The 57,671-nt window shown below is 57.6% G+C and carries 48 protein-coding genes, 1 tRNA gene and 2 pseudogenes (1 of these 51 running past the window's edge); 29 read left to right on the top strand and 22 right to left on the bottom strand.

Annotation, left to right across the window (positions count from 1 at the left end):
• The 3 genes from BVK86_RS02920 to BVK86_RS02910 all read left to right on the top strand — a co-directional run.
• Positions 1-135: the 3' end of an NAD(P)/FAD-dependent oxidoreductase gene (locus tag BVK86_RS02920; RefSeq protein WP_075944998.1), read on the top strand. 1,272 nt of this gene lie to the left of the window's left edge; the window shows 135 of its 1,407 coding nt (coding positions 1,273-1,407); its start codon lies off the left edge, out of view; the stop codon is at positions 133-135.
• A 30-nt stretch (positions 136-165) separates the two neighbouring features.
• Positions 166-507, top strand: a complete 342-nt coding sequence (locus BVK86_RS02915) for a cupin domain-containing protein (RefSeq protein ID WP_075944997.1) — start codon at positions 166-168, stop codon at positions 505-507.
• A gap of 70 nt (positions 508-577) precedes the next feature.
• The gene (locus tag BVK86_RS02910) at positions 578-1,663 is read left to right on the top strand and encodes a polyamine ABC transporter substrate-binding protein (RefSeq protein WP_075944996.1); all 1,086 of its coding nucleotides are present in this window, start codon (positions 578-580) and stop codon (positions 1,661-1,663) included.
• Positions 1,664-1,751: 88 nt separating this feature from the next.
• On the opposite strand, the gene BVK86_RS02905 is transcribed toward BVK86_RS02910, so the two are convergent.
• The gene (locus tag BVK86_RS02905; protein WP_075944995.1) at positions 1,752-1,976 is read right to left on the bottom strand and encodes a YgdI/YgdR family lipoprotein; all 225 of its coding nucleotides are present in this window, start codon (positions 1,974-1,976) and stop codon (positions 1,752-1,754) included.
• A 205-nt stretch (positions 1,977-2,181) separates the two neighbouring features.
• Here BVK86_RS02905 and BVK86_RS02900 point away from each other — a divergent pair, with 205 nt between their 5' ends.
• The 3 genes from BVK86_RS02900 (at position 2,182) to BVK86_RS02890 (ending at position 8,298) form a co-directional block, all read left to right on the top strand.
• A complete protein-coding gene (locus tag BVK86_RS02900; RefSeq protein ID WP_331717005.1) occupies positions 2,182-3,834 on the top strand; it encodes a VRR-NUC domain-containing protein in 1,653 nt (550 codons plus the stop codon).
• Positions 3,831-6,110, top strand: a complete 2,280-nt coding sequence (locus BVK86_RS02895) for an ATP-dependent DNA helicase (protein WP_075944994.1) — start codon at positions 3,831-3,833, stop codon at positions 6,108-6,110. The genes BVK86_RS02900 and BVK86_RS02895 overlap by 4 nt, the downstream gene beginning before the upstream one ends.
• Positions 6,111-6,375: 265 nt before the next feature.
• Positions 6,376-8,298: a hybrid sensor histidine kinase/response regulator gene (locus tag BVK86_RS02890; RefSeq protein WP_075944993.1), complete on the top strand. Its 1,923-nt coding sequence runs from the start codon at positions 6,376-6,378 to the stop codon at positions 8,296-8,298.
• A gap of 57 nt (positions 8,299-8,355) precedes the next feature.
• On the opposite strand, the gene BVK86_RS02885 is transcribed toward BVK86_RS02890, so the two are convergent.
• The 4 genes from BVK86_RS02885 to BVK86_RS02875 all read right to left on the bottom strand — a co-directional run bounded on the left by BVK86_RS02885 (position 8,356) and on the right by BVK86_RS02875 (position 11,862).
• Entirely contained in the window at positions 8,356-8,832 is a 477-nt protein-coding gene (locus BVK86_RS02885) for a hemerythrin domain-containing protein (RefSeq protein WP_075944992.1), read from the bottom strand.
• 186 nt (positions 8,833-9,018) lie between these two features.
• Positions 9,019-10,383, bottom strand: coding sequence for a cation:proton antiporter (locus tag BVK86_RS02880; RefSeq protein WP_075944991.1), 1,365 nt, complete (start codon positions 10,381-10,383; stop codon positions 9,019-9,021).
• Positions 10,384-10,393: 10 nt separating this feature from the next.
• Positions 10,394-10,558, bottom strand: a complete 165-nt coding sequence (locus BVK86_RS29745) for a hypothetical protein (RefSeq protein WP_157720465.1) — start codon at positions 10,556-10,558, stop codon at positions 10,394-10,396.
• Between the two features lie 149 nt (positions 10,559-10,707).
• Positions 10,708-11,862: a MalY/PatB family protein gene (locus BVK86_RS02875; protein WP_075944990.1), complete on the bottom strand. Its 1,155-nt coding sequence runs from the start codon at positions 11,860-11,862 to the stop codon at positions 10,708-10,710.
• Positions 11,863-12,108: 246 nt separating this feature from the next.
• Between BVK86_RS02875 and fdnG the strand changes: the two genes are divergently transcribed.
• The 8 genes from fdnG (at position 12,109) to BVK86_RS02830 (ending at position 22,377) form a co-directional block, all read left to right on the top strand.
• Positions 12,109-15,174 (top strand): formate dehydrogenase-N subunit alpha, encoded by a 3,066-nt coding sequence (gene fdnG / locus BVK86_RS02865; RefSeq protein WP_139315742.1) that lies wholly within the window; start codon positions 12,109-12,111, stop codon positions 15,172-15,174.
• Entirely contained in the window at positions 15,175-16,110 is a 936-nt protein-coding gene (gene fdxH / locus BVK86_RS02860) for a formate dehydrogenase subunit beta (RefSeq protein WP_075944987.1), read from the top strand.
• Positions 16,107-16,769 (top strand): formate dehydrogenase subunit gamma, encoded by a 663-nt coding sequence (locus BVK86_RS02855; protein WP_075944986.1) that lies wholly within the window; start codon positions 16,107-16,109, stop codon positions 16,767-16,769. Before fdxH ends, BVK86_RS02855 begins: the two co-directional genes overlap by 4 nt.
• Positions 16,770-16,772: 3 nt before the next feature.
• Positions 16,773-17,699, top strand: coding sequence for a formate dehydrogenase accessory protein FdhE (gene fdhE, locus BVK86_RS02850; RefSeq protein ID WP_075944985.1), 927 nt, complete (start codon positions 16,773-16,775; stop codon positions 17,697-17,699).
• A gap of 51 nt (positions 17,700-17,750) precedes the next feature.
• Positions 17,751-19,181, top strand: coding sequence for an L-seryl-tRNA(Sec) selenium transferase (gene selA / locus BVK86_RS02845; RefSeq protein ID WP_075944984.1), 1,431 nt, complete (start codon positions 17,751-17,753; stop codon positions 19,179-19,181).
• Entirely contained in the window at positions 19,178-21,085 is a 1,908-nt protein-coding gene (gene selB, locus BVK86_RS02840; RefSeq protein ID WP_075944983.1) for a selenocysteine-specific translation elongation factor, read from the top strand. The genes selA and selB overlap by 4 nt, the downstream gene beginning before the upstream one ends.
• Before the next feature lie 6 nt (positions 21,086-21,091).
• A tRNA-Sec gene (locus BVK86_RS02835) sits at positions 21,092-21,187 on the top strand.
• Between the two features lie 107 nt (positions 21,188-21,294).
• The gene (locus BVK86_RS02830) at positions 21,295-22,377 is read left to right on the top strand and encodes an AI-2E family transporter (RefSeq protein WP_075944982.1); all 1,083 of its coding nucleotides are present in this window, start codon (positions 21,295-21,297) and stop codon (positions 22,375-22,377) included.
• Between the two features lie 36 nt (positions 22,378-22,413).
• Here BVK86_RS02830 and BVK86_RS02825 read toward each other — a convergent pair whose 3' ends face one another.
• Entirely contained in the window at positions 22,414-23,061 is a 648-nt protein-coding gene (locus BVK86_RS02825; protein WP_075944981.1) for a lysozyme inhibitor LprI family protein, read from the bottom strand.
• A gap of 169 nt (positions 23,062-23,230) precedes the next feature.
• Between BVK86_RS02825 and BVK86_RS02820 the strand changes: the two genes are divergently transcribed.
• A complete protein-coding gene (locus BVK86_RS02820) occupies positions 23,231-24,676 on the top strand; it encodes a mechanosensitive ion channel family protein (RefSeq protein WP_075945306.1) in 1,446 nt (481 codons plus the stop codon).
• Between the two features lie 61 nt (positions 24,677-24,737).
• Here BVK86_RS02820 and BVK86_RS02815 read toward each other — a convergent pair whose 3' ends face one another.
• Both BVK86_RS02815 and BVK86_RS02810 read right to left on the bottom strand, forming a co-directional pair.
• Positions 24,738-25,568 (bottom strand): alpha/beta fold hydrolase, encoded by an 831-nt coding sequence (locus tag BVK86_RS02815; RefSeq protein ID WP_075944980.1) that lies wholly within the window; start codon positions 25,566-25,568, stop codon positions 24,738-24,740.
• Between the two features lie 81 nt (positions 25,569-25,649).
• Positions 25,650-26,945 (bottom strand): OprD family outer membrane porin, encoded by a 1,296-nt coding sequence (locus BVK86_RS02810; RefSeq protein WP_408002999.1) that lies wholly within the window; start codon positions 26,943-26,945, stop codon positions 25,650-25,652.
• 286 nt (positions 26,946-27,231) lie between these two features.
• Here BVK86_RS02810 and BVK86_RS02805 point away from each other — a divergent pair, with 286 nt between their 5' ends.
• Positions 27,232-29,358, top strand: a complete 2,127-nt coding sequence (locus BVK86_RS02805) for a TonB-dependent siderophore receptor (RefSeq protein WP_075944978.1) — start codon at positions 27,232-27,234, stop codon at positions 29,356-29,358.
• Positions 29,359-29,475: 117 nt separating this feature from the next.
• Here BVK86_RS02805 and BVK86_RS29190 read toward each other — a convergent pair.
• Both BVK86_RS29190 and BVK86_RS02795 read right to left on the bottom strand, forming a co-directional pair.
• Positions 29,476-29,595 (bottom strand): annotated as a pseudogene (locus tag BVK86_RS29190) (carbohydrate porin); the annotation flags it as partial.
• Positions 29,596-29,633: 38 nt separating this feature from the next.
• Positions 29,634-32,039 (bottom strand): glucose/quinate/shikimate family membrane-bound PQQ-dependent dehydrogenase, encoded by a 2,406-nt coding sequence (locus tag BVK86_RS02795; protein ID WP_075944977.1) that lies wholly within the window; start codon positions 32,037-32,039, stop codon positions 29,634-29,636.
• A 405-nt stretch (positions 32,040-32,444) separates the two neighbouring features.
• Between BVK86_RS02795 and BVK86_RS02790 the strand changes: the two genes are divergently transcribed.
• The gene (locus BVK86_RS02790; RefSeq protein WP_075944976.1) at positions 32,445-33,104 is read left to right on the top strand and encodes a dTMP kinase; all 660 of its coding nucleotides are present in this window, start codon (positions 32,445-32,447) and stop codon (positions 33,102-33,104) included.
• Between the two features lie 112 nt (positions 33,105-33,216).
• Here the strand turns inward: BVK86_RS02790 and BVK86_RS02785 are convergent, their stop codons facing one another.
• Positions 33,217-34,086 (bottom strand): SDR family oxidoreductase, encoded by an 870-nt coding sequence (locus BVK86_RS02785; RefSeq protein ID WP_075944975.1) that lies wholly within the window; start codon positions 34,084-34,086, stop codon positions 33,217-33,219.
• A gap of 114 nt (positions 34,087-34,200) precedes the next feature.
• On the opposite strand from BVK86_RS02785, the gene BVK86_RS02780 reads away from it, so the two are divergent.
• On the top strand, positions 34,201-35,133 hold the full coding sequence (locus BVK86_RS02780) for a LysR family transcriptional regulator (protein ID WP_075944974.1): 933 nt from the start codon (positions 34,201-34,203) through the stop codon (positions 35,131-35,133).
• A 69-nt stretch (positions 35,134-35,202) separates the two neighbouring features.
• Here the strand turns inward: BVK86_RS02780 and BVK86_RS02775 are convergent, their stop codons facing one another.
• Positions 35,203-36,099 (bottom strand): AraC family transcriptional regulator, encoded by an 897-nt coding sequence (locus BVK86_RS02775; protein WP_075944973.1) that lies wholly within the window; start codon positions 36,097-36,099, stop codon positions 35,203-35,205.
• Between the two features lie 258 nt (positions 36,100-36,357).
• Here BVK86_RS02775 and rclC point away from each other — a divergent pair, with 258 nt between their 5' ends.
• The 8 genes from rclC to BVK86_RS02740 all read left to right on the top strand — a co-directional run bounded on the left by rclC (position 36,358) and on the right by BVK86_RS02740 (position 43,315).
• Positions 36,358-36,933 (top strand): reactive chlorine resistance membrane protein RclC, encoded by a 576-nt coding sequence (rclC, locus tag BVK86_RS02770; protein WP_075944972.1) that lies wholly within the window; start codon positions 36,358-36,360, stop codon positions 36,931-36,933.
• Positions 36,934-37,083: 150 nt separating this feature from the next.
• Positions 37,084-37,317 carry a hypothetical protein gene (locus BVK86_RS29185; protein ID WP_139315741.1) on the top strand — a complete coding sequence of 78 codons (234 nt, stop codon included), beginning with the start codon at positions 37,084-37,086 and terminating at the stop codon, positions 37,315-37,317.
• A 46-nt stretch (positions 37,318-37,363) separates the two neighbouring features.
• Positions 37,364-38,725, top strand: a complete 1,362-nt coding sequence (gene gorA, locus BVK86_RS02765; RefSeq protein ID WP_075944971.1) for a glutathione-disulfide reductase — start codon at positions 37,364-37,366, stop codon at positions 38,723-38,725.
• Positions 38,726-38,819: 94 nt separating this feature from the next.
• Entirely contained in the window at positions 38,820-39,704 is an 885-nt protein-coding gene (gene cynR / locus BVK86_RS02760) for a transcriptional regulator CynR (RefSeq protein ID WP_075944970.1), read from the top strand.
• A 139-nt stretch (positions 39,705-39,843) separates the two neighbouring features.
• On the top strand, positions 39,844-40,473 hold the full coding sequence (locus BVK86_RS02755; protein WP_075944969.1) for a glutathione S-transferase family protein: 630 nt from the start codon (positions 39,844-39,846) through the stop codon (positions 40,471-40,473).
• Positions 40,474-40,678: 205 nt separating this feature from the next.
• On the top strand, positions 40,679-41,599 hold the full coding sequence (locus BVK86_RS02750) for a LysR substrate-binding domain-containing protein (RefSeq protein WP_075944968.1): 921 nt from the start codon (positions 40,679-40,681) through the stop codon (positions 41,597-41,599).
• Entirely contained in the window at positions 41,599-42,510 is a 912-nt protein-coding gene (locus BVK86_RS02745; RefSeq protein WP_075944967.1) for a LysR family transcriptional regulator, read from the top strand. Before BVK86_RS02750 ends, BVK86_RS02745 begins: the two co-directional genes overlap by 1 nt.
• A 181-nt stretch (positions 42,511-42,691) precedes the next feature.
• On the top strand, positions 42,692-43,315 hold the full coding sequence (locus tag BVK86_RS02740; protein ID WP_075944966.1) for a DJ-1/PfpI family protein: 624 nt from the start codon (positions 42,692-42,694) through the stop codon (positions 43,313-43,315).
• 384 nt (positions 43,316-43,699) lie between these two features.
• Here the strand turns inward: BVK86_RS02740 and BVK86_RS02730 are convergent, their stop codons facing one another.
• The 7 genes from BVK86_RS02730 to BVK86_RS02700 all read right to left on the bottom strand — a co-directional run bounded on the left by BVK86_RS02730 (position 43,700) and on the right by BVK86_RS02700 (position 50,068).
• Complete coding sequence (locus tag BVK86_RS02730; protein ID WP_075944965.1) at positions 43,700-44,362, bottom strand: carbonic anhydrase; 663 nt, start codon at positions 44,360-44,362, stop codon at positions 43,700-43,702.
• A gap of 36 nt (positions 44,363-44,398) precedes the next feature.
• On the bottom strand, positions 44,399-44,647 hold the full coding sequence (locus BVK86_RS02725) for a DUF2790 domain-containing protein (protein WP_075944964.1): 249 nt from the start codon (positions 44,645-44,647) through the stop codon (positions 44,399-44,401).
• Between the two features lie 103 nt (positions 44,648-44,750).
• A complete protein-coding gene (gene cynS / locus BVK86_RS02720) occupies positions 44,751-45,218 on the bottom strand; it encodes a cyanase (protein WP_075944963.1) in 468 nt (155 codons plus the stop codon).
• Between the two features lie 542 nt (positions 45,219-45,760).
• Complete coding sequence (locus tag BVK86_RS02715; RefSeq protein ID WP_408002953.1) at positions 45,761-46,777, bottom strand: LysR substrate-binding domain-containing protein; 1,017 nt, start codon at positions 46,775-46,777, stop codon at positions 45,761-45,763.
• A 292-nt stretch (positions 46,778-47,069) separates the two neighbouring features.
• Positions 47,070-47,462 (bottom strand): response regulator transcription factor, encoded by a 393-nt coding sequence (locus BVK86_RS02710; protein ID WP_075944961.1) that lies wholly within the window; start codon positions 47,460-47,462, stop codon positions 47,070-47,072.
• A gap of 114 nt (positions 47,463-47,576) precedes the next feature.
• Positions 47,577-48,212 (bottom strand): response regulator transcription factor, encoded by a 636-nt coding sequence (locus BVK86_RS02705; RefSeq protein WP_092267342.1) that lies wholly within the window; start codon positions 48,210-48,212, stop codon positions 47,577-47,579.
• 17 nt (positions 48,213-48,229) lie between these two features.
• Positions 48,230-50,068 carry a PAS domain-containing sensor histidine kinase gene (locus BVK86_RS02700; RefSeq protein WP_231977878.1) on the bottom strand — a complete coding sequence of 613 codons (1,839 nt, stop codon included), beginning with the start codon at positions 50,066-50,068 and terminating at the stop codon, positions 48,230-48,232.
• A 484-nt stretch (positions 50,069-50,552) separates the two neighbouring features.
• Here BVK86_RS02700 and BVK86_RS02695 point away from each other — a divergent pair, with 484 nt between their 5' ends.
• The 3 genes from BVK86_RS02695 to BVK86_RS02685 all read left to right on the top strand — a co-directional run bounded on the left by BVK86_RS02695 (position 50,553) and on the right by BVK86_RS02685 (position 53,882).
• A complete protein-coding gene (locus BVK86_RS02695) occupies positions 50,553-50,873 on the top strand; it encodes a DUF485 domain-containing protein (protein WP_075944959.1) in 321 nt (106 codons plus the stop codon).
• Positions 50,873-52,735 (top strand): solute symporter family protein, encoded by a 1,863-nt coding sequence (locus tag BVK86_RS02690; protein WP_075944958.1) that lies wholly within the window; start codon positions 50,873-50,875, stop codon positions 52,733-52,735. The genes BVK86_RS02695 and BVK86_RS02690 overlap by 1 nt, the downstream gene beginning before the upstream one ends.
• A 61-nt stretch (positions 52,736-52,796) precedes the next feature.
• Positions 52,797-53,882 carry a carbon-nitrogen hydrolase family protein gene (locus BVK86_RS02685; RefSeq protein WP_083659294.1) on the top strand — a complete coding sequence of 362 codons (1,086 nt, stop codon included), beginning with the start codon at positions 52,797-52,799 and terminating at the stop codon, positions 53,880-53,882.
• Here the strand turns inward: BVK86_RS02685 and BVK86_RS02680 are convergent.
• From BVK86_RS02680 to BVK86_RS30410, 3 genes and pseudogenes are all read right to left on the bottom strand, one after another.
• Entirely contained in the window at positions 53,796-54,701 is a 906-nt protein-coding gene (locus BVK86_RS02680; RefSeq protein WP_075944957.1) for a LysR family transcriptional regulator, read from the bottom strand. The genes BVK86_RS02685 and BVK86_RS02680 overlap by 87 nt on opposite strands.
• A 415-nt stretch (positions 54,702-55,116) precedes the next feature.
• Positions 55,117-55,872, bottom strand: coding sequence for a methyl-accepting chemotaxis protein (locus BVK86_RS30415; protein WP_425272394.1), 756 nt, complete (start codon positions 55,870-55,872; stop codon positions 55,117-55,119).
• A 99-nt stretch (positions 55,873-55,971) separates the two neighbouring features.
• A pseudogene (locus BVK86_RS30410) lies at positions 55,972-56,808 on the bottom strand (cache domain-containing protein); the annotation flags it as partial.
• Positions 56,809-57,671 lie beyond the last annotated feature (863 nt).

The following is a 57,671-nucleotide window of genomic DNA, read 5'->3' as shown; positions in this document are numbered from 1 at the left end:
CGCTGGCTCGGTTACAACGCGATCATCCGCAGCTTTGTCCACGAAGACCAAACCCTCGCCAACCCGGCCACCGCACCTTGGCGGCGCAAGCTCGCCAGTGGGGTGGCCGGGTTCATGGAGGGTTTCATGCAGTAAACGGCGCGTTTCACAACCACAGGTATTCCCATGAGCATCACGCACTTCAAAAACACCGCAAACCTGAAGCTGGAAGAGTCGAACCCGGTCGCCGTACCCCTCGGTACGCCGGTGGCCGTGGCCTCGACCACCGGTGTCGAGCGCGACGACGGCGTCGAAACAGGCGTCTGGGAATGCACCCCCGGTCGCTGGCGGCGGCAGATCGTTGCCCAGGAGTTCTGTCACTTCATTCAGGGGCGCTGCACCTTCACCCCGGACGATGGCGAAACCCTGCACATAGAAGCGGGTGACGCACTGATGTTGCCCGCCAACAGCCTCGGCATCTGGGATATCCAGGAAACCGTGCGCAAGACCTACGTTTTGATTTTTTGAGTTCTTTTACGTTTGAACGCTGATCCCTTGATTGCCTGCCAACAAAAACAACCTCAACAGGAATCGACTCATGATCCGAAAGACACTGACACTGGCCCCGCTGATGCTGGTCGCCTCCATCAGCCAGGCGGCTGACACCGTCAAAATCTACAACTGGTCGGACTATATCGCGCCGGACACCACGAAGAACTTCCAGAAAGAAACCGGTATTGCCTTCACTTACGACGTCTACGACAGCAACGAAACCCTCGATGGCAAGCTGATGACCGGCAAGTCCGGCTACGACGTTGTGTTTCCGTCCAACCACTTCATGGCGCGGCAGATCGAAGGCCGGGCGCTGAAGACACTCGACAAGTCTCAGCTGCCGAACTGGAAGAACCTCAATCCGGTGCTGCTCAAGGCCCTGCAAACCAACGATCCGGGCAACGAACACGGCTTCCCGTACCTGTGGGGCAGCACAGGCATCGGCTACAACATTGCCAAAGTCAAAGCGGTGCTGGGCGATAACGCACCGGTGGATTCCTGGGACTTGATCTTCAAGCCGGAAAACATGCAAAAGCTGCAAAAGTGCGGCGTCGCCATCCTTGACAACGGCCCCGAATTGTTACCCGCAGCGCTGAATTACCTGGGCCTGCCGCATCACAGTAAAAACCCGGACGACTATAAAAAGGCCGAGGCCTTGCTGATGAAGGTCCGGCCTTATATCAGCTACTTCCATTCGTCCAAGTACACCAGCGACCTGGCCAACGGTGATATCTGCGTGGCAGTTGGCTTCTCCGGTGACATCCTGCAGGCGGAAAATCGCGCCAAGGAAGCCGGCAATGGCATCGACATCGGTTACTCGATTCCCAAGGAAGGCGCTGCTATCTGGTTCGACATGGTCGCCATGCCTGTCGATGCGCCGGACGAGAAGGCCGGTTACGCCTTCATGAACTACTTGCTGCGCCCGGACGTTATGGCCAGCATCAGTAACTACGTGCATTACGCCAACGGCAACGAACAGGCAGACAGCCTGATCGACCCGGCCATCAAGAACGACACCAAGGTCTACCCGAGCCCGGACATGATGGGCAAATTGTTTGCCCTGGAAGCCATGCCGCTGAACATCGACCGGATTCGGACGCGGGTGTGGAACAAGATTCGTACCGGTAGCTGAGCCGTCAAACGCGAACAGGCTCGCACCCACGACGGCTTGGACTACCTTGTGGGAGCGAGCCTGCTCGCGATGAACGAAAATTCGGCCCTCAGTCTTCCTGGCGAATCGTCGTTACTTCTTCTGCCTTGACCTTGACCTTCGCGCCGGAAATATCCTCGAACTCGAAGAAGCCATCCTGGGTCTTGGTTTTCGGCATGTCCCTGGTCAAATACTGGGTGCCGTTCTGCAGGGTTACCACGGTTGGCGTCGAGCAACCGGCGAGGGCCAGAAAGGCTGCTGCCGCCAAGGGCAATCCCAGAATCCTGATATTCATAACCACCTCTTAAACAAAAAAGCTGCATCTATTGCGCACGGCAGCACCTGTAACGCGGTTGGTTCCATGGATCGGCGGAAAGTTCTGCGCCCCCAAAAAAATAGCTGTCAGCGCCGCCGCTTATCCTTTTCCGTTTGCGCCGGGGAGGTGGTTGCTGGTATCTGTACGCATAACCAGTACTCGCTTGCCATGGCCTCTATCTCCTGTGACTGAAAATCCCCTCGACGATCCGTTCTATTACTTGAATAACTTCATGCAAGTCATTGATTGGCTTGAATATCGTTATGCTGACGTGCTGAGCAACGAGGAGCATTGCTTTATTCATGAATTCAAGGGCTTGCCACGCGAGTCCCGGGCATTACTGGTCCGCATGATCATGCGCAAGGGTATTCACTTCAGGGCCGGCAAACTGCATTACGCCGAAATCGGCGACATCGCCGCCGCTGCCAGTCCGCTGCTGGGCCTTGGGTGGGTGGATGAGCAGATGCCCCTGACGGTCGAGGAGCTGTTCGAGGTGCTGCTCAAGGCCGAAATTCTCCAGTGCCTGGGTTCGTCCATCGATCAGCCCAGGGGAAAAAAGACAGAATGGCTGGCGGTACTGAGTGAGCAATTCCCAGAGGCCCGCAGTTTCAACCAGTGGAGCCCGACGCTCGGTGATCGCTTGTTCAGCCTGACCATCATGGGCCTGTGCGACCGCCTGCGCTTGATGTTCTTCGGCAATCTTTACCAGGACTGGTCCGAGTTCGTGCTGGCGGACCTCGGCATCTTTACCTACGAAAAAGTCGATTTCTGCGCCGACTCCCGAGGCCTGCGTAGTCGTGAGGACGTGGACGCCTGCATGTTCCTGCACCAATGCCAGCAACTGTTCGAGGCGGGTGAGGCGCTGGTCGATGTGGTCGGGCGGGTCAACGGACTGACGTTGAGCAACCCATGGCTGCAAAGGCGTCGGGACAAACTGCTGTTCCAGATCGCTCAGCATTGCGAACGAATTGCTGATTTTGCTACTGCGCTGGCGCTTTATCGCCAGTGCAAATATCCCGGCGCGAGGCTGCGATCAATCCGCGTGCTTGAGCGCTGCAGCGAATTTGAATTGGCGCTGGAACTGGCCATCCAGGCCGAACACATGCCAGAAAGCGCTGCCGAACAACAAGTGTTGCTGCGGATGTTGCCAAGGCTGCGGCGCAAGCTCGGCGGGCCGCCGATGAAACGCCCGTCGCCCCGGGAAATGCTGCGTCTGGACCTGCACTTGCCGCGCACCGACCTGGCGTTATCGGTGGAGCAATACGTCCAGGCCCATCTCTCGGAAGACGAGGCACCGGTCCATTACGTCGAAAACACGTTGATCAACTCGTTGTTCGGCCTTTTGTGCTGGCCTGCGATTTTCGCGCCGTTGCCCGGCGCCTTTTTCCACCCGTTCCAGCGTGGGCCAGTGGATCTGCTCAACGAGGATTTCCGTGAACGCCGGGCAGATTTGTTCCGGGCGTGCCTGGCAGAGCTTGACGACGGTCGTTATCGACAGACCATCCGTGAACGCTTTATCGACAAATGGGGCGTGCAGTCGCCGTTCGTATTCTGGGGCGTGCTCAACGAGGCGTTGCTGGAGCAGGCGCTCGACTGTTTACCGGCGGAGCATCTCAAGCACTGGTTCGACCGGTTGTTGCTCGACATCAAGGCCAACCGCGCCGGCATGCCCGACTTGATCCAGTTCTGGCCGCAGCAAAAGACCTACCGCATGATCGAAGTCAAAGGGCCGGGGGACCGCTTGCAGGATAACCAGCTGCGCTGGCTGGAATTCTGCCACGAACACCGCATGCCGATTGCCGTTTGCTACGTGCAATGGGCGGAGCAAGGCGCTTGAGCTACAGCATTGCCGTACGGGCGCTGTGTGAGTTCACCGCCAAGGTCGGCGACCTTGACCTGCGCTTCACGCCGTCGCCAACGGCGCTGGAAGGCATTGTCGGCCATCGCACGGTGGCATCCCGGCGCAGCGAGGACTACCAAAGTGAAGTCGCCCTTGAAGGGCTGTTCAAAAGCCTGAAGGTCAAGGGCAGGGCGGACGGCTACGATCCGGCGCAAAACTGCCTGGAGGAAGTCAAAACCTACCGTGGTGACTTGAGCAGGCAACCGGCCAATCACCGTCAACTGCATTGGGCGCAAGCGAAGGTCTACGGCTGGCTGATGTGCCAGAAGCTGCAGCTTGAGCGGATCAATCTGGCGCTGGTCTACTTCGACATCGTCAGCGAAAAGGAAACCTGCCTGGTCGAGTCCTTCAGTGCCGGGCAACTGCAGGCGTTTTTCGAGGAGCATTGCCTGCTGTTTTTGCACTGGGCCGAACAGGAAATGGTCCATCGCGAAAGGCGTAATCGCGCGGCGCAGCAATTGAAATTTCCCCATGCCGGTTTCCGGCCGGGCCAGCGCCATCTCGCCGAATCAGTGTTCAAGGCCCTCAGCACCGGCTGTTGCCTGATGGCCCAGGCGCCGACCGGAATTGGTAAAACCGTCGGTACCTTGTTTCCGATGCTCAAGGCCCTGGCGCCGCAGCAACTGGACAAGGTGTTTTTCCTCACCGCCAAAACCCCGGGGCGCAAGCTGGCACTGGACGCTGCGCAGGTGATTCTCGACAGCAGCGATGCGCTGCCCTTGCGGATTCTGGAGATGATCGCTCGGGACAAAGCCTGCGAGCATCCGGACAAGGCCTGCCACGGCGAATCCTGTCCGCTGGCCCAAGGTTTCTACGATCGCTTGCCTGCGGCGCGTCAGGCGGCCAGTGAACGGAGCCTGTTGAACCAGAGTGCTCTGCGCCAGGTTGCTCTGGAACATGGGGTTTGCCCGTATTACCTGAGCCAGGAGATGGCCCGCTGGGCAGACGTGGTGGTCGCCGATTACAACTATTACTTCGATTTCAGCGCCTTGTTGTTCGGTCTTGCCCAGGCCAATCAATGGAAAGTCGCGACGCTGGTGGACGAAGCCCACAATCTGGTGGAGCGTGGCCGTCAGATGTACAGCGCCAGCCTCGACCAATCGGCCCTCAATGGCGTAAGAAAAACCGCCCCCGAAGCATTGAAAAAGCCACTGCAACGGGTCAACCGCGAATGGAATGCCCTGCACAATCAGCAAGCAGGCGTTTATCAGGCTTATGACTCGCCTCCGCAAAAGTTGCTGCAGGCTTTGTCGTCGTGCAGTGCGAGCATCGGCGACTATCTGAACGATCACCCACAAGGACTGGACAGCGCGCTACAGAACTTTTATTTCGAAATGCTGCAGTTTTGCCGGGTGGGCGAGCTCTTCGATGAGCAGTTCCTGTTCGATATCAGCAAGCGCGACCTGGAGCGCAAAAAAAACCTGTCGCAGGTGTGCCTGCGCAACGTGGTGCCTGCCGGCTTCATCGGTCCGCGTTTGACGGCTGCACGCAGCACCGTGCTGTTTTCTGCGACGCTCAGCCCTCGGCACTATTACGCTGACTTGCTGGGTACGCCGGCGAACACTGTGTGGATTGACGTTGAATCGCCGTTTCACGCCGACCAGCTACAAGTGCACATCGTCAACCAGATCTCCACGCGGTTCGTCCATCGGCAGGCGTCGCTGGCGCCGATCGTGGAGCTGATCGCGCAACAATTCAGCCGCCGCCCCGGCAACTACCTTGCTTTCTTCAGCAGCTTCGATTACTTGCAGCAAGTCGCGCAGCTATTGGCCGAGCGCTATCCGCAGATCAATCTGTGGTCGCAATCGCGCGGGATGGTTGAGGAGCAGCGCCAGCAGTTTCTCGATCAATTCACCGCCGAAAGCCAGGGTGTTGGTTTTGCCGTATTGGGCGGGGCATTTGGCGAAGGCATCGATTTACCCGGTGCACGCCTGATTGGCGCGTTCATCGCCACACTGGGGCTGGCACAACTCAATCCCGTCAATGAACAATTGAAACGACGCATGGCGGCGATTTTCGGGGCGGGCTACGACTACACCTATCTGTATCCCGGCGTACAGAAGGTCGTGCAAGCCGCAGGCCGTGTGATTCGCACGCAGCAGGATCAAGGGGTGGTGATGTTGATCGATGACCGCTTCGGCGAGAGCAAGGTCAGGCAATTGCTGCCTCGCTGGTGGTCAATAGAGCCGACGCTTTTTCACTCCGCCCAGTAGGATTTATTACCTTTCAAATCATGGACATAAGTTGAATAAAACCGCGGTTTGAACAATCGCTGGAAACGCACTTTATTGGAATGGCCCTTCACCGGCTCTTCGATAAGGAAATCGAGCGATGTCAGAAGCACCGACATACCCCTAACGACCTGTATGCCTACGTCGTGAAGTACGCTTACCGTTAACCGCTCGTTCAGTGGTTTTACGGCTTTCCAAATTTCTGGTTTGTCGCATACTCCCCACATCAACCAATACAGAGGGATCAATGAGCGAAGATCAAACCAATACCACGGCTTTCGAGGACAGGCGTTTTCGTTTGTTGATCGATGCGGTCATTGACTACGCGATTTACATGATTGATCCCGACGGCATCATCATCAGTTGGAATGCGGGTGCGCGGCGTTTCAAAGGTTATGAAGAAGCCGAGATCATCGGGCAGCACTTTTCGCGCTTTTACACCGATGACGATCGCCGTGTCGGCAAGCCGCAAAAGGCCCTGGACACGGCGATCCGCGAGGGGCGTTTCGAAGGCGAGGGCTGGCGTGTGCGCAAGGACGGCACGCATTTCTGGTCCCACGTGGTGATCGACCCGATATACGACCCTTCGGGCCAATTGCTCGGTTTTGCCAAGATCACGCGGGATTTGACCGACCGTAAGATGGCGGAGGAAGTCCTCAAGCAAAGCGAACAACAATTCCGCCTGCTGGTGCAAAGTGTCACCGACTACGCAATCTACATGCTTGCCCCGGATGGACGCCTGACCAACTGGAACCCGGGCGCTCAGCGCATCAAGGGCTATGCGCCCGAAGAGGTCATCGGCCAGCATTTTTCGATGTTTTACACCCCTGAAGACCGCGTGGCCGGCGAACCCCAACGAACTCTCGATATCGCTGTGCGTGAGGGGCGGTTTGAAAACAAAGGCTGGCGCGTGCGCAAGGACGGCACTCGCTTCTTCGCGCACGTGGTAGTGGACCCCATCTGGGGCGAGACGGGCACCTTGCTCGGGTTTGCCAAGATCACCCGCGATATCACCGAGGTGACCCAGGCGCAGCAAGCCCTGGAAAAAACCCGCGAAGCGCTGTTCCAGGCGCAGAAGATGCAGGCTATCGGCCAGCTCAGCGGCGGTATCGCCCATGACTTCAACAACTTGCTGACCGTTATCCTCGGCAACCTGGAAATCGTCCGTAAGCGAATGTCAGACGACCCGAAAATTACCCGGCTGCTCGACAACGCCACGCAGGGCGCCTTGCGCGGCGTCTCCCTGACCCAGCGTATGCTGGCATTTGCCAGGCGTCAGGAACTCAAATCCGAACCCGTCGAGATACCGGCACTGGTTCACGGCATCTCCGGGCTGCTGCGCAGCTCGCTCGGGCCTTCGGTGGTCCTCGAAACGCGTTTTCCCCCAGGGCTCGAACCGGTGCTGGCCGACGTCAACCAGCTTGAGTTGGCCGTCCTGAACCTGGCAACCAATGCCCGTGATGCCATGCCTCACGGTGGAAAAATCGTCATCAGCACCCGGACAGAAGATGTTCGTGATGACGCTCGACCGCCGATGGAAGCGGGCCGATATGTGTGCCTGTCTATCACCGATACGGGAGAGGGCATGGACGACGCGACGCTGGCATCGGCCATGGACCCGTTTTTCACCACAAAGGGGCTGGGTAAGGGGACTGGGCTGGGGTTATCGATGGTCCACGGTTTTATCGAACAATTGGGAGGGCGGTTCGTCCTCAACAGCAAGAAGGACCACGGAACAACCGCAGAGCTGTGGTTGCCCGTCGCGAGCAGTAACGAGCCCCGCAACGCGGTTATCGATGAGCCGGTCACGCCGCAGGTGTCTCGGCTGAGCGTGCTGGTGGTGGATGACGATGGTCTGGTGCTGACCAGCACCTGTTTGTTGCTTGAGGACCTCGGCCATCGGGTGATCGCAGCGACATCGGGCGCGCAAGCGCTGAAAATGTTAGAAGGCGATCAAGCCATCGACCTGGTCATCACCGATATGGCGATGCCGCAGATGAGTGGCGCGCAACTGGCGGACGCTATCCGTAGGCTCAAACCGGACATGCCGATTATCCTGGCCACCGGCTATGCAGAGCGTCTTGAAGAGTTTGAGGCCGGGTTGCCAAGATTGTCGAAGCCGTTTACCCAGCTCAACCTGGTGGAGATCATTGCGTCGACAATGAAGTGATTGCAAATTACGACCACAGAAGTGGCGAGGCAGCAAGCTCCCTCGCCACAGTTTTCGTCAGGCAGCCATGTTGGGTGAGCCGAGCTCTTTCTTCAGTTGAGCTTTCAGCGTTTCCATTTGCGCGCCCAGTTCTTCCAGCTCAGCTTTGCCGAGCAGTTTTTTCGCCTGAGGAAACATCTCTGCCTCCTCTTCTTCGATGTGGTGCTCCAGTAACTCCTTGACCACTTTGACGCGACCGGCGAATTCAGGGGTCGAAGGGTCAGTGACTTTCAGATCCGGCAACACCAGTGCATCAACGGTGCGGTGTTCTTCCTTGGCTTCGTAGTACATAACGTCCTGCTCTTTACCGCCCGCTTTTTTATAGGCCGGGTACAAGATTTCTTCTTCCAGGCGGGTGTGGATGGAAATTTCCATTTCCAGCTTTGCGAGCAATTCAGTGCGCTTTTTAACACCGCGTTCGGTGGACTCGCTCAATTGGCTCAGGATGCCTTTCACGCGTTCATGATCGGCTTTCAACAGGTCTATAGCGTTCATGGTGAGGTCTCTCAAGTCGTCACGGAGGGATGGGGCGCGAACGGTCTGGATGCCGAAATTCGCTCCTGGGAATGGAGCATTTGTCGTGCCGTTTTTGATAGGCCGGTAAATCACCAAAAAATCAAATACCTATGTTAAATGCTGGCGAAAAGAGGTCATGCAGGGTGCATGAGTTGGAAAATTGACTCATGCAGTTCGCTGATCAACGATTGGCTTTTTGCGCTGCGCATAACGGGCGAGGACAGGTTGGGTGCTGATGCCGTGGACCAGAATGCTCAGCGCCACCACGGAGAGCGTCAGGTCAGTACACAGGGTCGCCACCGAGGGGGCCAACCCATGGTTGAGAACATAGAACAGGTAAAATAAGCTGCCGATCCCGCGAATGCCGAACCAGCCGATCAGCAGTCGTTGCCGACCGTCGAGCAAACCACCCCATGGAATGAGCATGACGCTCAGGGGGCGAATCAGGCAAAACAATACGCCGCCGATGGCGAGGGCGCGCCAGTCCCAGTGGCCCATCAGCACCACGCCGAGCAACGTCACCAAAAACACTTCCATGGCCCGTTCCACCAGGCTGCCAAACGACAGCATGTCGCCGATCATGATCCCGGCGGCAACCTGCGTGTCTTGCAAATGCTCCACATCGCCATGCACGGCAGCGTCGGGCTCGACGTTCTGGTGGCCAACCACCGCTTGCACCAGATGTTCCGCCGGTGGCTGGGCATTTCCCGTGGACTTGACCTCGGCGCCGCGCAATCCCAGCGCTGCGGCGAATACCGAGAGAAACCCATAGCCGTGAACCGCCTCAGCCGCGACATAAGCCAGTGCGATCAGCGCGAAGGTCAGGTAATCGTTGGGGGAGAGCGTGCTGTCGGCGTTCCTGGTGCGCATCGACAAGGTCAGGCGCCCGATGCCACGGCCCATGAAATAGCCGACCAGCAAGCCCGCAGGCACTGCCCACAACAGCCGTTTGAGCGCCCAGTCATCGAGCCAAGCTGTTGAAGAGGCTTCGCCCTGTTGAATGAACAACAGACCGAGAATGACAAAGGGAAACGCGATCCCGTCGTTCAGGCCGGCTTCACCAGACAGCCCGAAGCGGACAGGGTCGTCATCCTTGGCATCATTGACCTGAACCAGCGAAGCCAGTACCGGGTCGGTCGGCGCCAGTATGGCGCCGATCAGCAGCGACGGCCCCCAGGCCAGGTCGAAGGCAAAATGCAACAACAGGCACACGCCGGTGATGCTCAGGAGCATCACCGGTCCCGCGAGCCCGTACGCCACGCGCCATTTGCGATCCTTGAGCGGCAGCCGCAACTTGAGTCCGCAGACGAATAATGAAAAGAGCACCGCAACTTCAGTCAGGTGCTCCATCCAGAACGATGCGTCTTTAATATCCAGCCTGAGCCAGCCAAGCCCCGCCGGCCCGATGGCCACGCCCAGCACCAGACACACCGCCGAGGTGGTCACCGGCATCCAGCGCAGGTAGGACGAGGTGAGCGCCAGCGTCAGCAGCACGGCACCCAGCACAGCGACCCAGGCGATGAAGCTCATGGCTGGATGATCAACTGACTGTGGCGCGCAAATACCCAGGCGTCAGGATGCTGAACCACACCAGGATCATTTTCAGCACAATCGTGACCAGCACCAGCAGCCCGACATTCCAGACCGTCCAGGCTAAGTCGGGTTGGGTAAACAGCCTGACGACAGGTCTTGGGTAGTCATTCATTGTCAATCTCCGAACAGCGGGTGTGTTCGGGGTTGACTGTGGTGGCTTGGCGGGAGTTCGGTTGGATTTCAGATGACTTGCTGTACTCAAAACACTGTGGGAGCGGAAAAGCCTGCTCCCGCAGGAATAACGATTGCCTTCAGGCGTTATCAGCCTTTGAGGTGCCGCAAGCTGCGTTCCATCCGCGCAATGCCTTCTTCCAGCAGTGACCGCGGGCAGCCGAAATTCAGGCGCACGAATGGCTGGCCGTCATCACCGAAGTCCAGGCCCGGGCTCAAACCGACCTTGGCCTGCTCGAGGAAGAACTGGTGCGGGTTGTCCAGCCCCAGCGCCGTGCAATCGAGCCAGGCCAGATACGTGCTTTGCGGCACGTTCATGGTGATGCCCGGCAGGCGGGTGCGCACGGCGTCGACCAGATAATCACGATTGCTTTGCAGGTAGTCCTTCAGCGCGGCCAGCCATGGCCCGGCTTCGCTGTAGGCGACGCGAGTGGCCTCCATGCCCAGCGGGTTGACGCTGTCGACCATGCCGCAGCGGGCGTGGTTGACCTTCTCGCGCAGGTGACGATCCTGAATGATCATGAACGAAGTTTTCAGCCCCGCGATGTTATAGGCCTTGCTCGCCGACATCAGCGTGATGGTGCGCTGGGCGATTTGCGGGCTGAGGGAAGCCATCGGGATGTGCTGGCGGCCGTCGAAGCACAATTCGGCGTGGATCTCGTCGGAGATGATCCAGGCGTCGTGCTCCAGGCAGATGTCGGCAATCGCCTGCAGTTCGGAACGGGGAAACGCCTTGCCCAACGGGTTGTGCGGATTGCTCAGCAGCAGGGCGCCGCCGCCTTGCAACGACTGGCTCAAGGTATCCAGTGGCGTGGTGTAGGTGCCGTCGGGTTGCGAGTCAAAATTCAACTCCACCTTGTTAAGGCCCCAATGCCTCGGCGCATGGCGCAACGGCGGGTAGTTCGGCACTTGCACGACCACGTTCTGTGCCGGCTGGACCAATGCCTTGAGGGCCATGTTGACGCCCGATTCGACACCCGGCAGAAAGATCAGCTCTTGTGGCTCGATGCGCCAGGCGTACTTGTTCCACACATCGGCAACGATGGCTTCACGCAGACTGTCCGGGGCCACGCTGTAGCCGACCATCGGGTGTTCCAGACGCTTTTGCAGGGCCTGGATGATCATTGGCGGTGCAGCGAAATCCATGTCGGCAACCCACATCGGCAACACGTCGGCCGGGTAGCGGCTCCACTTGGTGCTGCCAGTGTTGTGGCGGTCGAACACCTGATCAAAATCGAAAGTCATGCGCGGTCTCGTAACAGCGGATTGGTAATGGTCGCCATGATAATCGCCAATCCCTGTGTGAGCGAGCGTGCTCGCGCTCCCACAGGATTGTGGTTTGGGCAATGACCGGGTGTCCGACGGTCGGCTGTCATGGCGATTTCGACAGCCTTGTCTAGAATTCAGATGTCGGCAGCCCGGCTGCCGCAACCGTGTTTGTCCAGAAAAATCCGGCAACGCACCGGATTTCCACCTGATCAGGAGTGCACGATGGACCTCAGCCGTCGTCAGTTCTTCAAGGTCGCTGGTATCGGCCTTGCGGGTTCGAGCCTGGGCGCGTTGGGCATGGCCCCGACGCAGGCCTTCGCCGAGCAGGTGCGCCACTTCAAGCTTGCCCACACCCGTGAAACCCGCAACACCTGCCCGTATTGCTCGGTCGGCTGTGGGTTGATCATGTACAGCCAGGGCGATGCAGCGAAGAACGTCGCGCAAAATATCATCCACATCGAAGGTGACGCCGACCACCCGGTCAACCGCGGCACCCTGTGCCCCAAAGGCGCGGGCCTGCTGGATTTCATTCACAGCCCCGGTCGTCTGCAATACCCCCAGGTGCGCAAGCCCGGCAGTACGGAGTGGACCCGAATCTCCTGGGATGAAGCGCTCGATCGCGTCGCCGACCTGATGAAGGCCGACCGCGACGCCAACTTCATCGAGAAGAATGCCAACGGCCAAACGGTGAATCGCTGGGTCACCACCGGTTTCCTCGCGGCATCGGCGGCGTCCAACGAAGCGGGTTACATCACCCACAAGGTCATTCGCAGTCTCGGCATGCTGGGGTTTGATAACCAGGCGCGTGTCTGACACGGCCCGACGGTGGCAAGTCTTGCCCCGACGTACGGCCGTGGTGCCATGACCAACCACTGGACCGATATCGCCAACGCGAATCTGGTTCTGGTGATGGGCGGCAACGCAGCAGAAGCGCATCCGTGCGGCTTCAAATGGGTGACTGAGGCCAAGGCGCACAACAAGGCGCGCTTGATCGTGGTCGATCCGCGTTTTACCCGGACCGCCTCGGTGGCCGACTATTACGCGCCCATTCGCACCGGCACCGACATCGCCTTCATGGGCGGACTGATCAATTACCTGCTGACCGAGGACAAGATCCAGCACGAGTACGTGCGCAACTACACCGACGTGTCGTTCATCGTCAAAGCCGGCTATGGCTTCGAAGACGGTATTTTCAGTGGCTATGACGCGGCCAAGCGTCTGTATACCGACAAGTCCGGCTGGGGCTATGAACTCGGCGAAGACGGCTTTGTCAAGGTTGATCCAACCTTGCAAGACCCGCGGTGCGTCTATCAATTGATGAAGCAGCACTACAGCCGCTACAACATCGAACTGGCGAGCCAGATTTGCGGTATGCCGGTCGATGCCATGCAGAAAATCTGGGAGGAAATCGCCACTTGCTCGCAACCGGGCAAGACCATGACCATCCTCTATGCCTTGGGCTGGACCCAGCATTCCATCGGTGCGCAGATCATCCGCAGCGCGGCCATGGTGCAATTGCTGCTGGGCAACGTCGGCATGCCGGGCGGGGGCGTGAATGCCTTGCGCGGGCACTCCAATATCCAGGGCCTGACGGACCTTGGCCTGCTGTCCAACTCGCTGCCCGGTTACCTGACGTTGCCCGGCGACGCCGAGCAGGAATACGCAGCCTTCATTACCAAACGCACGCAAACGCCGTTGCGGCCGGGGCAGTTGTCCTACTGGCAGAACTACAGCAAGTTCCACGTGAGCTTGATGAAGTCGTGGTACGGCGCCAACGCCACGGTTGAAAACAACTGGGCTTACGACTATTTGCCGAAACTCGACATCCCGCAGTACGACATCCTCAAGGTGTTCGATCTGATGGGCCAGGGCAAGGTCAACGGCTACATGTGCCAGGGCTTCAATCCCATCGCCGCGCTGCCCGATAAAAACCGGGTAATGGCGGCACTGGCCAAGCTCAAGTGGCTGGTGGTGATGGACCCGCTGGCGACTGAAACGTCTGAGTTCTGGCAAAAGGTCGGGCCGTTTAACGACGTCAACAGTGCCGAGATCCAGACTGAAGTGATTCGCCTGCCCACCACCTGTTTCGCCGAGGAGGACGGTTCACTGGTCAACAGCAGCCGCTGGCTGCAATGGCACTGGAAAGGCGCCGATGGCCCCGGCGAAGCGCGCACCGACGTGCGGATCATGAGTGAACTGTTTCTGCGTCTGCGCCAGCGCTACCAGGCCAACGGCGGCAAGTTCCCGGACCCGCTGCTGAAACTGTCGTGGCCTTACAAAATTGCCGACGAACCTTCGCCGGAGGAGTTGGCCAAGGAAATCAACGGATCAGCCACCGTCGATTTCACTGACGCCACTGGCGCGGCGATCAAGGCGAATGCGCAACTGGCCGGTTTCGGTCAACTGAAGGACGACGGCAGCACCGCGTCCGGTTGCTGGATTTTCTGTGGCAGCTGGACGGAAATGGGCAACCAGATGGCCCGCCGCGACAACAACGACCCGTTCGGCATGCACCAGCATCAAGGCTGGGCGTGGGCCTGGCCGGCCAACCGGCGGATTCTCTACAACCGCGCTTCCTCGGACCTGAAAGGCAAGCCCTGGGACCCGCATAAACGCCTGGTGTGGTGGAACGGCAAGGCCTGGGGCGGTACCGATGTGCCGGACTACAAGGCGGATGTACCGCCGGAAGCCGGGATGAATCCGTTCATCATGAACCCCGAGGGCGTGGCGCGGTTCTTCGCCGTCGACAAGATGAACGAGGGGCCATTCCCCGAGCATTACGAACCGTTTGAAACGCCGATCGGCATCAACCCGTTGCACCCGAACAATAAAAAAGCCACCAGCAACCCGGCGGCGCGGATCTTCGATTCGGTGTGGGACACGCTCGGCGTAGCCAAGGACTACCCGTACGCCGCCACCAGCTACCGGCTCACCGAGCATTTTCACTTCTGGAGCAAGCACTGCAAACTCAATGCGATCACCCAACCTGAGCAGTTTGTGGAAATCGGCGAAGTGCTGGCCAAGGAGAAAGGCATTGTCGCCGGTGATCGGGTGCGGGTCAGCAGCAAGCGCGGTTTCATTGAAGCGGTGGCGGTGGTGACCAAGCGGATTCGTCCGCTGCAGGTCAATAATCAGGTGGTGCACCAGATCGGCATTCCGCTGCATTGGGGGTTTACCGGCCTCACGCGTCACGGTTACCTGACCAACACCCTGGTGCCGTTCCTCGGCGATGGCAACACACAGACCCCGGAATCCAAGTCATTCCTGGTCAACGTGGAGAAAGTCTAAATGGCCAGCCAAGACATCATTGCCCGCTCGGCCACCACCACACCCTCGCCATCGGTGCGCGGCGTGGAGGAAGTCGCCAAGCTGATCGACACCACCAAATGCATCGGCTGCAAAGCCTGCCAGGTTGCCTGCTCGGAATGGAACGAGCTGCGTGACGAGGTTGGCCACAACCTCGGCACCTACGACAACCCCCATGACCTGACCGCCGACACCTGGACGCTGATGCGCTTTACCGAGCATGAAACCGATGCCGGCAACCTGGAGTGGCTGATTCGCAAGGACGGTTGCATGCATTGCGCCGAGCCCGGTTGTCTGGCGGCATGTCCCAGCCCCGGTGCGATCATCAAACACGCCAACGGCATCGTCGACTTCGACCAGGACCATTGCATCGGCTGCGGCTATTGCATCACCGGTTGTCCGTTCAACATTCCGCGCATCTCGCAGAAAGATCACAAAGCCTACAAATGCACGCTGTGTTCGGACCGGGTCTCGGTAGGGCTGGAGCCGGCGTGTGTGAAAACCTGTCCGACCGGTGCCATCGTGTTCGGCACCAAGGAAGACATGAAGGAACACGCCGCCGAGCGCATCGTTGACCTGAAAAGTCGCGGCTTTGACAACGCCGGCCTGTACGACCCCGAGGGGGTCGGCGGCACCCACGTGATGTACGTGCTGCACCACGCCGACACACCAAGGCTGTATGCCGGGTTACCCGATCATCCGGCAATCAGTCCGTTGGTGGGGTTGTGGAAAGGCATCAGTAAACCCCTGGCGCTACTCGCCATGGGCGCGGCGGTGCTGGCCGGGTTTTTCCACTATGTGCGTATCGGACCCAACCGGGTCGAGGAAGACGAGCACCCGCAACCGCCGGATACGTCGGTGCATCAGATCGATCCGGCGGTGCACACCTTTGATCCACGCGGGGAGGGCCGGCCATGAACAAGACGATCCTGCGCTACACCAGTAACCAGCGCACCAATCACTGGCTGGTGGCGATTCTGTTCCTGATGGCCGGCCTGTCCGGACTGGCATTGTTCCATCCGGCCATGTTCTGGCTGACCAACCTGTTCGGCGGCGGGCCGTGGACGCGCATCCTGCACCCCTTCATGGGCGTGCTCATGTTCGTGTTTTTCCTAGGCCTGGTGTTCAGCTTCTGGCGCGCCAACTTTTTCATTGGCAATGATCGGCTGTGGCTGAAGCGCATCAATCGGGTGATGGCCAACAATGAGGAAGAGGTTCCTCCGGTGGGTAAATACAACGCCGGGCAGAAGCTGCTGTTCTGGACTTTACTGCTGTGCATGCTGGTGCTGCTGTTCAGCGGCCTGGTGATCTGGCGGGCTTATTTCAGTGAGTACTTCGGCATTACCAGCCTTCGCTGGGCCATGCTGCTGCACGCGCTGGCGGGTTTTGTGCTGATCCTGAGCATCATCGTGCACATCTACGCCGGCATCTGGATCAAAGGTTCGGTGAGCGCCATGATGCACGGCTGGGTCAGCCGCGCCTGGGCGAAGAAACACCACGAACTCTGGTATCGCCAGGTGACGCAGGACGCGCCGCGCGACGACACACCCGAGCGACCGATCACCAAAAAGGGCTGACCCTTGCCAACCATTCTTGAACCCGGACAAATCGAAGCGGCGGCCAGTTCGCCGCCGTTTCTGTACCTGCCGCCGCCTAACCTGTTCAGCCTGCGTGCACAACGCCTTGAGCAACTGGCCGTGGATCATCCGTTGGCCGATTACCTGAGGTTGATCGCAGGCCTGTGCCGGGTACAGCAACAGCTTCTGGACGACCCGCCGGCAGGTGCACCATTGGACATGCAGCGCATCGAACTGTGCCAGCAACATGGCTTGCCACCGTTCGCTGCCGACAGCTTGACCCGCGAGGACGACTGGCAACCCTATCTGGACGCCTTGCTGCAACGTTATGCGCCGCCCGCTCAATCGGCCGTGATCGAGGCGCTGGAAACATTGCGCGCAGCCAGTCCTGGCCAACGGCGTGCCTGGGCGGTGGCGCTGGTCAGCGGCCAGTATTCGCTGGTGCCGGCGGCGTTGGTGCCATTTCTCGGCGCCGCCCTGCAAGCAGCCTGGAGCCATTGGCTGTTGAGCACGCCCAACCTGCAACTCAAACCCGGTGACAGCCTCAGCCAGTGCCCGTGTTGCGGTTCGCCGGCCATGGCCGGGGTGATCCGCAATCGCGGCAAACACAACGGTTTGCGCTATCTGGTCTGCTCGTTGTGTGCCTGCGAGTGGCATGTGGTGCGGGTCAAATGCGTGTATTGCGAGCAGAGCAAAGGCCTGGAATACCTGAGCCTGGAAGACGATCGCCACGCCGCCAATCAGGCACCGCTGCGCGCCGAGGTGTGCCCCGGCTGCAACAGCTATCTGAAATTGATCTACCTGGAAAACGATGCGGCTGCTGAAGCGTTGTCGGCGGATCTCGGCAGCCTGATGCTGGACATGCGCCTGGCCCAGGACGGCTACCAGCGTCTGGCGCCGAATCTGTTGCTGGCTCCCGGAGACGAATGACCACAGCGTCTACACTCTGGCGCGACGGTCTTTCGATTTCAGGAGTGCCAGATGTCTGCCAGCGGTGCCAGCCCCCACCTGCGTTTGCCTTCCATCGACAGCCTGTTGCGTCATCCGGCGTGTCAGCCTTTGGCCGAGCGCTACGGGCGCGACGTGTTGCTGACGACGTTGCGGCAGTTGCTCGATGAGTTGCGCGACGCCGTACAGCAGGGTTTGGTCCAGGCGATTGAAGTCAGCCCTGAAGTACTGGCGGGCCGTGTGGGCGAACGTCTGCAGGCTCAACACCGCAGCCATGTGCGCCGGGTGTTCAACCTCACCGGCACGGTGCTGCATACCAACCTCGGGCGGGCATTGTTGCCGGATGAGGCGATTGAAGCGGTGCAAATGGCTGCACGCTATCCGTTGAATCTGGAATTCGACCTGCACAGTGGCAAGCGCGGTGACCGCGACGATCTGATCGAAGGCCTGATCCGCGAACTGACCGGCGCCGAAGCGGTGACCGTGGTCAACAACAATGCCGCCGCCGTGCTGCTGAGCCTCAACAGCCTGGGTGCACGCAAGGAAGGCATCATTTCCCGTGGCGAGCTGATCGAGATCGGCGGGGCCTTTCGCATCCCCGACATCATGGCCCGCGCCGGGGTCAAACTGCATGAAGTCGGCACCACCAACCGCACCCACGCCCGCGACTATGAGGCCGCCATCGGCCCGCGTAGCGGTTTGCTCATGCGGGTGCATGCGAGCAACTACAGTATTGAGGGCTTCACCACGCGCGTACCGACCGCCGAACTGGCACAACTGGCGCATCAGCACGGCTTGCCGCTGCTCGAAGACCTTGGCAGCGGCAGCCTGCTGGATTTGACCCGATGGGGTTTGCCCGCTGAGCCGACGGTGCGCCAGGCACTGCTTGATGGGGCGGATATCGTCACCTTCAGCGGCGACAAATTGCTCGGTGGTCCGCAAGCCGGGTTGATTGTCGGGCGTAAAGAACTGATCGGCAAAATCAAGAAAAACCCGCTCAAACGCGCCTTGCGGGTCGACAAGCTGACCCTCGCCGCCCTTGAAGCGGTGCTTGGCCTGTACCGCAATCCGGACCGACTGGCCGAACGTCTGCCCAGCTTGCGCCTGCTGACCCGGCCACAGGCCGACATTCTTGTTCAGGCCCAACGCTTGCAACCCACCTTGGCCAGACAATTGGGCGAAGGCTGGAGCGTCAGCGCGTTGCCGGCGCTGGGCATGATCGGCAGCGGCAGCCAACCGGTGGCGCGTTTGCCAAGCGCTGCGTTGTGCTTGCGCCCCAACACCAGTAAACGCCTGCGGGGGCGATCGCTGCTGGCGCTGGAGTCGGCATTGCGAGGGTTGCCGGTTCCGGTGCTTGGCCGCATCGATTACGACGCCCTGTGGCTGGACTTGCGGCAGCTCGACGACGAACCGGCATGGCTGGCGCAGCTCGACCACTTGAAGGTGGAGGGCCGGGCAGGGTGATTGTCGGCACGGCGGGGCACATCGACCACGGCAAGACAGCGTTGCTGCAGGCCTTGACTGGCCAGGCCGGTGATCGGCGCCGGGAAGAGCGCGAGCGCGGTATGACCATCGACCTCGGCTACCTCTACGCCGAGCTGAAGCCCGGCGCGCCCCTGACCGGTTTCATCGACGTGCCGGGGCACGAGCGCTTCACCCACAACATGCTGGCCGGGGCGCAAGGCATTGATCTGGTGTTGCTGGTGGTGGCCGCCGATGACGGCGTGATGCCGCAGACACGCGAACATCTGGCGATTGTCGAGCTGCTGGGCATTGCTCGCGCCGTTGTGGCGATCACCAAGTGCGACCGGGTCGAGCCATCCCGAGTGGACGCCGTGCGCGAGCAAGTCAGTGCATTGCTGGCACCCGGACCTTACGCCGCAGCGCCATTGATTGCGCTGTCGAGCGTAACCGGCCAGGGCGTCGATACCTTGCGTGAGGCGCTGCTGCAAGCTCAGCACGAGGTCGCACAACGCCGTCTCGAGGGAGGTTTCCGGCTCTCTATCGATCGCGGATTCAGCGTGGCCGGCGCCGGTATTGTGGTCACCGGCACGGCCGTCTCCGGGCAGGTTGCGGTGGGCGATACGCTGATCCTCGGCCCGCTCGGCAAAACCGTGCGCGTGCGCGGTCTGCATGCACAGAACCAGGCTGCCGACGTCGCCACAGCCGGGCAGCGTGTCGCGTTGAACCTCAGCGGTGAGCGTCTGGCGCTGGAGCAGATTCATCGAGAGCAGTGGCTCGCGGCAGAGTGGCTGTACGCACCGACTCAACGCCTGGATATCGACTTTCAGTTACTGCCCGGTGAGTCGCGCGCGTTCGAACATTTTGCGCCGGTTCACGTGCACATCGGTACGCAAGACGTCACCGGCCGCGTGGCGCTGCTGGAGGGGGCGAGCCTGTCGCCGGGCGGGCGGATGTTCGCGCAGATCCTGCTCAATTCACCAGTGCAGGCAGTGAAGGATGATCCGCTGATCCTGCGCGACCAGAGTGCTCAACGAACCCTTGGCGGTGGCCGCGTCCTTGACCCGTTCGCCCCCAGCCGGCATCGCCGTAGCCCGGAGCGATTGGCCCAGCTACAGGCATTGGCGGCGGGCAATCGCCTGGAAGCGGTGCTTGCGCAATTGCTGAGCAACAGCGAAACCGGGCTCGATCCGCAACGTCTGGAACGCCAGTTCAACCACCTGCGAGCAGACTGGTTATTGCCTGAAGACGTGCGCCTGATTGAAACCCGGCAAGCGCCGGTATTGTTCAGCAGCCTTCGGTGGCAATCGTTGCAGGATGAGCTGTTGCAGCACCTGGCGCGCTTTCACCAATCGGAACCGGATCAAATGGGGCCGGACCGCGATCGCTTGCGCCGTTTCACCGGGAGCGCTCTTGATCGCTCCACGTTCATCAGTCTGCTCGACTCGCTACTCACCACGGGTGCGATTGCCGCCAGCGGGCCATGGCTGCATCTACCTGAACATCAGGTGCGCCTGAGCGAGGCGGATGAAACGCTGTGGCAGCACTTGCAACCGCTGTTCGACGCGGCGGGCTTTGATCCACCGTGGGTACGCGAGCTAGGCCACGACGAGGTGGCTGTGCGTTCGTTGTTGCGCAAGATGGCCAGGCTGGGGCTGGCGCATCAGGTGGTCCGCGACCTGTTTTATACCGACGCAACGATCCAGCGTTTGGCGGCTATGCTGTTGCAACTGGCCGATGAGAATCCGGTGATACAGGTCTCGGCGTTTCGTGATGCCGTGGGGCTGGGCCGCAAGCGCAGCATCCAGATTCTCGAATACTTTGACCGGCTCGGCCTGACAAGGCGCTTTGGCGATCGCCGCCAGATACGCCGGGACAACGCTTTGGCCCGGCAAACAGGTCACTGAATTCAAGGAAGGTAATCGCGCCCGGTGGCGCGGCCGGGCTTCAAACCCGGTTGGGGACGGCATCCGTTCCCGGGCAGGTTCGACTCCGGCTACCTTCCGCCATTTCCCTGTGCTGAACATTGACGCTTACGCGTCCATCACGCTTGCCGATGTCCGTCTATGCTGGGCAAAGACTTCCTACCTTCGCAGTGCACTATAAGGAGATTTCCATGGTGCCTCTACCGCTGTCAGAGAAGGCGTTGTCCCGCGGATTACTGGATGTTCTGATTCGCGCCGGACTGATTGTTGTGCTGGTGTTGTTCTGCTTCGAGATATTCAGCCCGTTCCGTGACTTGATGCTGTGGTCGGTGATCCTGGCGATCACGTTGTATCCGCTGCAACAGCGACTCAGAGGCCCCTTGGGGCAAAAGGACGGCCGCATTGCGACGGTGATCGTGCTGGTGGCAATCATCATTCTCATGGTGCCGATCTATCTGTTGGGAACGTCGATTGCCGATTCCGTGGAAGGCGCGATGAGCGTGGTCAAGGAGGAGGGGGTGCATATTCCGGCGCCGGCGGAGTCTGTGGCGCAATGGCCGTTGATAGGCGACAAGGTGTATGCGCTGTGGCAACAGGCGGCCACCGATCTTCCCGGGCTTACAGCCAAATACATCCCGCAAATCAAAGGCTTCAGCCTCGGCTTGCTGGGCAAATTGGCCGGTGTCGGCATGGGTTTCCTGACCTTTATTTTCTCGTTGATCATCGCCGGGATTTTCATGGCCTACGGTGAAGCCGGCAGCCGTGCTTCGGTACAGATTGCCTCGCGGATCAGCGGGCCGGATAGAGGCCCGAGCATCGCGACCCTGTGCACGGCAACCATCCGTGCGGTAGCGCTCGGTGTCGTCGGTATCGCCTTTATTCAAATGCTCCTGGTCGGACTCGGCTTTGTCCTGAAGGGTGTTCCTGGCGCCGGCCTGCTGGCACTCGCGGTGTTGTTGCTGGGCATCATGCAATTGCCGGCGACGCTGATCACTGTGCCGGTGATTGCCTATGTCTTCGCCACCGAAGGCCCCAGCACCGCGACCATTGTGTTTGCCATTTACGTGTTCCTTGCCGGTCTGGTGGACAACGTGCTCAAGCCCTTGCTGCTGGGGCGTGGTGTGGACGTGCCGATGCCGGTGGTGTTGATTGGCGCCTTGGGTGGCATGGTCACCAGCGGCATCATTGGTTTGTTCATTGGCCCGGTGATACTGGCGGTCGGTTATCAACTGTTTTGGCAGTGGGTACGGGATTCACCACCCGCCGCATCGTGACCGAAGGGGGGTTGCCTGAGCCGTACGGCATGAACATCAGCCCGTCGGCTCAGCCGCGCAGTTGAGCACTCCTGAGCCGGGCTTCTGGAACAGGATGGCATTGCCGTCCTGCCGGAAGCTGTAGCTTCCCTGCGCATCCTTGCCGATGTATTGAGTGCCAAAATCACTCGGCACCTGGTTCAGCGTGATCGAGCTGTTCGCCCAGACGAGGTAAACCACACCCGGTTGCGTGGTGAAGAACGTTGCGGCCATCAGTGCATTCAGCCCGGTACAGCGAAATGCCAGGGGGCCTTCGCTGAGTCTGTGTGGGTCCTTGGTCCTGACGATGGCCGAGCCTTGGCGCATCTGGTGCGCGCGCCTGGCATAACTGCTGATCGTGCAGCCTCGGGGATCAGGCCCGGAGGCGCACTGGTTGCGCGCATCCATCCAGAACTGTTGGTCGATCAGCACTTTGTCCGGGCGCGGGACGGAGTTTTCATCCGTCAGCGCCAGGCGATAAAGGCGCGTCAGCTCGATATCCATCTGTGCCAGTTGTGAGTCGCGACAGATCAGTTTTTCAACAGTCGCTGTTGCCTTGTTGCAGTCATAGCTGGTGGTGAAGGACGCCGCGTGTGCGCAAGAGGACGTCACCAGGCAGGCGCTGGCAGCGAATACAGAGGTGAAGCAGGCCATGACCGTTTTCATGTTGGCGCCACACAGATCAGCGGATTGCCTGGGGTGTATCGCAGTGTAAGTCAGTGTTCAGAACTTGCCACGTCGGCTGACGGCTGGGGGGCTGGAAAGGGCTATCCTTCATGGGCGGATGCAGGTCCGCGGCAGTGCGGTGATCATTGGTCCGAGCGGGAGATACCTGATGTTGTCCTTGTTCACTGAAAGCCCGTTGATGGGCGGGCTGGTCTTGATCCTGATCGACATGGTGATGTGGCGAGTGGTCGGTTCTCACCGCTACAACTGGAAAGTGCTGGCGCGGGTGGTCATTTTTTCGTTGTACAGCGCGCTGTTGTTTCACCAGGGCCTGAGTCCATGGGAGCCGGGCCCCCCGGTCAGTGACACCACGCTGCAATTTGCGACCACGGTGCTGCAGATTATGTGGTGGCTGTTCGGCGCACGTACCCTCACGGTGATAATCGGCGCGGTCATGATGTACCGGGTCGGGCACACCGGACGTTTGCTCCAGGACCTGCTCGGCGCGGTGATTTTCCTGGTCGCGGTGATCGCCGCCCTGGCGTATGTGCTCAATCTGCCGGTCAAGGGCGTACTGGCGACGTCCGGCGCCTTGGCGATCATTGTCGGTCTGGCCCTGCAGAGTACCCTCGGCGATGTATTTTCCGGGATCGTCCTCAACACCACCAAGCCCTATCAAATCGATGACTGGATTGCGATCGACGGCACCGAAGGCCGGGTGACCGATATCGATTGGCGCGCTACGTTCCTGCAAACCTCCCAGGGCAACATGATCGTCATCCCCAATTCCATGGCGGCCAAGGCCAAGATCACCAACTTCAGCCGGCCTAGCGACATGTTCGGGGTCTCGATCAGCTTGCTCATCAGCCCCCTGGTGCGTCCTAACCGGGTGTTCGATGCCCTTGAACGGGCAGCCCAGGGGTGCCGCATCCTGCTGACCAAACCGGCCCCTAAAGTGACAATCAAAAGCACCGGCGGCAATGGTGTGGAATACGAAGTCAGCGGTTTCGTGGTGTCGATGGATCAGAAGCGCTCCGTGCGCAACCAACTCTATGATCTGGCGTATCGGCATTTGCAGGCGGCCGGTATCAACTGGTTGTCGACCGTCGAATCGAGTTTGCCCCCCGTGCAGTCAAAAGCACGAGGATTGCTGGACAATGCGAGCATTTTCGCGACGACCTTGAGCGAGGAAGAAAAGGACGACGTCAGCCAGGCCATGACCCGGCAGATTTTCCAGCCGGGTGAAGTGATTTTGCCAGCCGGACAGGTCAGTGATCACCTGTACATTATCGAGTCGGGCGTGGTGACGGTGGCCTTGAGCCGTGCGGGCGTGAAGTTTGAAGCCGGGCGCATGGGACCGGGCGAGGTGATTGGCGAAGGCGGGATCGTCTCGGGCACAGCGCTACCGGCGGAATTCGCCGCGCTGACATTCTGCAATCTCTACCGTATTGAAAAGGAATTCTTCAGACCGTGCGTGGAAGCCCGCCATGACATCGGTGAAGCGATGAAAGCATTGCTGGATTTCCGTTTGCAGATTACGCAGACGATGACTCAGGAAGAGCCGAAAGCTATCGAGAAAAGGGGTTTTTTGCAGTGGTTGCGTCGTCGGGTTTGATTGGCAGCGCGCTTGCGAACTGAACAAAACAGGGGCCTTGGAGGCCCCTTTTTGTCGACTGTCAGCCGCGTACAAACGCCAAGATATCAGCATTGATTTCAGCCGCATTCGTCGTCGGCATGCCGTGTGGAAAACCGGCGTACGTTTTCAAGGTACCGTGCTTCAACAACTTGACGGATAGAGGTGCAGAGTCCGCGTATGGCACGATCTGGTCATCATCACCGTGCATGACCAGCGTCGGAACCTCGATGCTCTTCAAATCCTCGGTGAAGTCTGTTTCGGAAAACACTTTGATACAGTCATATTGCGCTTTGGCTCCGCCCATCATGCCCTGGCGCCACCAGTTCTCAATAGTGCCTTGCGAGACGTTGGCGCCTGGACGATTGAAACCGTAGAACGGGCCGGTTGGAACGTCCAAATAGAACTGTGCGCGGTTTTCAAGCAATGCCTTACGCAGTCCATCGAAGACTTCGATGCCCAGTCCTCCGGGATTCTTGTCCGACTTGACCATGATCGGAGGCACAGCACTGACAAGCACCGCTTTGGCAACACGACCCGGCTTGGCGCGGGCGACATAACGAGCCACTTCGCCGCCACCGGTGGAGTGGCCGACATGAATCGCACCTTTAAGGTCGAGCGCATCGGTCAGCTCGGCGACATCGGCCGCGTAGGTGTCCATGTCATTACCTGTCCACGCCTGCGTCGAGCGTCCGTGACCGCGCCGATCGTGCGCAATGACGCGATAGCCTTTTTCCAGGAAAAACATCATCTGGTTGTCCCAGTCATCGGCACTTAATGGCCAGCCGTGGTGAAACATGATCGGGGTCGCATCTTTTGGGCCCCAGTCTTTGTAAAAGATCTCGGTGCCGTCTTTTGTTGTGATGGAGGTCATGGTGTCATTCCCTGTTGGTGGTTGAGCTTTGTTTGGCGCGGCAGCCAACATCCTGCAAGGAAATGTTGGCGAGTCAGGTGGTTAAAACGGCCCAAGCTTGATCGGGTATTCGATCACGATGTAGATCCTGTCGATGTCATCACCGCCTTGGGCGCTGTTTGCCCGATGTGTCACATGGGAGAGTTGGAGGGACAAGTCCTTGGCCGCCCCCGACTGCACAACGTAGCGTAGATCGATATCGCGCTCCCAATGGCGCCCTCCATCGCCTTGTTGGGGCACGTAGCGTCCAAGTGATTCATCGAAAGGGTTATAGCCACCCCCTTGTGGCGCGTGGGTTCCGTCGATACCGCGTCCGGTGACGTAGCGGCTCATGAATTTCAACCCGGGCGCGCCAAGGCTGCTCAGGTCAAGGTCATAGCGCACCTGCCAGGAACGCTCATGCGGACCATTGAAGTCGGCGTACTTGATTGAGTTGGCAAGGTAAATGGAGTCGCCACCCACGAAGTCAAAAGGCGTGTCGCCGTTGATCTTTTGATAGGCGAGGGTGAAGGCATGAGCCCCGGCGGTGTACTTGCCGGACAGGCTGTAGGCCGTATTGTCGATCGCCCCGGCCACGGCGTCGCCATAATCGGTTGTGTGATAAACGTTGCTGTCCAACAACACCCCGGACTGCTTCATATGCAGGTTGGCGTAGTACTGGCGCCATGTGTCGCTCAGTTGTGAAGCGTAAAGGGCGCCGCCCAGCGGGCGCTCTTCAAAAAAATTGGCGCCGATAAAATCGATACTCCCGGTTTCGGTACTGACACCGTAGCCGGAGAAGTTGCCTTGGCTGGTCGAAGCGTTCTGATTCTTGAAGGCGGTGAAGTGGCCTGCGAGCCAATGCACGTCATTGCTTTCACGGCTTTCCATTAGAAAACCCGTTGCGTACTCCGGCTGCAGACGTTTGTCCGCGGTGTCGAACACTGGGGTTTCCACCATCATTTCGCCGAACGCCAAAGTGGTGCGGGAGGTCCGCAACTTCAGAGCGCCACCGGCGCTGGAATAATCGTTTTCGCTACGCCCCTCCTGATCGAGGGGCAGCAGTCCTGTCCCGGAATGACCCTTTCCACCGTCCAGCTTCAACCCTACGAAAGCATGGGCATCAATTCCGACACCAACGGTGCCGCCGGTAAAACCGGATTCAAATGAGCTGATGAAACCCTGGGCCCATTCCTGGGTGTAGTTCTTGCCTGAAGGAGAGGGGGTTCGAAAGTCATTGTTGAGGTAGAAATTTCGGCTGAGTACTTCAAATGACGAGCCGTCCCGAAACCCTGGCGAGGTTTCAGAGGTGTCGGAGGCCAAGGCTGTTCCGCTGCGGGCGCAGATGGCCAAAAGCAGGCAGCAAGTGACGCTTCGAACAGTCACTTGTTGCCCTTCTCAGTCGTCGTTTGCATGGTCATCTTCTCCCGGTAGTCAGAGAAATGATCGCCCACTGTGTAAAGCCAGAATTGAGTAAGCGTGCTGTTTTCTGCTGGTTGTGCGCAAGCACTCACATGGGCAGCATCCAGCATTCGGCCAACACAAATGCGAATACGTATCAAAAGCTGATGAGGTGGTATACCATGCGCCGCACTTCATTGGCACGAATGCCGTCCCATTTGGCTCTTATCACAAGGTTTCTTCGATGCGTCGTACTTTGGTCTCTGTCTGTGTGCTTCAGGCGTTTTCCGCGGCTTCCTGGGCGGAGCAGGTGATAACCGATAAAGCCAGTCTGGAGCTGCAAGCCACCGACATTGTTGGAACTGCCGACTTTGAAACAGCGTTAGGGCCAGTGGATGGCTATCGGGCGACGCGTTCGGCCAGTGCGACCCGTACCGACACGTCGATCCATGAAACACCACAATCGATCACGGTGGTGCCCAAGGATGTCGTGGAGGACATCAGTGCCACCCGTTTGCAGGACGCGCTCGACTACGCTGGCGGGGTGGGGCGGGCCAACAACTTTGGCGGGCAGGGCCTGACGACTTTCACCGTGCGTGGGTTTACCACCGGCGAGTTCTATCGCAACGGCTTTCCGATCAATCGCGGTTATCCGAACATGCCTGATGCCAACACCATCGAGCGGCTCGAAGTGCTGCGGGGGCCCGCGACCATGCTCTATGGCCGGGGTGATCCGGGTGGCACCTTCAACGTCATCTCCAAGCAACCGCTGGACGTTCCCACGGCCACGCTGGGCAGCCAACTCGATGACCAGGGCATGAAGCGGGGCACGCTGGATGCTTCTGGTCCGCTGGATGAAGAAGGTCGCCTGGCCTATCGCCTGAATGTGGTGGGTGAGGGCGGTGATACCTTCCGCGATCATGTTGAAACCGAACGTTATGGCGTGACGCCGGTTATTTCCTGGCAGGCCAACGACGACACCAAGGTGATCTTCGAGGGCGATTTCATGCGCAATAACCACCCGCTGGATCGGGGTGTGACACGCTATCCGAATCAAATTGGAACCGCGTCGCGTGACACGTTCTTTGGTGAAAGGGACGTTGGCAAATTGCACAACGACAACAACATGGCGCAGTTACGTTTCGAGCATCTGCTGAGCGATAACTGGACCTTGGGCGGAGGTTTCCAATGGCTCGATGGCACCCTTGAAGGTAATGCCGTAGAGGCGAACGGGGTCGCGGCCGACGGACGCACATTGGGCCGCAACTTCAACTACAGGAAGCTTGAGTGGACGGACAAGGACACTCAACTGAACCTCACGGGGCATTTCTCCATCGGTGGTTTTGATCACACCTTGTTGACCGGTGTCGAATACGAAGATTACGACTACAAGTCGATCATCCAGCGTTCCAGTGGCGCGATCAGTGCCTACCCGATTGATATCTTCAACCCGGTCTATGGCCAGCCTCGTCCAGCCCTGACCCGCACGCCCACCCACGACAAGGAAAACCTCAAGACCTACGCGGCCTTCGTCCAGGATCAGGTGGCGTTGACTGAGCGTCTGAAAGTCCTGGCGGGCGCCCGCTTCGAGCGTTTCGAGCATGACTACCAAACTTTTGTGCCGGGTGGTCGAAGCTGGGAGGCAAGCGACAATGCGGTGACGCCGCGACTCGGCGTGGTTTATGACCTGACCGACACCTTGGCGGTCTATGCCGATACAGCGCGCTCCTTCAAACCCAATACCGGCGCCAGCCGAGAGGGTGGTGGCTTTGATCCGGAAAAGGGCAAGTCCTATGAAATGGGGATCAAATGGGAAGCGCTGAATAGCCAGTTGAGTGTTGACGCGGCGATCTACCAGATTGAAAAACGCAACGTCTTGACCACCGATCCCGTGGACTCGACTTTCAGCGTGGCCGCTGGCGAAGTCCGTAGCCGTGGCTTTGATCTGAACGTGGCAGGTAATCTGACCCCGCAATGGCGGGTGATTGGTGGCTACGCTTACGTCGACGCCGAGGTCACCAAAGACAACGTGATCCCGTCCGGCACTCGATTGATGAACATTCCGAAGAACAGCTTCAGCTTGCTCAACGTTTATGAATTCCAGGATGGCAACCTGAAAGGACTGGGATTGGGCGTGGGCGGCAAGTACGTCGATGAGCGCGCAGGCCAGACGGCTGACACGGCGTTTTCAATGGGCAGCTACACCGTCGTCGACTTGCTCGGTTTCTACAAAATAAACGACAACGTCAGGCTTAATCTGGATGTGAAGAACGTATTCGACCGTGACTATGAAGAAGGTGCGTTTGGCAATGTCTACGCTTACCCCGGTGCACCGAGAACAGTTCAAGTCGGTATTTCTTACACCTTATAAGGCCCTGCCACGGCCTTTTGCGGTCGTTGTCATGGGGCGGGGTGGACTGGGTTAATCGAACAAAAAAACCGGTCTTGCGCCGGTTTTTCTGTTTTTTGCTACTCCCTGATCGAGCGTTCAGAGCGCGGCTTTCACCTGCAAGCCGAGCACCAGCGCATTGTCGATGTCTTGCCCGGAAAACGCGCCGGGTTCGATGATGTATTGCACATTCGGGCGCAACGTCAGCCAAGGTGTGGCTCAGAGAGTTTGCCCGCCAGTGAGGCGGGCAGAGCGGCTTACGGCAGGGCGTAGGCCATCACGTAGTCGCCACGATCGGTCGACTGGCGCGCACCACCCGCGGTGATGACGATGTACTGCTTGCCGGTCTTCGGCGAGACGTAGGTCATCGGGCCGCCCTGACTGCCCACGGGCAGGCGAGCTTTCCATACCTCTTCACCATTGCCGCTGTTGAAGGCGCGCAGGTAGAAGTCCTGAGTTCCGGCGATAAAGATCAAGCCACCTTGAGTCGACAGAGTCCCGCCGAGAGTCGGCAGACCAATCTTGATCGGCAAGTGCATGCGGATACCGAGGGGACCTGTGTCCTCTACGGTGCCGACCGGCACCTGCCAGGCGACTTTCTGCGTCTTCATGTCGATGGCGGTCAGCGTGCCGAACGGCGGGGCCTGACAAGGAATGCCAGCGACAGAGAGGAAGCGGTTTTTGTTCACGGCGTAAGGCGTGCCCTTGAGTGGAACGGCGCCCATGCCAGTGTTCAATGCTTCACCACCGGACGTGGCCTGGCCTTTGTTTTGCGACGGGATCATCTGAATCCACAGACCCAACCGCATGTCGTTGACGAAGATGAAACCGTGTACCGGATCAGTGGAGATGCTGCCCCAGTTCATGCCGCCCAGCGAACCCGGGAAACTCAGCGACTTGTCGGTACCCGGCGCGGTGTACAGGCCGTCATAACGCATCGATTTGAAGTCGATACGGCACAACAATTGGTCGTACGGGGTCGCGCCCCACATGTCGGATTCAGTCAAGTGCTGCGCACCGATCTGCGGCATGCCCACCGATTTCGGCTGGGTTGGCGAGTACGGTTCGTTGGGGATGTTTGCCGCTTTGACCGGTACTTCTTTAACGTCGGTCAGCGGTTTGCCGGTGGCACGGTCGAGCACGTAGATCTGCCCGGCCTTGGTGCCGATGACCAGCGCCGGTACGGTTTTGCCGTCCTTGGCGAAGTCGATCAGGCTTGGCTGCATCGGCAGGTCGAAGTCCCAGAGGTCGTTGTGAACGGTCTGGAAGACCCAGCGCTCTTCACCGCTGGTGGCGTCCAGCGCCAGGATCGAGGCGCCGTAGGTGTGATCGAGCTTGCTGCGTTCGACACCATAAATGTCGGTGGACGAACTGCCCATCGGCAGGAACACGGTGTTGGTCGCCGGGTCGTAGGACATTGGCGCCCAGCTGTTCGGCGTGCTGCGTGCATAAGTGCTGCCCTCGGCTGGCGCGTTGCGATCCTGCGGGTTGCCCGGGTCGAATGCCCAACGCATGGCGCCGGTGATCACATCGAACCCACGGATCACGCCGCCCGGCATGTCGGTTTGCACGTTGTCGGCCACGCGACCGCCAACCACCACGGTGGTGCCCGCCATCAGCGGTGCGGAAGACAACTGATAATAGCTGTCCGGCACATCACCCAGGCCAGCCTTCAGATCGACCTGACCGTTGATGCCGAATCCCCGGCAGAACTCGCCGGTGTCGGCGTCGACCGCGATCAGGCGAGCATCGATGGTATTGGTCAGCAGACGGCGCTGACAGTTGGCTGCCGAGGCAGGTTTGGCTTCGATGATGCTCGAATTGCCTGGCTGAGCGATTGCCTTGGTGGCATCGAAATAGGCCATGCCACGGCAACGCTGCCAGACTTTTGACTTGGCGTTGATTGCGTTTTTCCAGAGTTCCTTGCCAGTGTCGGCATCCAGTGCGATCACGTTGTTGTGTGGGGTGCAGATGAACACCTTGTTGCCGATCTGCAGTGGGGTGAGCTGGTCTTCGGCGCCATTGCCATCGCTCTCGGCGACGTCACCGGTGTGGTAGGTCCACGCTACCTTCAACTTGTCGACGTTGTTGCGGTTGATCTGATCCAGCGCAGCAAAGCGGCTACCGCCCTCGGTATTGCCGTAGTGAGCCCAGTCCTTTTGCGCGTTGGCTGGTTCGACGGGGGTCAGGCCCGGGCCAGTGCCCGTGGCGGCGACAGTCGGGTGCGCCACAAACATGTTGCCAGCGGCCACCGCCAGCGCAATCGCCAACACCGCAGCGATACCATAGGCGCCGCGGCCCGGGACGCCACCATTGGCACGCTTGAGCAGCGGATAGACCAGCGTGACCGCCAGGCCAACGGCGCTGAACATGAACAGGCGCGAGAAGACCGGCCAGAAAACCAGCCCGGCATCACTCACGGCCCAGATTGCCGTGCCCACTAAAAACGCGGCGAACAACCAGGCGCCGGCCGTTTTGAAGCGAGCGATCAGCAGACCGGAAACGGCCATCACCAGCCCACCCACCAGGAAGTACCACGACCCTCCCAGACTGACCAATTTCACGCCGCCTGCAGCCAGTGCCAAGCCGAGGAGGGCGATGACCACGCCCAGCCCGACCAGAATGAATGTTGATATGCCCGAGAGGCGTTGACTCTGCTTCACGTTAAATGTCCCGTTGAAATGATCGGTGCATTATATGGGTAGCTAACTACCTAGTTAAATCACAAATTCTGATTAAAGCGTCGTTCGCAGCTCAATTTCGTGCCTGAGCGAAGGCCCGTGCACATCAGGGGTTTGCGGGATCATTGAAGCGTTGGCAAAAGGCTTTTTTATGTCAGGTATTAGCGGATTTTTGACAGGTATAGATCGCGGCGTAATAGCGCGAATCGATCGGACCCGGGCCGGCTAACCGATGTATGGCGGGAAGCAAAACGGATTCGCCTACCTGATTTGCCACTTCGCGCGACATACTGTGGGATCCACCCTTCACTCGATTCGCGCAGTCGCGCCACGCGGTTCCAGCGGACGAACAGGCAAGAAAACCGTATATCTATCGTTATGTGAACAATGAATCGTCCGCTGTTTGTTTCTCTGGATGGGCCCAAGGGCGCCGGCAAAACCACACTGTTGGAGGCCGTCACGAAAGTATTGAGGGCCGCCAACCACCAGGTCATCCGCCTTTGCGAGAAAAAAAGCGATCCCCATAGAGGGGAAACCATGCGCCTGGTTAACAAACTCGTCAGAAATCCCAGCCGGGATTTGGAGTGGGAGGTGTGTGAACGCTTTGCTGATAGCCGTAGCTGGATTTCCCGCCACGTGCTGGATAAACAGCCACCAGGCAGCATCATCTTGATTGATCGATGGTACCCGTCTGACGCCGCGTTTCGCCGGATAGTCCCGTTTGCAGACATTCTACAATTGAACATTGATCGAAATGTTCGAGTACCGGACCTGAATGTCGGGGTCGTCACCGACCCTGAGATTTCATGGGCGAGGGCAGCGGCACGACGTCGTGGGCTGAGCAGCACGGTGATGCATAAGCTGGAGGAACATGTCGCTTGTACCAAGGCGTTCGAACAAGCGACTTCAAATAACGGCTGGGTTTTATGCCGTAATGAAGGAGCGATCGAAGACGCAACGATGCAGGTGGTTTCGGCTATCTTGACCACACGCACAGCCCATAGACGTGCATTGACGCTCAGCCATACTGAGCCTTACGTTGATTGAAGCGCGCTCCTTGGTCGGCGAAGAGGCAAACGTGACGCTTGCTGTTCGACGTCAGGAGGTGGCGGATGCGGTTGCCGCCGAACTGCGCGCAGAGGGCACAATGAGAGATCGCTTAAAGGGAGAAAGCCACGCGCAGCATACCCTCAAGATCTGTCGGCTTGCGTCCCAACAGTTTTTCAAGCGCATCACTGCTTTCGTCAAAAGCGCCTTTGTCGATGGCATGACCCCAGCCGCTTAGAAATTTCGCGACTGCGGTCGGCCAGCCGTCACTTTCGCGAGCGGCAATGAATGCTTGAACGGAAATGGGTTGGTAGCCGACCGGTTTGCCCGTTATCCGAGCCAACGTGTCAGCAATTTCTTCAAATGACCACGTCTGTCCGGCATTGAGCAGGCAAATCCGATTTTCATGCCCTGTTTGGGTTAACAGCGCGGCACCGGCTTCTGCAAGCTCTGCATAAGTGGCGAAGCTGGCTCGTCCTTGACCTGTCGGGGCGCTGAAGGTTTGATTGGCAGCATTTGCGCCAATGAGGAGTGGCAAATCGTTGGCGTACAGCGGATGTTGAACAATCGTATACGTGAGGCCCGACTTCTCAAGGAATCGCTCCGTCGCGATATCGCTCTGCGTCACCCCCTCGATAGGTGCCAGCTCATCGTTGATCCGTTGAATGCTGGTGTACACCACATGGCGAACGCCCGCCCGGCTGGCAGCAGTGATCACGTTTTTATGCTGGGCAAGGCGATCACTAAACGCTACCGCAGACACCAAGTAGACTTTGTCCACCCCTTCGAACGCCGCAACCAGCGAGTCGTAGTCGGTGTAATCCCCTTGGCGCACTTCTATACCCAATGCAGCCAGAGGCTCAGCCTTATCAATATCTCGTGCCATCGCCACAACATCTGATGCCGGGATTTTTTGTACCAGTGAACGCAAGACAGCATTGCCCAGTCTGCCTGTCGCGCCCGTAACGAGAATTTTTGCCATGGTGTTTTGCTTTCCAGACTTGATATCAGGAGGAAGCCCATCATGACCAAAGCGACAAGGTTTAATTAGTCTTCAATAGGTAGAATCAGCTTCAACCAAAAGTTGGAGATGATCATGGAATCCCTGGGCAATCTTGAATCCTTCGTTCGTGCCGCAGAAGCCAGCAGCTTTTCCGAAGCCGCGCGACGCATGGGGATTTCCGCGGCTGCCGTCAGTAAAAATGTGGCGCGGCTTGAATCCAATCTGGGTATTCGACTGTTCCAGCGCAGTACGCGGAGCCTGACCCTCACCGAGGCTGGAGAATTGTTTTACCAAGAGGTCGCGCAAGGCCTGGATACCATCCAGGGGGCCATTAACCAGTTAGGCGAAACTCGAGAAGCCCCTACGGGGCGACTGCGGGTAAATTTGGCGCCGTCTTTCGCTTACGATTACGTCTTGCCACTGCTCAAGGCGTTCAAGCAGCGTTACCCCGCCGTGGTGCCGGATTGGCACTTGGAAATCCGACGCGTGGATTTGATAGGAGAAGGTTTTGATGTCGCTATCGGTGGCGGCATGGAACTGTCACCTGGCGTTGTGGCGCGGGAACTGGCCAAACTTCATCTCGTGGCTGTCGCGGCGCCGTCATGGCTGGAAGGCAAGCCGCTACCCACCACGCCCAGCGAGTTGCAGGGGGTGGATGGCATCGTAATGCGTTCGACCCATTCAGGGCGTTTGCTGAACTGGACGCTTCGTGATTCCGGGGAAGGGCGGTACGACCTCAATTTGAAACCGGCAGCCATCATGAACGACCCAGAAGCGCTGTGTAGCTGTGCCGTGATGGGACTGGGTGTCGCGCTGCTCCCCCTGGATCGCGCCTGGCCTCGCTTGCAAAGCGGGGAGCTGACTCGATTGTTGCCCGACTGGTACGTGGATCTGGGCGTGGTCTCGATTTACTACTCTTCGAAAAAATCCTTGCCGGCCAAAACACGGGTGTTTGTCGATTTTCTGTTGGAGCATTTTCAACAATCGCTCTGCCAACACTTCCGTGCCGACTGCCAGGGCCTTTGACTTCGATCTGAACGGTCGTGGGCTCCCCCGCGATAAAAGGCTGGCCGGGGCGTGGGCGAAATGGACACGCTAAATCTCGCGACGCAGTTTCCCCGGCGCTTCTCCGTAAAACGTCTTGAATTTCTTGCTGAAGGCAGACTGCGACTGGTAACCGACTTGTACGGCAATATCACTCAACCCCAAATGGGAGTGGCTCAGCAAATTGAACGCCAACTCCATGCGGACCTGGGTCAACAGCACCCAGGGTGATGCGCCAGCCACCCGTGCGAAGGCGCGCAGAAAAGTTGCTCGGGACATGCTTGCCATTTCCGCCAGCCCTTCAACGGTCCACTCGAATGCTGGGTCGGCCAGCATCGCCTGCCAGGCGCGTCCGAGGCGTTTATCGCTGAGCAAGGCCAATGAGCCGGTGGTCTGGCGATCGCTTGCCAGGTGTGCTCGCAGGATCAGGGCGAACAGCGCCTGGGATAGCGCGTCGAGCATGAATCTGGAGCAGACCTGGTCGCCATCCGCTTCGCCACGCAGCATCTCCACCAGCGCGGGTAATTGCCCGCTGGCGGTGGACGGGATGACCATGAACTCAGGCAGCGCGGAAAACAGCAGTGACGTGCGATTGAAGTGAAACCCGCCACAAAGCATGTCGAAGTCGCGACTTGCCCCGCCGATACGATGGATCGGCACTACACCACCTCCGGTGACTGTCGGCACGGTCGGCGCTACCGCTTTACCGGGGCTGTGCATCACATGCGGCACGCCTCGTGGAAGCAGGAGAATGTCCCCGGCCTTCATGGGTACGCGCTGGCCATCAGGAAAATCTACCCGGCATTCACCTGTCAGCACGATGTGATAGGGGGCCTTGCCCAGAGCTTCCTGCTCATGCTCGCGCGCCCATTCCCCCTGGAATTGGCAGCGCAAATCCAGGCTACCGCGAACATTGGCCAAGCTGATGAGTTTATCGATTGAGTTCATTTTGAGTCTTTTGCAATAAAAGCTGAGCCGATTCAACAAACCCGGGGGGCGTTACTGGAGAAGCATTCGACACCTTGAAAAAGTTGTCCGATATTGCGTTCACATTCAGCCCTGGCCCTGTAAAACGCCGGGGTTTTTTTTGTCATTGAACCGAAGTCACGTTGAGACGATCAAGCAACAACTTGAGCATGACGAACAAAAGCACCGCTCGCCGAACCCGCAGACTGGCTCCCACATTCAATGTACTGGAGAAGTCCCATGCTCACCTCATTTCCAACCTGGTTACGGCTCCTTGGCAAAATGGATACCTATGGCGCTTCGCTCATGCGCCTGGCCATCGGCATCGTTTTCCTGTGGATCGGCGCACTCAAATTCGTCCCCTACGAAGCCGATAGCATCACACCGTTTGTCGCCAACAGCCCGTTCATGTCGTTCTTTTACGAACACCCGCAAGAGTACAAGGCGCACCTGACACATGAAGGTGAATTGAACGTCGAGAAGCGCGCCTGGCAGACCGCCAACAACACTTATGGGTTCTCTACCGGACTAGGCATTGTCGAACTCTTGATTGGCTTATTGGTGCTGTCCAACCCGATCTCACGACGGACCGGCTTGCTCGGTGGTGCGTTGGCTTTCGGTACGCCGCTGGTGACACTGAGCTTCCTGATCACGACGCCCGAAGCCTGGGTGGGCGCCCTGGGTGACGCTCAGCACGGTTTTCCCTACCTGTCCGGTGCCGGTCGCCTGGTGCTCAAAGACGTACTGATGCTGGCAGGTTCTCTGACTGTGATGGCCGACTCTGCCCGTCATCTGCTGAGGGAACGTCGCGCATGAGCCATCAACGCCTCGCTGGATAATTTCACTCAGCACAATTAAGTCATGACATCCCTGCTGGTTCTCTAATTGCCCATAGATGGTGAGACTGCACCCAGAAGCCATTGGCCCATTTCGGGTCAATGCAGTGCCCATCCGGGGAGTCTCCACATGACTGATGTTGCCCATTCCTGCGACGGTAACCCTTGGTTGGAGACTTCAGCCATGACCCCTGGCGAATACGAAGGTGGTTTTTTACTGCCCCAATTGATGGGCGCGCTGGCCAGCGAATCCAGAGCGGCGCCTGTGACGCAAAGGGCCAATACCCACCAGAACAAGGTGTCGCTCTTGAAGCGGTGTGTGCCGATTTTGCGAGCATTGAAACTTCGTTTTTCGCCACTTTAACGATGGTTGGCCACACGTCTGCTGGGCGACCGTGAAGAGAATTGAGATGACCTACGACTTTGATCTATTTGTGATTGGTGCAGGTTCCGGCGGTGTCCGTGCCGCGCGTTTTTCCGCAGGATTCGGCGCGAAAGTGGCGGTTGCCGAAAGTCGCTACCTTGGTGGTACCTGCGTGAATGTCGGTTGCGTGCCAAAGAAACTATTGGTCTACGGCTCCCATTTTGCCGACGACTTCGAACAGGCCGAGGGCTTTGGCTGGACGGCCGGGAAGGCGCAATTCGACTGGGAAAAATTGATCGCCAACAAGAACCGCGAGATCGAGCGACTCAACGGGATTTACCGCAAATTGCTGATCAACAGCGGCGTGACCTTGCTCGAAGGTCATGCACGGCTGACCGATGCCCATCACGTCGAAGTCAACGGCCAACGTTACAGCGCCGAACGCATCCTGATCGCCACCGGTGGCTGGCCACAGATTCCGGATATTCCGGGTCGCGAGCATGCGATCACTTCCAATGAAGCCTTTTTTCTCACGCAACTGCCCAAGCGGGTTTTGGTGGTCGGTGGCGGATACATCGCCGTCGAGTTTGCCGGGATCTTTAATGGCCTGGGGGCCGACACCCGTCTTTTGTATCGGGGTGATCTATTCCTGCGCGGGTTTGATAAATCGGTTCGTACCCACCTTGTCCAAGAACTGACCACACGCGGTCTGCAATTGCAGTTCAACACCGATATCGTGCAGATCGACAAACAAGCAGACGGCAGTCTGCTGGCGACGCTCAACGACGGTCGTCAACTGGAGACTGACAGCATTTTCTACGCCACTGGCCGGCGGCCGATGCTTGACAACCTGGGTCTGGAAAATACCCGCGTCGTACTCAACGACAAGGGTTTCATCGACGTCAACGACAACTTTGAAACCCGCGAATCATCGATTCTGGCATTGGGTGATGTCATTGGCCGGGTGCAATTGACCCCGGTCGCCACGGCGGAGGGCATGGCCGTCGCGCGTCGCCTGTTCAAGCCCGAAGACTATCGCCCGGTGGATTACCGCCACATCCCCACCGCGGTGTTCAGCCAGCCCAACATCGGCACCGTTGGGCTGACGGAGGAACAGGCGCTGGAACATGGCCACAAAGTGCTGATTTTCGAAAGCCGGTTCAAACCGATGAAGCTGACGCTCACCGAATCCTCCGAGCAGACGCTGATGAAACTGGTGGTGGACGCCCAGACGGATCGCGTGCTGGGCGCCCACATGGTCGGCCCCGACGCTGGAGACATCATTCAAGGGCTGGCCATCGCGCTGAAAGCGGGGGCCACCAAGCGCCTGTTCGATGAAACCATTGGTGTGCACCCAACCTCGGCGGAAGAATTTGTGACACTGCGAACACCTGTCACCGACAGATAACGGCAGCCGGCCACTCTTCTGTCGTTGGTTCGATAGCGACCAAGACCGATATACAATGCAGCGCATAAGCAGGGTCTATTGAGGGGGGAATCCCATGCTGCTCCGACACTTGCGCTATTTGTTGGCGGTCGCCGATAACGGCGGCTTTACCCGCGCTGCCGAGGCGCTGCATGTTTCCCAGCCCACTTTGTCGCAACAGATCCGGCAGTTGGAGGATACGCTTGGCGTTGTGCTGTTCGACCGGACGTCACGCACGGTCAAACCGACTGATGCGGGGCAGGCTTACATCGAATGTGCCCGTCGCGTATTGGTAGAGCTGGAAGCTGGCAAGCGCGCATTGCACGATGTGAAGGACCTGTCGCGCGGCACCCTGCGCCTGGCCATGACACCGACGTTCATGGCTTACCTGGTAGGACCGCTGATGCGCGACTACATGACTCTCTATCCCAATATCCATCTGGAGATCTTTGAACTTTCCATGGCTGATATCGAAACCGGCCTGGCGGAGGATTCACTGGATATCGCCATTGCGTTTGATGAGGTGCGAAGCCCGGACATCGAAACCATCCCGGCTTTTGTTGAAATTCTGGGGCTGGTGGTGGGGCGCGAACACCCGTTATACGACTGGAAGAAACCCCTGACCGCCGAGCAGGTCGCGCAACTGAACTTTGCGTTGCTGACGCCCAACTTCGCCACCCGCGTCTGTATTGACGAATACTTCGCCAAGACTTCGATCACCCCTAACGTGGTAATCGAAGTCAACTCGGTCAACACTTTGCTGGAAGTCATGCGGCACACGGCGGTCGCCACTATTCTCCCGGAACCCATCGCTACCCAGGACCGCGCCCTGCGCAGGATCGGGCTGCTGGACAAAGGGCCACAGCGTGGAGCCGCCTTGTTGCGGCGCAAAAACAACTACCACAGCGCGGCGTCAGTGGCCTTTATGGAATTGATGTTGGATGAATCGGTGCGTCGGTAAGCTCAAAAAAGCCATGATCATTACATGCAATGAAATGCTGGATTGTAATGAGTGGTCATTCCGCTGTTTATGAGAGGAGGGCAAGATGACTCCATCGACGCGATGACCGGGTCGAACTCAACAATAAACGGAGTACGTCATGTCCCAGCAAGCGATCAAACTTTATCGTCACCCGTTGTCTGGCCACTCTCATCGGGTCGAGCTGATGCTGTCCCTGCTGGGACTGCCAACCGAACTGGTATTGGTGGATCTGATGAAGGGCGCTCACAAAACGCCTGAGTTCCTGGCTCTGAACCGCTTTGGCCAAGTGCCGGTGATCGATGATAGCGGCACCGTCCTGGCGGACTCCAACGCCATCGTGGTTTATCTCGCCACCAAATATGGCAAGGGACAATGGCTGCCGACCGATCCGGTTGAGCAAGCCAAGGTTCAACGCTGGTTGTCGGTGGCCGCCGGCCAAATCAGTTCGGGCCCAGCCACCGCGCGATTGATCACCGTGTTTGGTGCCGGTTATGACGCCGAAGAAGCCATCAAACGTTCTCATGCCCTGCTTGAAGTCATGGAAGATGAGTTGGGTCAAAGCAAATTCCTGGCCGGTGACAAGCCGACCGTGGCCGATGTTGCCGCCTACACGTACGTGGCTCACGCTCCCGAAGGTAACGTGGCGCTGACTGACTACCCGAATGTCCGTGCCTGGCTGAGCAGCATCGAAGCATTGCCAAACTTCGTTGGCATGCAACGTACCGCGGTAGGCCTGCAGACGGCTTGATTCGATCCTTAAGGCGCTTGCCGGGAGAATACTTCCGGCAAGCTGCTTTTCACGGGTTGCGCATATGCATCAGGATTACTTTGTGTACATACAGCCAGCCCGACGGCGCGTGCGAAAGTTGCTTTGGCTGACGATACTGGCAACCAGGTCTTACCGCTTAAGCGGCCAGACTCCTTGCGGTTCTCTCATAAAGACAAGGTCGTCTATGGATCGTTTTCAAGAAATGCAGATATTCATGGCAGTAGCCGAGGAAGAAGGTTTTGCCGCGGCCGCCCGTCGCTTGAACATCTCGCCCCCCAGCGTGACCCGCGCCATCGCCGCGATGGAAGAGCGTATCGGCACACAGCTCCTTTCTCGAACCACTCGCAGCCTGCATCTCACCGAAGCGGGCCAACGCTATCTTGAGGATTGTCGGCGTATCCTCAGTGATATCGACGAGGCGGAGGAGGCCGCTGCTGGCAGTTACTCGATACCCTGCGGGCATTTGACCGTGACCGCGTCGGTGCTGTTTGGCGAGTTGTTCATCGCGCCGCTGCTGGCCGACTACGTGGACCAGTTTCCTTCGGTGCACATCAATGCCTTGCTGGTGGATCGCGTCGTGAATATGGCTGACGAAGGTATCGATGTGGCCATACGCATTGGCCATTTGCATGAGTCAAATCAGCACGCCATCAAAGTCGGCGAGGTACGCCAGGTGATCTGCGGTACGCCCGATTATTTCGAGCGCAACGGCAGGCCGCGTCATCCCGGTGAACTCAGTACCGCCAACATCGTCATGTCTTCGGCCAGCCATTTGCTGAGCGACTGGCAATTCGTCAACGACGGCAACGCACTGAGCTTTCGATTCGAACCGCGATTGGTGGTCACCGCCAATCAGGCCGCGATCAATATCGCCCGCCTGGGCTGGGGCGTCACGCGTGTATTGTCCTACCAAGTGGCCAACCAGGTGGCGGCTGGCGAACTGGAATTGGTGCTGGAAGACTTCGAACCGCCTGCGCTGCCCATTCAGGTGGTCTACCTCAAGAGCACCCGAATACCGGCGAAAATTCATACCTTCGTGGATTTTCTTGCGGATCGACTCGGCAAGGATTCGGCGCTCAAGGCTGTGGTAAAGGGTTGCAACTGATGGATCGCTACCATGAAATGCTGATGTTCGAAGCATTATCGGAGCGACCCAGCCTGGCTGCTGCGGCTCGTCGTTTGAACGTTTCAGGACCCACGGTCATGCGCGCCATCGCACGGTTGGAGGAGCGTCTTGGCGTACCGCTGTTGCTTCGAAGTACCCGCGGGGTATCGCTGACTGAGGCTGGCGCCGGCTTCATGGCCGACTGTTCACGCATTCTCAACGCCATCAATGACGCAGAGGCTTCGGCCAAGGGCTTGCACGTCCAGGCCAAAGGCAATCTCACGGTGCTGATGCCTTTGCTGTTCAGCCGTTACGTCATGACCTCGATTCTGACGGACTACATGAGCCTGTATCCCGAGGTAAAAGTCTTTGCGCAATACCATGATCGTTTTCCGAACATGAATGAGGAGGGAATCGACGTAGCTGTGCTCGTCGGTAATCTGCCCAGCTCTTCATTGATCGCACGACAGGTGGGCTATGTACGCTCGATGGTATGCGGCAGCCCTGCTTATCTGGCGACTCACGGTGAACCCGGCGTACCGGAGGATCTGCAAAATCATCGCCTGGTCGCCACCCATGCTTATCGAGACAAGGTCCAGTGGGACTTCCAACACGACGGTGAGGTGAATCACTTAAAAGCCCGGGCAAGGATCAGTTGCGCGACGGTACAGGCGGCCATCGATGCGGCGGCACATGGCGCCGGCATCACCCGCTGCCTGAGCTATCCGTTGTACGAGTATTTGAACACCGGGCGATTGCGCCGTGTATTGCAGCCCTATGAGTTACCGGCGCTGCCGGTGCAGGTGGTGTACCGCGAGGGGCGCAAGGCCTCGATGCGGGTACGCAGTTTCGTCGACCACATCGTCGAGGGTCTACGCGAGCATCCGGCCATGCAGCCGGATACTCTTTGAATGCTCGCAGCGCTCGCAACAGCGCAGGTCGCTTGGCAGTCTTCTCGCACCGATACAGATGCCTATCGGGCATTTCAGTAAGCGAAACAGTGGATTGCATTTTGTGGCCGTTCTCCACGTCTCGGCTAAGGCGGAGTATAAGCACTTACTCTTTCCCTGCTGCAGCAGAGGTTCATGATCCATGAAACGCGTGCTTATGTTATTGGCCAACGGCGTAGAGCCCCTGGAAATGGCCGCTTTTACCGATGTGCTTGGGTGGGCCAACCTGCTCGGGGATCACCCTGTGGAGCTGGTCAACGCCGGCCTTCGCAGAAAGATCGTGACCACCTTCGGTCTCACGCTCAATCCGAGTTTTTTATTAAGCGATCTGGACATGGGCAGCTTCGATGCCTTGGCGCTGCCAGGTGGTTTTGAACCGTCGGGTTTTTACGAGGAAGCCTTGAGCGAACCTTTCCTGGCGACCATTCGGCATTTCGTCGAAGCCGGTAAACCGGTTGCCAGCGTTTGCGTGTCTTCCGTGTGCCTGGGCGTGGCCGGCGTGCTGCGTGACAGGAACGCCACGACCTACCACCAGGAGGGCGGCAAGCGCAAAAACCAACTGTTGGAAAGCGGTGCACGCTTTGTCGATCGCCCGGTAGTTGTCGATGGCCAGATCATCACTTCAAGCGGGCCCGGCACTGCCACCGAAGTTGCCTTCGCGCTGCTTGAAAAAATAACCAGCGTCGAAAATGCCGCATTCATTCGCAAGAAGATGCGCTTCGCCACCCCCGACCGTGAGTGGTACGAAACGCCGCAAGTGCCCTGAAATGTTCCACCCACTTCGAATCGACTACTGTTACAGCAATTGAGCGACTCCAGGTTGCTCAAGTGCGGGCAGGGTCTGCCTTTAGCTTCAAGAGTGACCGTCGCACTCGACCGACCTGGTTCATCCAAAGTGCACGCAGCCTGAGTGAACTCGGGTTTCGCGATGAACTGTACGAACTGGCGACCCGTGCCAAGGATAAAATTCGCGCGCTGCGCCTGCTCGGTCAGCCGGATACGCATGCTCGCGTTGGTGAGGATTTTGAGGTGGCGGGGCGTGTGGAGCTGTGCGGTGTCAGCGCAAGCCAAGGAGGGCGACGCCCCCCTTGTCCTGGATTTGTGAGTCGGCGTCATCGGTACTCATCCCGCTAAAAACTGACAGGCTGATTCAGGCAACAGCTCTGCCGGAACGGGCATGAACGGCAACGGTGTTCGGATGCTTGACCAGTGACTTGAAGGTCTTGTTGTCGGCGTCCAGGGCGTCGATTGAACCGGTCTCGATGTCGTAGACCCAACCATGCAGATTCACCAGGCCTTTTTCTTGCGCCAGGCGCACGCTGGGATGAGTCTGAATGTTGGCCAGTTGGGCGATGACGTTTTCACGCACCATGGCACTGACTTTGGCGGCTTCACTGGCGTGAGGGCGCGATTCGTTGATGACTTTCGCTGACTCGGCGTGTTGCAACCAGCCGGCGACCGCAGGCAGGTGGTCCATGCAGGTGCACTTGGCGACAGCGGTCATGGCACCGCAATCGGAATGGCCGCAGATCACGATATCGGTCACGCCCAGGACGGCGACGGCGTATTCGACCGTGGCCGATACACCACCGGGATGCGGGCTGTAGGACGGCACGATGTTACCAGCGTTCCGGATCACGAACAGCTCGCCAGGTTCTTGCTGCGTTAGCAGTTCCGGTACAACGCGGCTGTCGGAGCAGGTGATGAACAACGTGCCTGGATGTTGCGTGGTGGCCAAGTGTTTGAACAGGTCAGTGCGTTGAGGGAATGCTTCTTTCTGGAACTTCAAGAACCCTTCGATGAGCGCTTTCATGGTGTGTGCCTTCAATAAGTGGTGTGTGGGTAACGATCAGTTAGTGCAACCGCTGCCGATCACGCTGTATTCCAGAACATGGGTTTCACCCTGGGAATCGCGGTAGGTCATTTGCACCGGTGTCGGGCCGCAGACATCCGCCGCCGACGTGATGTTGACGACTTTGGCGATATCCAGATGCATGCCGTACGCAAATGGAACGGCCTCGGGTGCGACCACGGCTGGCTGAGCGTAGGCCGACAGCGAAGCGGTCAGAGACAGGGCCAGCGACAGAATTTTTCTCATGATGAATCCTCCATTCAAATGTGGTGATTGATCGAAAAGGTTTAGAAATTTTTTGAAGCAGGCCCGCAAGGCTGCGGGCCGATTTACAGGTCCGGTTGCATCCTTAGAAAGGACGCAGTGGCAGGAACTTGCCGTCGAGGGTGATCACTGCGCGGTGCCCGCCTTCAGGGTCTTCGACTTTCTTCATGTCGAGCTTGAAGTTGATTGCGCTGATAATGCCGTCGCCGAACTGTTCGTGAACCAGGGCTTTCAACGTGGTGCCGTAGATCTGGATCATTTCGTAGAAGCGGTAGATGGTCGGGTCGGTCGGGACACCATTGAGGCTGCCACGCAGCGGGATGATTTGCAGGCGGGCCACCGAGTCGGCGTCCAGGTCCAGTTTTTCGCCGATCACTTTGGCAGCGGCTTCAGGCAGCGGGTGCTGGCCGAGGAGGGCGGCGGTGACGTAAGCGAGGCCGAGGCCGGTGCCTTCAGTCACTTGTTCGAAGGACAGATTCTTGCGCGCCTTGGCTTCGAGTATTTTCGCGGTCAGTTCGAGGCTGGTGTCGTTGTAAGCGTGGGACTGTTGCATGGTGTTTCTCCTATCGGGTTTGCTGGGTAGGTGTTGCTTGGGTGTGAAGCAATCTTCTGCCGTTCGCTCGATAGCGTCCAAGACCGATATACAATGCGTCGCATAAGCCCTGCCTATAGATGCAGGCCAGAATGTTCATGACCTTTGTAAACTCGCAAGCACTGCTGCTGATCCCCAACGGCTATCCGGTCTGGATAGATAGTGGCGCTCGAGGGCGAACTGGATATTCATGCCGGTCGGCAGCGGATGGCGTTACTTCGGGAGGGCGAGGCGATAAAACTCGAGCCGCGGATTGCTCATATCACCCATCAGCACGGAACGGGGCCTGGTACGTCCGGTGCCGCGTTATGGCCCGGTGCGGTGGAAAAAGCCTTAAAGCCTTTCGAGAACTGTCGGTGGCTGCGCTTCAAAAGGTTTATCAGCGCAGCATCTAATGTTGTTGAATGTATATGCTGTTCAGGCAAAGGGCAGGGCAGTCGTGGTGTTGCTCATCAGTAACTGAAATAATTTTGTTCCGTTCGCCTGGATTATTAATGAAACATTTAAGCCGCTTCTTTTTTTGTACTTATTTCAAGCAATGTTGCACTTTTTTCGCTCAGGTAATGACTGAAACGCGAGCGAAGCCAGCGTTCGCCTGGATCATTGTCCAGCGTGGCGCTCCATGACATGGATAGATCAAGGTCTGGAAGCGTCATCGGAACGGGGTCGGCACGTAAACCACCTTGCCGTGTCATGGCCTTGGCGACGTAATCGGGCACTACGGCCAACATCTGCGTGTCCTCAAGCAGTGATTTGAGTGCGCTATATTGCGGAACAGCCAGGACGATCTGGCGTTGTCGCCCCAGAGATCCCAATGCTCGATCAATGTAATCGGATGCTTCGCCGTTGACCGAAACAGAGACGTGTGGGCGATTACAGTACTCGTTGAGATCCAGAGTACCCGCCATGTTGTTGGCACTTAAAACCGTGGGGCGGATGCTGCGCAGAAATTTTCGTTTGGCATTGGCAGGGAGTTCGCGGCAATGGCATACGCCCAGTGACACCTCGCCTGTCGCCAGCTGATTGGCCAGCAATGAGTGGTCGGTACGACGCACGACAAAACTGACTTGAGGCGCTTCCATACGCAATTGGCGCAGCAGGCCAGGCAGAAACGAGTATTCAATATCATCCGAAAGGCCAATTCTGAACACGTTGCTATTGGTCAGGGGATCGAATTCATTCATGTTGCTCAGCGCAGCCGCCATGGTGTCCAAGGCAGGGGTCAAGGTGAGTTGTATTTCAAATGCTCTGCTCGTCGGCTCCATGCTTCTACCCATGCGTATGAACAGCGGGTCATCGAAAAACTGACGCAGTCGATTCAAGGAGGCACTGATCGCCGATTGGCAGAGAAACAACTTCTCACCGGCTCGGGTGAGATTTCGTTCGTGCATCAGCGTTTCGAAAACGATCAGAAGACTGAAGTCGATTTTGCGAAGATCGTTTCTGTTCATCGTCATCACCAAAAGGGTTGCGGCCCGTCTTTGTGTCTCAGCGCGCAAAGAGCGATGTTCAAAGGGCATCTGACTCGTTGCCTGTGAGCCTCTAAGCGGACGGTAACAATCAAGTCAATTAAACGGCTTTCGAGGCCCGCATTTAATTGAAGTCCCGCTTTCGTTGGCTTGAATGTATCGTGAATGATGATGGCTTGATTAGCACTTCTACGTAAGTTTCAATGATCTAAGGTATAAGTGGTAGGCGCTAATACTTGAGTATTAGGGGCATTAATTGCGTGGGGCGGGTGGGTGAGTCGAGAAAGAAACAATTAATATTTTTCAGTTAACTAGCGAGGTTTGACAGACGCATCGTGCGTTGTCAGGTTGCGATAAAACCTGTCTCTCTATTCCTCAGAATTTGTTCAATACAGTCAATCATCAGTTGTCCGTCAAATGGTTTGCTGAGAAAACAGATCGCTCCCGCGGATTTTGCACGTTTGCGAACCGACTCCTCCGGGTAGGCGGTGATGAAAATAATGGGGATGTCATGCCCTTTACTGAGGAGTTCAGTTTGCAGGTCCAGGCCCGTCATGCCCGGCATTTGAACGTCCGAGATCAGGCAGTCCGTGCCGTAGCTTTTGGCGCAGGCGAGAAAATCTTCGGCACAGGAGAAAAGACTGGGTTCACAGCCCATGGAACGCACCAGACTACTGAGTGCGATTCGGCCTGATTCGTCATCGTCGACGATGGAGATCACAGGGACTTTGTTCACTGCGCGGATCCTGGACGCAACATCAATGGATTCGAAACAGCTGAAGTGCTATCGCGCCCATTCCACTCTATTTGCCAATATCCTTTAAGGAAATCATACACACGTATGTGTCGCTCAGCGTTTGGGTCCGATCCCCAGGTTTTGTGCCATGCGAACCAAGTCTGCAAACGACTTTGCGTGCATTTTTTTCATCACATGGCCGCGATGAATTTTGACGGTGATTTCACTGAGATTCAGTTCACCCGCAATCTGTTTATTCATCAGTCCCTTGGCTGCGTGGACCATGACCTCACGCTCACGGGCCGTCAGCGATTGGTAGCAGGCGAGCATTTGGGCGTCCTGACGGTCGATTTCCCGGCGCTTGGAATCCCTGTGGTGAGCAGCGGCGACCGCATCGAGCAAATCCTGATCGCGGAACGGTTTGACCAGAAAATCCACGGCCCCGGCTTTCATTGCCTTGACTGACATGGCGATGTCGCCATGTCCCGAGATGAAGATGATGGGCAATGCGATCTTCGATTCCACCAATTGATGCTGGAACTCCAGGCCGCTGGCGCCTTGGAGCCGAACATCGAGCACCAGACAGCTGGGCGCATCGGGATCGGGCAGTTGTAGAAACTCTGTGGGTGAGGCAAACGTCTCTACTTGGAGCCCCACCGAACGAAAGAGACTACTGAGTGCTTCGCGCATGGGGGCCTCGTCGTCGATCACGAAGACAACAGGGCGCTTGTCCATGGACCTCTTTTCCATGGCAGAAATATCTTCGTTCACGCAGGCTCCTCGTTGCTGTCAGGGAAGGTCAAATGGAACGCCGCGCCTTCACCGTCTTGACTTGTGGCCCAGATGCGGCCGCCATGGGCTTCAATGATTGATCGACAAATGGATAACCCCATGCCCATTCCGTCAGGCTTGGTGGTGTAGAAAGCGTTGAAGAGCTTGGGCAGACTTAGTGGCGAAATACCGGGGCCGTTGTCTTTGATGTCCACGCACAGTTCGCCCGCATCAGAACGCTTGAGGCACACATGGAGCGTACGAGGTTTGCCTTTGGTATTGGACATTGCCTGCACACCATTCATGATCAGGTTGATGATGACCTGCTGGAGTTGGACTCGGTCACCCATAATCTCCGCTGCTTCGGTATCGTATTGATGGTCTAGCACAATTTTGTTCCGTCTGACCTCCCTGTCGACCAGCGCCAGTGACTCTTCAATGACCTCCATGAGATCAACGGGTACGCTTTGAGGATCGGTCTTGCGTGACATTGCCCGGATACGTCGAATCACTTCGCTCGCTCGATGGGTCTCGCTCATCATCCGCTCCATCGCACTGCGCACCTCATCGATGTTTGGATTGTCGCGATTCAACCAGCGCAAGCCGGCAGTGCCATTGGTGGTCACAGCGGCCAATGGCTGGTTGACTTCATGTGCTATCGAGGCCGCCAGTTCACCCAATGTGGTGATCCGCGTCACGTGAGCCAGTTCAGTCTGCGAGCGATGGAGTGCCTCCTCAGACATCTTTGCTTCAGTGACATCCATCAGTGCTCCGATGTATTCAAAATTCCCGCCAGCGTCCTGGACGGGATGAGCCAGCATTTGCACGTGCTTGATTCGCCCGTCGGCCATCAACAGGCGATACTCCACCTTAATGTGGGGTTCTTTCTGGTAGGCGTGCTTGATCGATAATCTGACGAGGTCCAGATCATCGGGATGGGTTTTTTTCAGAACGCTGGACAGCAGCGGTTCCTCGTCGCCGCCGAACTCGAATATTCGCCTGGCCTCGTCGGACCAGTACATCTCGCCGCCAGGGATCTTCAGACCAATGCTCCCGGTCTGACTCAGCCGTTGCGCACCGGCCAGAAACGCTTCGCTGCGTCGCAGGGCGTTGATGGCCTTTTTTTGCTCGCTGATATCGTTGTGAGTGGCCAAAATCGCCTTTGGTCGATTGCTCTCGTCCCGGGACAGCGAGCAACGACTGACAACCGTCACGGGTGTTCCATCACATCGGTGTTCCACCACTTCACCTTCCCATCGGCCGGTTTCAACGAGCGCGTGCATCACCTGCTCCCAGGTGAGTTTAAGTTGAGGTCTTAACAGCGTTCGAAAGTCCTGGCCGATGGCTTGCTCTCTGGACCAGCCGTATAAGGCTTCGGCGCCCGGGCTCCACGTAGTGATGATGCCATTCATGTCTCGAACGATGATGGCGTCGTGGGTTTGCGCGAGCATCCGCACCTGCTCCTGCAACTCGTCATTGGCCGCTTTGTTTTTCAGTGCCAGTAAGGTGGTGATACCGATCGCGGAAAGGCTGACCAGGCAACGGGCGAAGGAAGCGCTGTTGAAGTCGCCGCCGTGGGAAATAAAAAAAGCAGCCAGCGTCAATCCACAGCATGAGAGCGAAACGCTAATGACACCTTTGCGGGAAAACAGGTTGACCGACATCAAAATCACAGCGACATAGAGCACCGCAATGGCAATATGGATGGAGGTGAGGGTGTCGATGATGAAGATGACGCCAGCAAGCGTGGCGGCGCCAAATCTCTGGAGGTGCGTATGAGGGGCAGGGCGCTTGGGACTGTCTACAGGTACCGTCGATTCAATTGAGATTTTCATATCAATCAATAGCCTGCTCGGAATGCAATTCATCACGGGTGTTTGCAGTGAACACCCTTGGGAAATTTGCAGCAAGCAAAACCATTTGGGATTTAGGGGCGTGTTGGCAACTACCGGTAAACGACGTCCTACCCCGCTGGATCTGGTGCAACTGGGCTTCGATAAAGCGCTATTTCGTAAGTCAGGACTCAGTTGGCTGATTGCCGAGCTTTGAGAAGCGCAGCTCCTATCTGTTTGACCTCTGTTGCTAACAATCTGAGTGTTTATCGAAAACACCTTAAGGCAGTGACGCCGAAACTCCCGCGGTCACGGTTCTTTTGCCACCCAGGGTTGCCTTGCAAAATCGCAACGAACATTGCGCAAACCGCTGTTTGGAGTGGGTTTGTGGAGTCGTATGCTCCCCCCAGAGCACATCCAAATGTGCCGCTTTTGAAACTCTCCTCATAAAAAAGCTGCCGCTTACTGACAACAATGGAGAACGCTCATGGCATCTCAAGACCCTGACGTCTGGCAGATACTTGACCAGAGTGAAGTGCTTACCCGAATTAAACGCGAGAAAAACAAGCTTTCACTGACGTTACTGTTCATCGCCGCTGCGTACTACGCGACGTTGTTGCTTGGGCCGACGTCCCTGAAGGCTTTCTTCAGTCTGCCCCTGGCAGGTGAGCTGAACATCGGTACGGTATTTGCGATTTCCCAATATCCGTTTTGCGGTCTGTTGGCCTGGATCTATTTGCACAAAATGCGCTCTGTCGATCGGCAAGTCGCAAGCCTGGTCAAGCAATTCCATCGGGGAGAACTCTGATGAAGCCCCTAAGATGGTTATCCCTGATCGGTGGTGCAGCCGCTGTCACGCTGGCTCTGCCGGCAATGGCACAAAACACGGTCGTTAACGGTCAGTTTCGAAGCATGACCTTCGCGGTGTTTGGAGCGCTTGTTCTTTTTACCTTGGCAGTCACCTGGTGGGCAGCCCGACGCAATCGTTCGGTGGGGGATTTTTACACGGGAGGAGGCGGCATCTCGGGTCTGAAGAACGGCTTGGCGATTTCCGGCGACTACCTCTCTGCGGCGGCATTTCTCGGTGTTTCTGGCCTGATCGCTCTTTACGGCTTTGATGGAATTCTTTACGTCGTTGGATTCTTTGTCGGTTTCATTCCTGTGCTTTTGCTGATTGCCGAGCCTTGTCGAAACCTCGGACGCTATACCCTGAGTGACGTGCTGGCGTTTCGGAACGGCTTTCGCTCATCCAAAACTGCGGGAGCAATCTCCAGCGTCTGTGTGGCAATTTTCTACTTGATACCGCAAGTGGTAGGTGGCGGTGTAATTATCAAGGCCTTGGTGGGTATCGAGTACGAAGTGTCTGTTCTGCTGGTGGGCGCATTGATGCTGGTGTACGTCTTGTTCGGGGGCATGCGTGCCACGACCTGGGTACAGCTCATCAAAGCCGTGTTGTTAATCAGCAGCTGCTTCCTGCTAGTGATGTTTTCCTGGGCTCCCTTCGGGTTTGATATCCCGCAATTCATGCAAGGCCTCGTGCACAGTGACGCCCTGACTGCGCACATGAAAAGCATGTTTCCCGCACAAGCCGCTGGTGCCGAACTGAACCAGCACTTCTTTCAGCCAGGGCTGTACTTGAAAAACCCGATGGAGCAACTGTCGCTGGGATTGGCATTGGTTCTCGGCACTGCTGCGATGCCTCACGTCCTGATGCGTTTTTTCACGGTTCGCGATGCCGTAACCGCGCGCAGTTCTGTGTTATGGGCAATGCTGGGTATAGGGGTTTGCCACGTTCTGATCGTCTTCATCGGCTTCGCCGCGGCGTACTACATCGGCTCACCGACCATCGCCAGTTTCGACAAGGGCGGAAATCTTGCCGCCCCCCTATTGGCCCAGTACCTGGGTGGTGGCGCCGAAAGCTGGGTGGGCAACTTCATGTTGGCCTTCACTGCGGCAGTGGCTTTCGCGACCATCGTTGCTGTAGTGGCGGGACTCACGCTTGCCGCGGCGTCTGCTCTTGCTCATGACATCTACGTGGGTGCCATTTGCCATGGTAAAGCTACCGAGCGGCAACAGGCAGTGGCCGCACGTGTTGCGACATTGTTTGTCGGCGTATTAGCGATCGTTGTCAGCCTCTTGGCAAAAGGGCAGAACGTTGCACACCTGGTGGGCCTGGCGTATGCCGTTGCCGCTTCGGCGAATCTACCGGCACTGCTGCTGACCTTGTACTGGAAGCATTGCAACACCTGGGGAGTCCTCGCAGGTGTTATTGGCGGGACGGTACTGGCGATAGCGTTGGTGCTGGTGTCGCCCAATATGACCTATCCCGCGCAGGTGCGTCAGGCAGCCCTGGAGAGCGTAGCGCAATTGCAACTGAAACTGGATGCACTCACACCAGACCAGGAATCGCAACGCGCCGCACTGTTCACCCAACAGGAGCAGGCTCGTGTGATCGTGCAAGGTATTGCAGAAGACGCCACCAGCATGGTCGGGTTGCGAGAACCACTGGTTGCGCTGCGTAATCCCGGGTTGATCTCCATTCCCGCCGGTTTCTTGTTGGTCATCCTGTTCTCCCTGTTATTCCGCGATCCGCGTTCGCAGTCCATGTGGGCAGAAATGTCTGTGCGCCAGCACACTGGCATCGGTATCGCTGCGGCTGAAGCTCACTGATTACCCGCGCGGGTGTTCTTCACCCGCGCACTCCGATTAAAAACCTTCCAAAGGTATTCCCATGGCTCACTTGCCTACGCTCAAAGTTGCCGCCTGCCACGTCGCACCGGTATTTCTCGATAAAACCGCCACCACCGCGAAGGCCTTGAATCTGATTCGGGAGGCGGCTGCCAATGGTGCCGATCTCGCTGTGTTTCCTGAGTCGTTCATTCCCGCATTTCCAATCTGGGCTGCCTTGTGGGCACCGATTTTGAATCACGATCTATTCGAGCTGATGGTGGAAAATAGCCTGTACATGGACGGCCCTGAAATTGCGTCCTTGCGGGCTGAAGCCAAGCGTCTTGGTGTGTTCGTGTCCATGGGCATCAGCGAGCGCAGTCACACCAGCGTGGGTTGTATTTGGAACACCAACGTGTTGATCGGCGATGACGGTTCGATCCTCAACCACCACCGCAAGCTCGTCCCTACGTTTTATGAAAAACTCATCTGGGCACCTGGCGACGGGGAGGGGCTGCGCGTCAGTGATACTCGTATTGGCAAAATCGGTGCGTTGATCTGTGGTGAGAATACCAACCCGCTCGCTCGCTATGCATTGATGGCTCAAGGAGAGCAACTGCATATCTCTTGCTGGCCAGCGCTGTGGCCGACTCGTCGACCGGATACGGGTAGCAACTTCGATAACGTTGCCGCCAACCGTATTCGCGCAGGGGCACATTCGTTTGAAGCAAAAGCGTTCGGCATCCTCTGCGCGGGCTACATGGACTCAGCCATGCGTGATTTCCTGGTCAATCGAGATCCACAAGTTACCCAGATCCTCGACAATACACCGCGTGCAGCGACCATGTTCATCGACCCGACGGGCACTCAAATTGGGGATATGCTGCAGAACGAGGAGGGAATTTTGTACGCCAGACTTGACCTCAATCACTGCATCGAGCCAAAGCAATTCCATGATGTCGTGGGTTACTACAACCGCTATGACGTTTTTGATTTCAGCGTTAATCGGCGCCGAGATGAACCAGTTACGTGGAATGACTCGTCGAAACTGCAAGTGGGCACATCAGTCGGTTTGCGCGAACAAAGGATCTTTGAGCAGCAGCTTCTCCAGGAAGCTGACCGCCGCCTTGATGCGGGGAACGTAGCGTAGTTCCCTGTGAACGCTCAACCACAGGTCTCGGGTGACACGTACCTCATCACCTAATACCCTGCGCAGGCCAAAGCGGCCTGCGTCGGCGAATTCTGGCAATAGGACGATGCCGACACCTTCCGAAGCGGCGACCATCTGCGCCAGCATGCTGGTGGACTGGAATACAAGGACTGGTTTACTAACCGCGTCCTCGAGCCAACGCACTGCGTCGATCTGAATGAGATCGTCGATGTAACCCACGAATTTATGCTGTGACAGCGCATCAACGTTTTCCGGGCAACCCTGCTGCTCCAGATAACCGTGCGAAGCGTACAGGTGCAACGAGAACCTCCCCATGTGTTCAGCGTCCAGCCCTTTACCCTGGGGCTTGAAGAATCCCAGGAAGACATCGGCCTCTCGATGCGTGACATAGAGTTGCTGCGTTGACGTCACCAGCTCGACAGTAATTGCAGGATACTCTCGGTGGAACTGCGCCAACCTGCTACTCAGGTAAAGCGTCGCGATGCCTTCCATCGTCCCAATGCGCACGGGGCCGTGCAGAGCACTGGATTTACGGTCAAGTGTCGCAGTCAAAGCGGCAAAGCCGGTATCCATGCTTTGCACCGATTCCAGTAGCTCTGCACCAAAGCCGTTCAATGCAAGCCCTGTATGACTTCGCTCAAAGAGGCTGGCGCCCAACGCGTATTCCAACTGGGTGACCCGCCGACTGACGGTGGACTGATCAATACGCAGTTTCCGAGCGGCCTTTACCAAGTTACCTGTTCTTGCGACGGCCAAAAAGACTTTCAAATCATCCCAATTCAGCTGATCAGCAGCCATATTTTTCCCTTTTGAACATTTGGGTCTGTCGGGCGAGGTCATGGATCAATGCAGGACAGAAGACTGCTGCCTCGGGTTTGCAGAATTCGTACCGAGGTCCCGTCCTGTTGGCGATTTCTGCAATCGGGGCGTAACGGTAAGAGTGTGTAACACTCGAAGAGAAACGGATCGCTGGTGATGTTGCAGAGGTGGTGCCAGTGGTGAGTGCCCGCCCACAAGTGTTGAGACGATATAGGTTCCGTCGATCCTTATTTCCACACCTATGAATATGAGCCCACGGTGGCATTCTATCGCTAAGGACTGGTGAGGACGCACGAATAATCCTGATCATTTCTATGCATGGCGAGGCGCAGGTTGTGAAGGGTGGAGGCAGGCCAATGATGTTGACCTGCCGTCATGCAGCGTCACTGAAGGGTCAAATTCTGAACTGTTTAACGAGCGATTCGAGCCTGTTGCCAAGGCCCGCTACGCTACGCGCAGTAGTTGCTCCCTTTTGCGTATCCTGAGCCACAATTTCAGCAGCCTGAGCAATGTTAATCATGCTTTGATTTATTTCTTCAGCGACTGCGGTTTGCTCTTCAGCAGCACTTGCGATCTGCGCAGTCATCGCGTTGATAGAGCTGATGAACCCCGTCATTACGTCCAACGATTCGCCAGCCTCGTTGGCCTGATCTCCGGAAATTTTGCCTTTTTCGCTAGAACTTACCATTGATCTGACGGCAGCGGTGGTACCAGTTTGCAAACGGTTGATCATCTCCTGGATTTCCTGGGTGCTGTTCTGAGTTCTGCTTGCCAACGCTCTTACTTCGTCCGCGACTACGGCGAAACCACGCCCAGCTTCGCCCGCACGAGCGGCTTCAATCGCGGCGTTCAATGCGAGCAGATTGGTTTGCTCGGCGATGGAACGTATGACGTCTAGCACCCCAACAATGGACTGTGCGTCACCCTGTAGTCTGTCCAGGGACATGCTCGTCATTCGTACGTCTTCGATCAACGAGTGAATGCTACCTATGCCTCCATTCACGACATTGCGAGCAGTAGTTCCGACCTTATCCGTTTCCTCAGCGGCAATCGCAGCGCTTTGAGCGCTACGTGCAATTTCGTGTGCCGCCGCTGACATCTCATGAACGGCGGTAGCGACTTGAGCGGTTTCTTGCCGCTGACGATCCATTGCATGTTCAGACTGATGTGCTTGTGCAGACATGTCTTCGGAGTAGATGGCCAGGTCATGGGTGACCTCAACTATTTGTCGTACCACCTCATGAATTTTTTCGACGAATTTATTGAAGGAGTGGGCTAGGGCGCCCAGCTCGTCCTTCCTCGTCACTGGCAGGCGTCGTGTGAGGTCACCTTCACCCGCAGCGATGTCATCGAGATTGGACTGGATCACAAGGAGGGGCTTGATGATCGAGTTACCCAGCAGCACGGCAATCACGGCGATGACGAGCAGTAGTGCAAGGTCAGCAATGACAATTATCTTCACAAAGCTATTGATTTGCGCGTACTTGGCTTCGGCGATTCGATCAACTTCTGCGTCGATGTCGTCAAGGTTGACCGCCGTGGCGATCATCATGTCCCATTTTTTGAAAAGCACCGAATAGCCAAGCTTAGGAATCGGCTTGTCATTGCCCGGAACCGGCCAGTCGTAGCGAAGGTAGTGCTTGCCGGCACGGGCGAGCAGGTTTAGTTCACGGATCGCGAAGACACCGTTGGCATCCTTGACGTCATTGAAGCTGACACCGATATCGGTGTCCTTATCAGCCCAGAAAAGTCGAATGTTTTCTCTGTCATAACCGAAGAAGTAACCTTGCTTATCGTAGGACAGTTTGCGGAGCACTTTTACAGCACGATCTCTAGCCGCAAGATCTCCATCACCGGAGTCGTCATATATGGTTTTGACAGACGACACGGCCATCTGGACATGATGCTCAAGCGAGGCGCTACGCTCCTTGAGAAGCAGTTGTCGGGCTTGATCAACCTCTTCGTGTGCCAGTCGATACAACACTGCGATCGAGACGGCGCTCAACGCGACCGCAAGGATAAATGTCGGGATAAGCGCAAGGAGGATTACCTTGCTTCGCAACTTCACATTACTTAGACCCCACATCGGTAAACCCCCATCAACACTGGTTCGATGGAGGAAGCGCGAAGGGCGCGGGTAGACAGGGCCGCTAAATTATTTTGAGTGCTGGTCATAGTGTCTTTCCGAAAGTAAAAAGAGAACCCTCGAAATATCGGCTGGGATGCGGATCCCCAAAACAGGTGTTGGCGCAACACGGATTGCAGAAATGCAAGAGCTGCTGACCTATTTCAAGGAAACGAGAGCGGTGCTGATTGAGTGGTGCAGATACTCCTCACCAACTTCGCTTTCGAACCAGTTGTCGCCGACCCTGGCAGCGACCTGGTGCTTTGTACCGAGTGGGCGCAAACTCCGCTGGACGACCGTAGCGTGATCCACGTATTCGATGCTACAAGTTGTCCAACCGAAAAAGTCGTTCAAGTGTTCGAACCGGACTGAGCCTTGCTTTGGAGCCGATTACGAAGGTTTTGATTGCGGCTACTGAATCACCCCGGATTTTCTACGCGAAATTACGCTCCACTTCACCACCCGTTTGCATTAGGTCTGACCAGCGATTGCATCGGATTTGCCTAACCCGCTTTGTAACCATGATCGGCAAAGAACGGCCAAAAGGGGCCACTTGCCGTACTCCGCAATAAATAGGGAAACTCCTGACAACTGGCAACTCCGGGGCCGTCGTGCAATCCCCCTGATCAAACCCGGCTAGCGCACTTCGCGTCAATATTGTCCTGGCACCGACCTAATCACTACGGAAGCTACTTTTTGTAGTGGTCAACTAATCCCGGACACGACGTTAAGTTTTTTCTCGGCCTGAGCTGGGGCCAGTCCGTTGTTGAATTGGTGCGGTCTAATCCAGTTGTACCGATGCATCAGGTAATGACTGATGTCGC

The sequence above is a fragment of the Pseudomonas reinekei genome (genome assembly GCF_001945365.1).
Classification (GTDB): domain Bacteria; phylum Pseudomonadota; class Gammaproteobacteria; order Pseudomonadales; family Pseudomonadaceae; genus Aquipseudomonas; species Aquipseudomonas reinekei.
The sequence above is the reverse complement of the archived record's forward strand: the minus strand, read 5'-3'. Positions and strand labels throughout refer to the sequence as shown.

What these genes read in the sequence shown, in the direction of transcription:
- BVK86_RS02915 (WP_075944997.1), top strand. Translation starts at nt 166, where the DNA reads ATGAGCATCACGCACTTCAAAAACACCGCAAACCTGAAGCTGGAAGAG.
- BVK86_RS02910 (WP_075944996.1), top strand. Translation starts at nt 578, where the DNA reads ATGATCCGAAAGACACTGACACTGGCCCCGCTGATGCTGGTCGCCTCC.
- BVK86_RS02905 (WP_075944995.1), bottom strand. Translation starts at nt 1,976, where the DNA reads ATGAATATCAGGATTCTGGGATTGCCCTTGGCGGCAGCAGCCTTTCTG.
- BVK86_RS02890 (WP_075944993.1), top strand. Translation starts at nt 6,376, where the DNA reads ATGAGCGAAGATCAAACCAATACCACGGCTTTCGAGGACAGGCGTTTT.
- BVK86_RS02885 (WP_075944992.1), bottom strand. Translation starts at nt 8,832, where the DNA reads ATGAACGCTATAGACCTGTTGAAAGCCGATCATGAACGCGTGAAAGGC.
- BVK86_RS02880 (WP_075944991.1), bottom strand. Translation starts at nt 10,383, where the DNA reads ATGAGCTTCATCGCCTGGGTCGCTGTGCTGGGTGCCGTGCTGCTGACG.
- BVK86_RS29745 (WP_157720465.1), bottom strand. Translation starts at nt 10,558, where the DNA reads ATGAATGACTACCCAAGACCTGTCGTCAGGCTGTTTACCCAACCCGAC.
- BVK86_RS02875 (WP_075944990.1), bottom strand. Translation starts at nt 11,862, where the DNA reads ATGACTTTCGATTTTGATCAGGTGTTCGACCGCCACAACACTGGCAGC.
- fdxH (WP_075944987.1), top strand. Translation starts at nt 15,175, where the DNA reads ATGGCCAGCCAAGACATCATTGCCCGCTCGGCCACCACCACACCCTCG.
- BVK86_RS02855 (WP_075944986.1), top strand. Translation starts at nt 16,107, where the DNA reads ATGAACAAGACGATCCTGCGCTACACCAGTAACCAGCGCACCAATCAC.
- selA (WP_075944984.1), top strand. Translation starts at nt 17,751, where the DNA reads ATGTCTGCCAGCGGTGCCAGCCCCCACCTGCGTTTGCCTTCCATCGAC.
- BVK86_RS02830 (WP_075944982.1), top strand. Translation starts at nt 21,295, where the DNA reads ATGGTGCCTCTACCGCTGTCAGAGAAGGCGTTGTCCCGCGGATTACTG.
- BVK86_RS02825 (WP_075944981.1), bottom strand. Translation starts at nt 23,061, where the DNA reads ATGAAAACGGTCATGGCCTGCTTCACCTCTGTATTCGCTGCCAGCGCC.
- BVK86_RS02820 (WP_075945306.1), top strand. Translation starts at nt 23,231, where the DNA reads ATGTTGTCCTTGTTCACTGAAAGCCCGTTGATGGGCGGGCTGGTCTTG.
- BVK86_RS02815 (WP_075944980.1), bottom strand. Translation starts at nt 25,568, where the DNA reads ATGACCTCCATCACAACAAAAGACGGCACCGAGATCTTTTACAAAGAC.
- BVK86_RS02805 (WP_075944978.1), top strand. Translation starts at nt 27,232, where the DNA reads ATGCGTCGTACTTTGGTCTCTGTCTGTGTGCTTCAGGCGTTTTCCGCG.
- BVK86_RS02790 (WP_075944976.1), top strand. Translation starts at nt 32,445, where the DNA reads ATGAATCGTCCGCTGTTTGTTTCTCTGGATGGGCCCAAGGGCGCCGGC.
- BVK86_RS02785 (WP_075944975.1), bottom strand. Translation starts at nt 34,086, where the DNA reads ATGGCAAAAATTCTCGTTACGGGCGCGACAGGCAGACTGGGCAATGCT.
- BVK86_RS02780 (WP_075944974.1), top strand. Translation starts at nt 34,201, where the DNA reads ATGGAATCCCTGGGCAATCTTGAATCCTTCGTTCGTGCCGCAGAAGCC.
- BVK86_RS02775 (WP_075944973.1), bottom strand. Translation starts at nt 36,099, where the DNA reads ATGAACTCAATCGATAAACTCATCAGCTTGGCCAATGTTCGCGGTAGC.
- rclC (WP_075944972.1), top strand. Translation starts at nt 36,358, where the DNA reads ATGCTCACCTCATTTCCAACCTGGTTACGGCTCCTTGGCAAAATGGAT.
- BVK86_RS29185 (WP_139315741.1), top strand. Translation starts at nt 37,084, where the DNA reads ATGACTGATGTTGCCCATTCCTGCGACGGTAACCCTTGGTTGGAGACT.
- gorA (WP_075944971.1), top strand. Translation starts at nt 37,364, where the DNA reads ATGACCTACGACTTTGATCTATTTGTGATTGGTGCAGGTTCCGGCGGT.
- cynR (WP_075944970.1), top strand. Translation starts at nt 38,820, where the DNA reads ATGCTGCTCCGACACTTGCGCTATTTGTTGGCGGTCGCCGATAACGGC.
- BVK86_RS02755 (WP_075944969.1), top strand. Translation starts at nt 39,844, where the DNA reads ATGTCCCAGCAAGCGATCAAACTTTATCGTCACCCGTTGTCTGGCCAC.
- BVK86_RS02750 (WP_075944968.1), top strand. Translation starts at nt 40,679, where the DNA reads ATGGATCGTTTTCAAGAAATGCAGATATTCATGGCAGTAGCCGAGGAA.
- BVK86_RS02745 (WP_075944967.1), top strand. Translation starts at nt 41,599, where the DNA reads ATGGATCGCTACCATGAAATGCTGATGTTCGAAGCATTATCGGAGCGA.
- BVK86_RS02740 (WP_075944966.1), top strand. Translation starts at nt 42,692, where the DNA reads ATGAAACGCGTGCTTATGTTATTGGCCAACGGCGTAGAGCCCCTGGAA.
- BVK86_RS02730 (WP_075944965.1), bottom strand. Translation starts at nt 44,362, where the DNA reads ATGAAAGCGCTCATCGAAGGGTTCTTGAAGTTCCAGAAAGAAGCATTC.
- BVK86_RS02725 (WP_075944964.1), bottom strand. Translation starts at nt 44,647, where the DNA reads ATGAGAAAAATTCTGTCGCTGGCCCTGTCTCTGACCGCTTCGCTGTCG.
- cynS (WP_075944963.1), bottom strand. Translation starts at nt 45,218, where the DNA reads ATGCAACAGTCCCACGCTTACAACGACACCAGCCTCGAACTGACCGCG.
- BVK86_RS02715 (WP_408002953.1), bottom strand. Translation starts at nt 46,777, where the DNA reads ATGCCCTTTGAACATCGCTCTTTGCGCGCTGAGACACAAAGACGGGCC.
- BVK86_RS02705 (WP_092267342.1), bottom strand. Translation starts at nt 48,212, where the DNA reads ATGGAAAAGAGGTCCATGGACAAGCGCCCTGTTGTCTTCGTGATCGAC.
- BVK86_RS02700 (WP_231977878.1), bottom strand. Translation starts at nt 50,068, where the DNA reads ATGAAAATCTCAATTGAATCGACGGTACCTGTAGACAGTCCCAAGCGC.
- BVK86_RS02695 (WP_075944959.1), top strand. Translation starts at nt 50,553, where the DNA reads ATGGCATCTCAAGACCCTGACGTCTGGCAGATACTTGACCAGAGTGAA.
- BVK86_RS02690 (WP_075944958.1), top strand. Translation starts at nt 50,873, where the DNA reads ATGAAGCCCCTAAGATGGTTATCCCTGATCGGTGGTGCAGCCGCTGTC.
- BVK86_RS02685 (WP_083659294.1), top strand. Translation starts at nt 52,797, where the DNA reads ATGGCTCACTTGCCTACGCTCAAAGTTGCCGCCTGCCACGTCGCACCG.
- BVK86_RS02680 (WP_075944957.1), bottom strand. Translation starts at nt 54,701, where the DNA reads ATGGCTGCTGATCAGCTGAATTGGGATGATTTGAAAGTCTTTTTGGCC.
- BVK86_RS30415 (WP_425272394.1), bottom strand. Translation starts at nt 55,872, where the DNA reads ATGGATCGTCAGCGGCAAGAAACCGCTCAAGTCGCTACCGCCGTTCAT.